Source organism: Stutzerimonas frequens (genome assembly GCF_024448335.1).
Taxonomy (GTDB): domain Bacteria; phylum Pseudomonadota; class Gammaproteobacteria; order Pseudomonadales; family Pseudomonadaceae; genus Stutzerimonas; species Stutzerimonas frequens.
Map to the genome: position 1 here is coordinate 396,475 of NZ_JAMOHM010000002.1, position 55,759 is coordinate 452,233.

Annotated in this window: 55 protein-coding genes and 4 tRNA genes (2 of these 59 running past the window's edge); 17 read left to right on the top strand and 42 right to left on the bottom strand. The window is 62.9% G+C overall.

Going from position 1 to position 55,759, the window contains the following annotated elements; all coding sequences use genetic code 11:
• The 4 genes from NAO55_RS04670 to recJ all read right to left on the bottom strand — a co-directional run.
• Positions 1-481, bottom strand: the 5' portion of a protein-coding gene (locus tag NAO55_RS04670; RefSeq protein ID WP_102840084.1) for a tellurite resistance TerB family protein. The gene continues 236 nt to the left of window position 1, outside the view; 481 of the gene's 717 nt are visible here — the first part of the coding sequence; its start codon is at positions 479-481; its stop codon lies beyond the left edge, outside the window.
• 42 nt (positions 482-523) lie between these two features.
• Positions 524-1,633: an NADH:flavin oxidoreductase/NADH oxidase gene (locus NAO55_RS04675; RefSeq protein WP_102840083.1), complete on the bottom strand. Its 1,110-nt coding sequence runs from the start codon at positions 1,631-1,633 to the stop codon at positions 524-526.
• Between the two features lie 93 nt (positions 1,634-1,726).
• Entirely contained in the window at positions 1,727-3,820 is a 2,094-nt protein-coding gene (locus NAO55_RS04680; protein WP_102840082.1) for a molybdopterin oxidoreductase family protein, read from the bottom strand.
• Between the two features lie 128 nt (positions 3,821-3,948).
• A complete protein-coding gene (gene recJ, locus NAO55_RS04685; RefSeq protein ID WP_102840081.1) occupies positions 3,949-5,664 on the bottom strand; it encodes a single-stranded-DNA-specific exonuclease RecJ in 1,716 nt (571 codons plus the stop codon).
• Positions 5,665-5,926: 262 nt separating this feature from the next.
• Here recJ and NAO55_RS04690 point away from each other — a divergent pair, with 262 nt between their 5' ends.
• From NAO55_RS04690 to NAO55_RS04700, 3 genes are read left to right on the top strand one after another with little or no spacing between them, the layout of a single operon-like run.
• Positions 5,927-6,676 carry a 5-oxoprolinase subunit PxpA gene (locus NAO55_RS04690; protein ID WP_102840080.1) on the top strand — a complete coding sequence of 250 codons (750 nt, stop codon included), beginning with the start codon at positions 5,927-5,929 and terminating at the stop codon, positions 6,674-6,676.
• Positions 6,673-7,377, top strand: coding sequence for a 5-oxoprolinase subunit PxpB (gene pxpB, locus NAO55_RS04695; RefSeq protein ID WP_102840079.1), 705 nt, complete (start codon positions 6,673-6,675; stop codon positions 7,375-7,377). The genes NAO55_RS04690 and pxpB overlap by 4 nt, the downstream gene beginning before the upstream one ends.
• Positions 7,374-8,285, top strand: coding sequence for a 5-oxoprolinase subunit C family protein (locus NAO55_RS04700; RefSeq protein ID WP_102840078.1), 912 nt, complete (start codon positions 7,374-7,376; stop codon positions 8,283-8,285). Before pxpB ends, NAO55_RS04700 begins: the two co-directional genes overlap by 4 nt.
• A gap of 27 nt (positions 8,286-8,312) precedes the next feature.
• Here the strand turns inward: NAO55_RS04700 and NAO55_RS04705 are convergent, their stop codons facing one another.
• Together NAO55_RS04705 and NAO55_RS04710 are read right to left on the bottom strand one after the other, a co-directional pair.
• On the bottom strand, positions 8,313-8,852 hold the full coding sequence (locus NAO55_RS04705) for a YaeQ family protein (protein ID WP_102840077.1): 540 nt from the start codon (positions 8,850-8,852) through the stop codon (positions 8,313-8,315).
• Positions 8,853-8,893: 41 nt separating this feature from the next.
• Entirely contained in the window at positions 8,894-10,087 is a 1,194-nt protein-coding gene (locus tag NAO55_RS04710; protein WP_232244557.1) for a GGDEF domain-containing protein, read from the bottom strand.
• 267 nt (positions 10,088-10,354) lie between these two features.
• Between NAO55_RS04710 and NAO55_RS04715 the strand changes: the two genes are divergently transcribed.
• Positions 10,355-10,573, top strand: a complete 219-nt coding sequence (locus NAO55_RS04715; RefSeq protein ID WP_102840076.1) for a bacterioferritin-associated ferredoxin — start codon at positions 10,355-10,357, stop codon at positions 10,571-10,573.
• Between the two features lie 203 nt (positions 10,574-10,776).
• On the top strand, positions 10,777-11,247 hold the full coding sequence (bfr, locus tag NAO55_RS04720; protein WP_011913876.1) for a bacterioferritin: 471 nt from the start codon (positions 10,777-10,779) through the stop codon (positions 11,245-11,247).
• Between the two features lie 70 nt (positions 11,248-11,317).
• Here the strand turns inward: bfr and bamJ are convergent, their stop codons facing one another.
• From bamJ to NAO55_RS04735, 3 genes are all read right to left on the bottom strand, one after another.
• Positions 11,318-12,067: a BamJ family beta-barrel-assembly machinery protein gene (gene bamJ / locus NAO55_RS04725; RefSeq protein WP_063539994.1), complete on the bottom strand. Its 750-nt coding sequence runs from the start codon at positions 12,065-12,067 to the stop codon at positions 11,318-11,320.
• A gap of 258 nt (positions 12,068-12,325) precedes the next feature.
• Positions 12,326-12,402: transfer RNA gene (locus NAO55_RS04730), tRNA-Asp, on the bottom strand.
• Positions 12,403-12,415: 13 nt separating this feature from the next.
• A tRNA-Val gene (locus NAO55_RS04735) sits at positions 12,416-12,491 on the bottom strand.
• A 214-nt stretch (positions 12,492-12,705) separates the two neighbouring features.
• Here NAO55_RS04735 and rdgC point away from each other — a divergent pair.
• A complete protein-coding gene (gene rdgC / locus NAO55_RS04740; RefSeq protein WP_102840075.1) occupies positions 12,706-13,626 on the top strand; it encodes a recombination-associated protein RdgC in 921 nt (306 codons plus the stop codon).
• A 36-nt stretch (positions 13,627-13,662) separates the two neighbouring features.
• Here rdgC and NAO55_RS04745 read toward each other — a convergent pair whose 3' ends face one another.
• From NAO55_RS04745 to NAO55_RS04760, 4 genes are all read right to left on the bottom strand, one after another.
• Positions 13,663-15,072 (bottom strand): MFS transporter, encoded by a 1,410-nt coding sequence (locus NAO55_RS04745; RefSeq protein ID WP_102840074.1) that lies wholly within the window; start codon positions 15,070-15,072, stop codon positions 13,663-13,665.
• Complete coding sequence (locus NAO55_RS04750) at positions 15,069-15,395, bottom strand: AzlD domain-containing protein (protein WP_102840073.1); 327 nt, start codon at positions 15,393-15,395, stop codon at positions 15,069-15,071. The genes NAO55_RS04745 and NAO55_RS04750 overlap by 4 nt, the downstream gene beginning before the upstream one ends.
• The gene (locus NAO55_RS04755) at positions 15,392-16,108 is read right to left on the bottom strand and encodes an AzlC family ABC transporter permease (RefSeq protein WP_102840072.1); all 717 of its coding nucleotides are present in this window, start codon (positions 16,106-16,108) and stop codon (positions 15,392-15,394) included. Before NAO55_RS04755 ends, NAO55_RS04750 begins: the two co-directional genes overlap by 4 nt.
• A 163-nt stretch (positions 16,109-16,271) precedes the next feature.
• The gene (locus NAO55_RS04760) at positions 16,272-16,832 is read right to left on the bottom strand and encodes a GNAT family N-acetyltransferase (protein WP_063539999.1); all 561 of its coding nucleotides are present in this window, start codon (positions 16,830-16,832) and stop codon (positions 16,272-16,274) included.
• 259 nt (positions 16,833-17,091) lie between these two features.
• Between NAO55_RS04760 and NAO55_RS04765 the strand changes: the two genes are divergently transcribed.
• Together NAO55_RS04765 and NAO55_RS04770 are read left to right on the top strand one after the other, a co-directional pair.
• On the top strand, positions 17,092-20,559 hold the full coding sequence (locus NAO55_RS04765) for a hybrid sensor histidine kinase/response regulator (protein WP_102840071.1): 3,468 nt from the start codon (positions 17,092-17,094) through the stop codon (positions 20,557-20,559).
• 105 nt (positions 20,560-20,664) lie between these two features.
• Complete coding sequence (locus tag NAO55_RS04770) at positions 20,665-21,912, top strand: MgtC/SapB family protein (protein WP_102840070.1); 1,248 nt, start codon at positions 20,665-20,667, stop codon at positions 21,910-21,912.
• Positions 21,913-21,924: 12 nt separating this feature from the next.
• Here the strand turns inward: NAO55_RS04770 and NAO55_RS04775 are convergent, their stop codons facing one another.
• Positions 21,925-23,397, bottom strand: a complete 1,473-nt coding sequence (locus NAO55_RS04775) for a DNA recombination protein RmuC (RefSeq protein ID WP_102840069.1) — start codon at positions 23,395-23,397, stop codon at positions 21,925-21,927.
• Between the two features lie 63 nt (positions 23,398-23,460).
• Complete coding sequence (locus tag NAO55_RS04780; RefSeq protein ID WP_063540003.1) at positions 23,461-23,808, bottom strand: tetratricopeptide repeat protein; 348 nt, start codon at positions 23,806-23,808, stop codon at positions 23,461-23,463.
• A 544-nt stretch (positions 23,809-24,352) separates the two neighbouring features.
• On the opposite strand from NAO55_RS04780, the gene NAO55_RS04785 reads away from it, so the two are divergent.
• The 3 genes from NAO55_RS04785 to NAO55_RS04795 are packed head-to-tail and all read left to right on the top strand — an operon-like array spanning position 24,353 to position 27,500.
• Entirely contained in the window at positions 24,353-26,938 is a 2,586-nt protein-coding gene (locus NAO55_RS04785) for an intermembrane phospholipid transport YdbH family protein (protein ID WP_102840068.1), read from the top strand.
• Positions 26,939-26,955: 17 nt separating this feature from the next.
• The gene (locus NAO55_RS04790; RefSeq protein ID WP_013983382.1) at positions 26,956-27,147 is read left to right on the top strand and encodes a YnbE family lipoprotein; all 192 of its coding nucleotides are present in this window, start codon (positions 26,956-26,958) and stop codon (positions 27,145-27,147) included.
• 8 nt (positions 27,148-27,155) lie between these two features.
• Positions 27,156-27,500, top strand: a complete 345-nt coding sequence (locus NAO55_RS04795) for a YdbL family probable chaperone protein (protein WP_063540005.1) — start codon at positions 27,156-27,158, stop codon at positions 27,498-27,500.
• A gap of 53 nt (positions 27,501-27,553) precedes the next feature.
• On the opposite strand, the gene NAO55_RS04800 is transcribed toward NAO55_RS04795, so the two are convergent.
• The 6 genes from NAO55_RS04800 to dapA form a co-directional block, all read right to left on the bottom strand.
• A complete protein-coding gene (locus NAO55_RS04800; protein ID WP_102840067.1) occupies positions 27,554-27,862 on the bottom strand; it encodes a hypothetical protein in 309 nt (102 codons plus the stop codon).
• Positions 27,863-27,934: 72 nt separating this feature from the next.
• Positions 27,935-30,298 carry a DNA polymerase II gene (locus NAO55_RS04805; RefSeq protein ID WP_102840400.1) on the bottom strand — a complete coding sequence of 788 codons (2,364 nt, stop codon included), beginning with the start codon at positions 30,296-30,298 and terminating at the stop codon, positions 27,935-27,937.
• A 147-nt stretch (positions 30,299-30,445) separates the two neighbouring features.
• Positions 30,446-30,535, bottom strand: a tRNA-Ser gene (locus NAO55_RS04810).
• A gap of 116 nt (positions 30,536-30,651) precedes the next feature.
• Complete coding sequence (locus NAO55_RS04815; RefSeq protein ID WP_102840066.1) at positions 30,652-31,521, bottom strand: phosphoribosylaminoimidazolesuccinocarboxamide synthase; 870 nt, start codon at positions 31,519-31,521, stop codon at positions 30,652-30,654.
• A 94-nt stretch (positions 31,522-31,615) separates the two neighbouring features.
• Positions 31,616-32,716: an NlpB/DapX family lipoprotein gene (bamC, locus tag NAO55_RS04820; protein ID WP_102840065.1), complete on the bottom strand. Its 1,101-nt coding sequence runs from the start codon at positions 32,714-32,716 to the stop codon at positions 31,616-31,618.
• A 16-nt stretch (positions 32,717-32,732) separates the two neighbouring features.
• Positions 32,733-33,611, bottom strand: coding sequence for a 4-hydroxy-tetrahydrodipicolinate synthase (gene dapA, locus NAO55_RS04825; RefSeq protein ID WP_063541767.1), 879 nt, complete (start codon positions 33,609-33,611; stop codon positions 32,733-32,735).
• Between the two features lie 215 nt (positions 33,612-33,826).
• On the opposite strand from dapA, the gene NAO55_RS04830 reads away from it, so the two are divergent.
• Together NAO55_RS04830 and NAO55_RS04835 are read left to right on the top strand one after the other, a co-directional pair.
• Positions 33,827-34,387: a glycine cleavage system transcriptional repressor gene (locus tag NAO55_RS04830; RefSeq protein WP_102840064.1), complete on the top strand. Its 561-nt coding sequence runs from the start codon at positions 33,827-33,829 to the stop codon at positions 34,385-34,387.
• Positions 34,388-34,408: 21 nt separating this feature from the next.
• The gene (locus NAO55_RS04835) at positions 34,409-34,882 is read left to right on the top strand and encodes a peroxiredoxin (RefSeq protein ID WP_102840063.1); all 474 of its coding nucleotides are present in this window, start codon (positions 34,409-34,411) and stop codon (positions 34,880-34,882) included.
• A 33-nt stretch (positions 34,883-34,915) separates the two neighbouring features.
• Here NAO55_RS04835 and NAO55_RS04840 read toward each other — a convergent pair whose 3' ends face one another.
• Positions 34,916-35,992 carry an AI-2E family transporter gene (locus NAO55_RS04840; protein ID WP_102840062.1) on the bottom strand — a complete coding sequence of 359 codons (1,077 nt, stop codon included), beginning with the start codon at positions 35,990-35,992 and terminating at the stop codon, positions 34,916-34,918.
• A 20-nt stretch (positions 35,993-36,012) separates the two neighbouring features.
• The gene (locus NAO55_RS04845; protein ID WP_063539771.1) at positions 36,013-36,264 is read right to left on the bottom strand and encodes a sulfurtransferase TusA family protein; all 252 of its coding nucleotides are present in this window, start codon (positions 36,262-36,264) and stop codon (positions 36,013-36,015) included.
• Positions 36,265-36,374: 110 nt separating this feature from the next.
• Here NAO55_RS04845 and NAO55_RS04850 point away from each other — a divergent pair, with 110 nt between their 5' ends.
• Positions 36,375-37,805: a M48 family metalloprotease gene (locus NAO55_RS04850; protein WP_102840061.1), complete on the top strand. Its 1,431-nt coding sequence runs from the start codon at positions 36,375-36,377 to the stop codon at positions 37,803-37,805.
• Positions 37,806-37,894: 89 nt separating this feature from the next.
• Here the strand turns inward: NAO55_RS04850 and nadA are convergent, their stop codons facing one another.
• The 17 genes from nadA to aspS all read right to left on the bottom strand — a co-directional run bounded on the left by nadA (position 37,895) and on the right by aspS (position 52,939).
• Complete coding sequence (gene nadA / locus NAO55_RS04855; RefSeq protein ID WP_102840060.1) at positions 37,895-38,953, bottom strand: quinolinate synthase NadA; 1,059 nt, start codon at positions 38,951-38,953, stop codon at positions 37,895-37,897.
• A 233-nt stretch (positions 38,954-39,186) separates the two neighbouring features.
• The gene (scpC, locus tag NAO55_RS04860) at positions 39,187-40,683 is read right to left on the bottom strand and encodes a succinyl-CoA:acetate CoA-transferase ScpC (RefSeq protein ID WP_063539768.1); all 1,497 of its coding nucleotides are present in this window, start codon (positions 40,681-40,683) and stop codon (positions 39,187-39,189) included.
• A gap of 200 nt (positions 40,684-40,883) precedes the next feature.
• A tRNA-Lys gene (locus NAO55_RS04865) sits at positions 40,884-40,959 on the bottom strand.
• A 107-nt stretch (positions 40,960-41,066) separates the two neighbouring features.
• On the bottom strand, positions 41,067-41,741 hold the full coding sequence (gene queC / locus NAO55_RS04870; protein WP_102840059.1) for a 7-cyano-7-deazaguanine synthase QueC: 675 nt from the start codon (positions 41,739-41,741) through the stop codon (positions 41,067-41,069).
• Positions 41,742-41,781: 40 nt separating this feature from the next.
• Positions 41,782-42,423 carry a 7-carboxy-7-deazaguanine synthase QueE gene (queE, locus tag NAO55_RS04875; RefSeq protein ID WP_180981634.1) on the bottom strand — a complete coding sequence of 214 codons (642 nt, stop codon included), beginning with the start codon at positions 42,421-42,423 and terminating at the stop codon, positions 41,782-41,784.
• Between the two features lie 119 nt (positions 42,424-42,542).
• On the bottom strand, positions 42,543-43,355 hold the full coding sequence (gene ybgF / locus NAO55_RS04880) for a tol-pal system protein YbgF (RefSeq protein ID WP_102840057.1): 813 nt from the start codon (positions 43,353-43,355) through the stop codon (positions 42,543-42,545).
• Positions 43,356-43,361: 6 nt separating this feature from the next.
• Positions 43,362-43,865, bottom strand: coding sequence for a peptidoglycan-associated lipoprotein Pal (pal, locus tag NAO55_RS04885; protein WP_003292831.1), 504 nt, complete (start codon positions 43,863-43,865; stop codon positions 43,362-43,364).
• A 46-nt stretch (positions 43,866-43,911) separates the two neighbouring features.
• A complete protein-coding gene (gene tolB / locus NAO55_RS04890) occupies positions 43,912-45,213 on the bottom strand; it encodes a Tol-Pal system beta propeller repeat protein TolB (RefSeq protein WP_063539765.1) in 1,302 nt (433 codons plus the stop codon).
• A complete protein-coding gene (gene tolA, locus NAO55_RS04895) occupies positions 45,210-46,208 on the bottom strand; it encodes a cell envelope integrity protein TolA (protein ID WP_102840056.1) in 999 nt (332 codons plus the stop codon). Before tolA ends, tolB begins: the two co-directional genes overlap by 4 nt.
• The gene (gene tolR / locus NAO55_RS04900; RefSeq protein ID WP_011913908.1) at positions 46,208-46,648 is read right to left on the bottom strand and encodes a protein TolR; all 441 of its coding nucleotides are present in this window, start codon (positions 46,646-46,648) and stop codon (positions 46,208-46,210) included. Before tolR ends, tolA begins: the two co-directional genes overlap by 1 nt.
• A gap of 11 nt (positions 46,649-46,659) precedes the next feature.
• Positions 46,660-47,352, bottom strand: coding sequence for a protein TolQ (gene tolQ, locus NAO55_RS04905; protein WP_045632329.1), 693 nt, complete (start codon positions 47,350-47,352; stop codon positions 46,660-46,662).
• A gap of 2 nt (positions 47,353-47,354) precedes the next feature.
• A complete protein-coding gene (gene ybgC / locus NAO55_RS04910; protein WP_095460477.1) occupies positions 47,355-47,798 on the bottom strand; it encodes a tol-pal system-associated acyl-CoA thioesterase in 444 nt (147 codons plus the stop codon).
• A gap of 51 nt (positions 47,799-47,849) precedes the next feature.
• Positions 47,850-48,902, bottom strand: coding sequence for a Holliday junction branch migration DNA helicase RuvB (gene ruvB / locus NAO55_RS04915; RefSeq protein ID WP_063539761.1), 1,053 nt, complete (start codon positions 48,900-48,902; stop codon positions 47,850-47,852).
• A 3-nt stretch (positions 48,903-48,905) separates the two neighbouring features.
• Positions 48,906-49,511, bottom strand: a complete 606-nt coding sequence (gene ruvA, locus NAO55_RS04920; RefSeq protein ID WP_095460479.1) for a Holliday junction branch migration protein RuvA — start codon at positions 49,509-49,511, stop codon at positions 48,906-48,908.
• 66 nt (positions 49,512-49,577) lie between these two features.
• The gene (gene ruvC, locus NAO55_RS04925) at positions 49,578-50,102 is read right to left on the bottom strand and encodes a crossover junction endodeoxyribonuclease RuvC (RefSeq protein WP_011913913.1); all 525 of its coding nucleotides are present in this window, start codon (positions 50,100-50,102) and stop codon (positions 49,578-49,580) included.
• A 162-nt stretch (positions 50,103-50,264) separates the two neighbouring features.
• Complete coding sequence (locus NAO55_RS04930) at positions 50,265-51,014, bottom strand: YebC/PmpR family DNA-binding transcriptional regulator (protein WP_063539759.1); 750 nt, start codon at positions 51,012-51,014, stop codon at positions 50,265-50,267.
• 149 nt (positions 51,015-51,163) lie between these two features.
• Entirely contained in the window at positions 51,164-52,939 is a 1,776-nt protein-coding gene (gene aspS / locus NAO55_RS04935; RefSeq protein ID WP_102840055.1) for an aspartate--tRNA ligase, read from the bottom strand.
• A 347-nt stretch (positions 52,940-53,286) separates the two neighbouring features.
• On the opposite strand from aspS, the gene NAO55_RS04940 reads away from it, so the two are divergent.
• The gene (locus NAO55_RS04940; protein ID WP_102840054.1) at positions 53,287-53,757 is read left to right on the top strand and encodes a Dps family protein; all 471 of its coding nucleotides are present in this window, start codon (positions 53,287-53,289) and stop codon (positions 53,755-53,757) included.
• A 245-nt stretch (positions 53,758-54,002) separates the two neighbouring features.
• Positions 54,003-54,611 (top strand): cold-shock protein, encoded by a 609-nt coding sequence (locus NAO55_RS20900; RefSeq protein WP_043942227.1) that lies wholly within the window; start codon positions 54,003-54,005, stop codon positions 54,609-54,611.
• Between the two features lie 45 nt (positions 54,612-54,656).
• Here the strand turns inward: NAO55_RS20900 and NAO55_RS04950 are convergent, their stop codons facing one another.
• Both NAO55_RS04950 and NAO55_RS04955 read right to left on the bottom strand, forming a co-directional pair.
• A complete protein-coding gene (locus tag NAO55_RS04950) occupies positions 54,657-54,863 on the bottom strand; it encodes a SlyX family protein (RefSeq protein WP_049341489.1) in 207 nt (68 codons plus the stop codon).
• 2 nt (positions 54,864-54,865) lie between these two features.
• Positions 54,866-55,288, bottom strand: a complete 423-nt coding sequence (locus tag NAO55_RS04955; RefSeq protein ID WP_102840053.1) for an HIT family protein — start codon at positions 55,286-55,288, stop codon at positions 54,866-54,868.
• A 438-nt stretch (positions 55,289-55,726) separates the two neighbouring features.
• On the opposite strand from NAO55_RS04955, the gene NAO55_RS04960 reads away from it, so the two are divergent.
• Positions 55,727-55,759 carry the 5' end (the start) of an OprD family porin gene (locus NAO55_RS04960; RefSeq protein WP_020308470.1) on the top strand. It continues 1,263 nt past the right edge of the window, so only the first 33 of its 1,296 coding nucleotides appear in the window; its start codon is at positions 55,727-55,729; the stop codon falls past the right edge of the window.

Below are 55,759 nucleotides of genomic sequence, written 5' to 3' on the forward strand. Positions count from 1 at the left end.
CATCGGCCAGCTTGCCCAGCTCCGCCTCGATCATCTGACGCTCTCGAGCATCGACATGGCCGTCGGCCTTGGCTGCTGCCACCAGTGCCTTGAGAATGCCCTGGCTGTGGACCTCGACCTCTGCCGGCGGCAGGCGATCGATGGTCTGAGGCGTCTGCTGCTGTGTCCCGCCCTGCTGTGCCTGCCAGTTGCTGTAAGCCTTGTAGGCCAGCACCCCGAGCGCCGCCAGACCGCCGTAGGTCACCGCCTTGCCTCCCATCTTGCGTACCTTGCGGTTGCCCAGCAGCAAGCCCATGGCACCGGCCGCCAGCGCGCCGCCACCGGCGCCCGACAGGGCATTGCCGAGCGAACCGCCGCCAACGCCGGAAAGCAGGTCGCTCAAACCGCCTTTGCCAGGTTTGCCACCTGCACTGGATTGCTGCTTCTGCAGCAGGTCCTGACCGGACCTGAGCAGTTGATCGAGAAGGCCACTGGTTTTCATCGAAGTCCCCAAAAGGATTGGATCAGGATTGAACAGCAGTGCTCAGTCAAACGACTCGGGCACCTGACGGATCGGCGTATCGCGATGGGCGGCACGCACGTACTGCGCCGGCCAGGCCACCGACCCGTCGCGCAGGTATTCGGCGGCATGCAGCGGCCAGTACGGGTCGCGCAGCAGTTCGCGGGCGAGCAGGATCAGGTCGGCCTGGCCGGTGCGCAGGATGTGTTCGGCCTGCACCGCCTCGGTGATCATGCCGACCGTTCCGGTGGCGATACCCGCCTCCTTGCGCACGCGCTCGGCAAACTGCGTCTGGTAACCCGGCCCGACCGGAATATCGGCGTTGGCCGCAGTGCCACCGGATGACACGTCGATCAGGTCGACGCCGACATCCTTGAGCCGCCGTGCAAGCTCGACCGTTTCGTCTGCATTCCAGCCATCATCGACCCAGTCGGTCGCCGAGAGGCGGACGAACAGCGGCAACTCCTCGGGCCAGACCTGGCGCACCGCAGCGGTGACCTCCAGCAGCAGACGGATGCGATTGTCGAACGAGCCGCCATAGCGATCCTGACGCTGGTTGGAGAGCGGCGAAAGGAACTGATGCAGCAGGTAGCCATGGGCCGCATGCACTTCGGCGATCTTGAAACCAGCTGCCAGCGAGCGCTCGGCTGCCTCGACGAACGCCTTCACGACGCCCGCGATGCCGGCATCGTCCAGCGCCGTGGGCACGGCATGTTCCGGCGAGAAGGCGATGGCGGACGGCCCCACCGGGGTCCAGCCGCCGGCAGCGATCGGTACGCTGCCATGCTTGCCGAGCCAGGGCCGCCAGGTGCTCGCCTTGCGCCCGGCATGGGCCAGCTGCACACCGGCGAATGCGCCCTGCGCCTCGATGAAGCGGGTGATCCGCCGCAATGGCTCGACATGCTCGTCGGACCAGATACCCAGGTCGTCCGGCGAAATACGCCCCTCAGGGCTGACCGCCGTCGCCTCGACGATCACCAGTCCGGCGCCACCGACGGCTCGACTGCCCAGATGCACCAGATGCCAGTCGTTTGCCATCCCCGCCTTCGCCGAGTACTGGCACATGGGCGATACGGCAATCCGGTTGGGCAGTTTGAGCTGGCGCAGGGTAAGCGGCTGGAAAAGCTGGGACATGTCGGCCTCTACTGTCGTGGATGCGGGTTGGACACCCATCAGTAGAGACCGTTTCCGCGCCCGTGCCCAGCCCGCGGCGGGCAGAGTCGCTCGTCAGGCGGCGCTGACCTGCACCGGCACACCGTTGAGCGCCGCGTTGCCGGAGACATCCAGCTGGCGCTCGTCGGTCAGGTCGTTGCTGCTGGCGCCCGGTTGCTGTCGCGCGATATCCAGCTGCACGCCCGGCCGCGCATGGCCCCAGCCGTGCGGCAGGCTGACCACGCCGGGCATCATCTCCTCGCTGGCCAGCGCCTCCACCTCGACCACGCCGACCCGCGAATGCACGCGCACCCGCTGGCCATCCTGCAGCGCCCGCGCCGCCATGTCCGCAGGGTGCATCAGCAGCTGATGACGCGGTTTGCCCTTCACCAGACGCTGATAGTTGTGCATCCAGGAGTTGTTGCTGCGTACATGGCGACGGCCGATCAGCAACAGCTCGTCGGCACCCTCCTGAGGTTGCGCGGCGAAACGCTGCAGATCGTCCAGCATCAGCGCCGGCGCGGCCTGGATGCGCTTGTTCGGCGTTTTCAGGCGCCGCGCCAGATTCGGCTTGAGCGGCCCGAGATCCAGCCCGTGGGGATAATCCTCCAGCGCTGCCAGGCTCAGCTTGCGCTCGGACTTGTCGCCGTATGGCCCATGGCGCAGCGCCAGGTCCATCATCTGCTGCGGCGGCATGGTCGGCTTGAGCTCGACGCCCACCCGCGTCGCGTAGGCCTTGGCCAGCCCGATGAAGATCTCCCAGTCGTGCAGCGCGCCCTCGGGCTTGGGCAGCACCGGCTGGTTGAAGCGGGTGACGTTGCGCACGGCGAGCAGATTGAATGTCGCGTCGTAATGGTCGTGCTCCAGCGGTGCGGTCGGCGGCAGGATCACGTCGGCATAGCGGGTCGTCTCGTTGATGTAGAAATCCACGCTGAGCATGAACTCCAGGCCATCCAGCGCCTGCTCCAGCTTGCGGCCGTTGGGCGTGGAGAGCACCGGGTTGCCGGCCACGGTGATCAGCGCACGCACCTGCCCTTCCCCAGGCTCAAGCATCTCTTCGGCCAATGCCGCTACCGGTAGTTCGCCGCCATATTCGGGCAATTGCGACACCCGACTACGCCAGGCGTCAAAATGGCCGCCCTTGGTGGTCTCCACCAGATCCACCGCCGGCTCGGTGCACAGCGCGCCACCAACCCGATCGAGATTTCCGGTGACCAGGTTGATCAGCTGCACCAGCCACTGGCAGAGCGTGCCGAAGGCCTGGGTCGAAACGCCCATGCGTCCGTAGCAAACCGCCTTGTCCGCCGCCGCGAAGTCCCGCGCCAACTGGCGGATCTGCTCGGCAGGAACACCGCAACGGGCGCTCATCGCTTCTGCCGTAAAGGCGGCGATCGCCGTGCGCACCTCCTCGATGCCGTCCAGCGGCAGTTCGCTGGCACGCGTCAGGCCTTCCTCGAACAGGGTGTTGAGCAGGCCGAACAGCAGCGCCGCGTCCTGTCCGGGGCGCACGAACAGATGTTGATCGGCGATGGCCGCGGTCTCGCTGCGGCGTGGGTCGACCACCACCAGCTTGCCGCCGCGGGCGCGGATCGCCTTCAGCCGCTTCTCCACATCGGGCACGGTCATGATGCTGCCATTGGAGGCCAAAGGGTTGCCGCCGAGAATCAGCATGAAATCGGTGTGATCGATATCCGGCACCGGCAGCAGCAGGCCATGGCCGTACATCAGGTGGCTGGTCAGGTGGTGCGGCAGCTGGTCGACCGAGGTCGCGGAGAAGCGGTTGCGCGTTTTCAGCAAGCCGAGGAAGTAGTTGCTGTGGGTCGTCAGACCGTAGTTATGCACACTCGGGTTGCCTTGGTAGATGGCCACGGCATTGCTGCCGTGGCGCTCGCGGATCTCGGCCAGGCGCTCGGCGACCAGTTCGTAGGCCTCCTCCCAGCTGATGGCCTGCCACTCATCGCCGCAGCGGCGCATCGGGTGGCGCAGGCGATCAGGGTCGTTCTGGATGTCCTGCAGCGCTACTGCCTTCGGACAGATATGGCCGCGGCTGAAGCTGTCGAGGGGGTCGCCCTTGATCGAAAGGATGCGCTCGCCTTCGGTCTGGATGGTCAGGCCGCAGATGGCTTCGCACAGATGACAGGCACGGTGATGGACGCTGATGTCGCTCATTTCGGGTTCCCGCATGGCGCTGTTGTTGTCTCGCCACTCTAGGCGCGGCGGCGGCAGGCAACAATCGAACGTTCCGGCGGGGAATGCCAGCCGATTCAGCCAGCCTATCGTCGGCTGGCATGCATCGGTCAGCGCGGGGCGATATGCGCCACCATCAGCTGCACACTTTCCTGGCCGCGATACTCGTTGACGTCGAGCTTGTAGGCCAGCTCCGCCCAGCGCACTGTCGGGTTCGGCCAGATTTCGCGGTCGACGTTGAAGGCGATACCGTCCAGCGTCAGCGAGCCGCATTCGCTCTTGAGCACAAGCTTGAGGTGGCGCTCACCGACGATACGCTGCTGCACCAGCTGGAACACGCCATGGAACATCGGCTCGGGAAAATGCTGGCCCCAGGGCCCGGCGTTGCGCAGCGCACGCGCCAATTCCAGATGGAACTCCTCGACGCTGAGCTGGCCATCGGTGAGCAGCCGACCGGTGAGATCGTCCTCGCACAGCTGGCGGCGCACTTCGGCATCGAAGGCGGCGGCGAAAGCGCCGAAGTTGGCTTGTGGCAGCGACAGCCCGGCCGCCATGGCGTGCCCGCCGAACTTGCTGATCAGGCCGGGATGCCTGGCGGCAACCGCATCCAGCGCATCACGGATATGAAAGCCCGGCACCGAGCGCGCCGAGCCCTTGAGCAGCCCGTCGCCAGCGTCGGCGAAGGCGATGGTCGGGCGGTGGTAGCGCTCCTTGAGGCGCGAAGCCAGGATGCCGATCACGCCCTGGTGCCAGTCCGCCTCGAACAGACACAGGCCGAACGGCAGGTCCTCCAGTGGCAGGTCCTTGAGCTGCGCCAGCGCCTCGCGCTGCATGCCCTGCTCGATAGCCTTGCGATCCTTGTTCAGCTCGTCGAGCTGGGTCGCCATATCCCGCGCCAGCGCCTCGTCCTCGCAAAGCAGGCATTCGATGCCCAGCGACATGTCATCCAGTCGACCGGCCGCATTCAGTCGCGGGCCGAGGATGAAGCCCAGGTCGGTGGATGTGATACGCCGATGATCGCGCCCGGCCACCTCGAGAATCGCCCGCAGCCCCGGCCGAGCCCGCCCCGCGCGAATTCGCGCCAGGCCCTGGTGGACCAGAATGCGGTTGTTGGCGTCCAGCGGCACCACGTCGGCGACGCTGCCCAGCGCCACGAGATCGAGCAGCTCGGCCAGGTTCGGCTCGGGCCAGCCCTGACGGGCGAACCAGCCGAGGTCACGCAGCCGTGCGCGCAATGCCAGCAACACATAGAAGATGACGCCAACCCCGGCGATGCACTTGCTGGGAAAGGCGCACTCAGGCTGATTGGGATTGACGATGGCATCGGCTGCCGGCAGCTCGTGACCCGGCAGGTGGTGGTCGGTGACCAGCACCTTGAGCCCTGCCGCCTTCGCCGCCGCGACGCCATCGACGCTGGAGATGCCGTTATCCACGGTCACCAGCAGGTCGGGCTCGCGCTGCAAGGCGACGGCGACGATTTCCGGGGTCAGGCCGTAGCCGTACTCGAAGCGATTGGGTACCAGATAATCGACATGCGCGGCGCCCAGCTGACGCAAGCCGAGCACGCCGACGCTGCTCGCGGTGGCGCCGTCGGCATCGAAGTCGCCGACGAACAGGATGCGCTGACGCTTTTCCAGCGCCTCGACCAGCAGCTCGACCGCGGCATCGATGCCCTTGAGCTGCTTATAAGGAATCAACCGCGCCAACCCCTTGTCCAGCTCCTCTACGCAAGTCACGCCACGCGCCGCGTAGAGGCGCTGCAGCAGCGGCGGCAGCTCGCCAAGGTCGGGCAGCTGCTCGGGCAGGGGGCGGGGTTCGATACGCATGGGTTCCGGTCTCGGTCAAAACGGGATTGAGGGCGTGAACTGCTTGCCCTGCGGGCCGCCTGCGAAGCAAAGGGACTCAGCGGATCGGAACGGATCATGACCTGGCTCCGCCGGCTTGGCCGACGAGGCGGGCAAGCATACAGCAATGTCGAATCCGGCACTCGTGCAGGCTGCCGGCGCTATGTCGGATAATCTAACGCAACCACGGCGCCTGGCCATCCGCTACACCGCTGCGCATCGACCATTCGAAGGAGCCTTCCAAATGGGACGTCTGTTATTGAACTGCGACATTGGCGAGAGCTTCGGCGCCTGGACGATGGGCCTCGACGCCGAAGTGATGCCGCTCATCGACTGCGCCAACATCGCCTGCGGCTTCCATGCATCCGATCCGCAGGTCATGCGCCGCACGGTTGCGCTCGCACGGCGGCATGGCGTGCTCATCGGCGCACATCCGGGCTATCCGGATCTGGTCGGTTTCGGCCGTCGTTCCATGGCCTGTACGCCAGCCGAAGTGGAGAACATGCTGCTCTATCAGATCGGCGCACTTGACGGAATCTGCCGCGCCGAAGGAACCCAGGTCCGCTACGTCAAGCCTCACGGCGCGCTGTACAACGACATGATGCGTGAGCCGGAGCTGCTACGGGCTGTGATGGCAGCGATCAAGGCCTACAGCGACAGCCTGCCGCTGATGCTGATGTCCACTCGTGACAACAGTGCCAGCCAGGCGATGGCAGCGGAGATGGGCATCACCCTGTGGTTCGAGGTTTTCGCCGACCGCGCTTACGACGACGCCGGCATGCTGGTGAACCGCAAGCTGCCAGGCGCGGTTCACCATGAAAGCGACAGGGTGGCCGACCAGGCCCTGCGCCTGGCTCGCGGCGAGGCCCTCACCACCCTCGATGGCGGCACCTTGACCCTGCAGGCCGACACGCTCTGCGTGCATGGCGACAATGCCGCTTCCATTCTCGCCGTACAGCGCATTCGCCAGTTCTTACAGGCGATCACACCGTGAAGCCGCAAATCGAGGTGGCCGGCGTCGATTGCTTGATGCTGCGACTTTTCGACCAGATCGACGAAGGCAACATACCCTGGCTGCTCGCCGCCAGGGACCGCATCGAGGAGGCCTTCGGTACTGCGCTGATCGACCTGGTGCCCTCCTACACCACACTCCTCGTCCACTATGACCTGACCCTGCTCGATGATCGCCAGGCGCGCGGCCTGATCGCTACCACCCTTGATGGCCTGCGCCCGGCAACGACCCGAAGCGGCCGCCTGCACGAGATCCCGGTGTGGTATGACCGCCACGTCGGCCCTGAGCTGGAATACCTTGGCGAGCGCAGCGGGTTGGGCGTCGGCGGAGTCATCGAACTACACAGCGCGCATGTTTACCAGGTGTTCGCCCTCGGGTTCGCGCCGGGCTTCGCCTTCCTCGGACTGGTCGATGAGCGGCTCGCCAGCCCGCGCCTGGCCACACCGCGCAAGCAGGTACCGGCTGGCAGTGTGGGTATCGCCGACCGGCAGACCGCGATTTATCCGGCGCAGTCACCGGGCGGCTGGAACCTGATCGGCCGCAGTCCGACGCGCCTGTTCGAGCGCGAGTCCGACCGCTACAGCCTATTGCAACCTGGCGACCGGGTACGTTTCGTCGCGGTCGAGCGCACCGAATTCATCCGCCTGGGCGGCGGCGACAGCCCGTTCGAGGCCGCGCCATGAGCCTGGTCGTCGAGCAGGCCGGCGCACTCGCCAGCATTCAGGACCGTGGGCGTTTCGGTGTTCGCCACCTCGGGGTGACCCAGGGCGGCGCGGTGGATTGGCTCTCTTGCGCCTGGGCGAACTGGCTGCTCGGCAACCCTCTTGCCGCGCCGGTGGTGGAAGTCACCCTCGGAAACTTCCGGCTACGCGCCGAGACCGATGCCCGCCTCGCCATCTGTGGCGCCGATCTCGGCGCAACGCTGGACGGCCAGCCCATCGCACCGGGGCACGCCTTCACGATCAGCCGGGGCCAGCTGCTGACCTTCAGCCAGCCACGTCATGGCGTCCGCGCCTATCTCGCCGCTCCGGGCGGCTTTCAGGCCCCGCGAGTGCTCGGGAGCTGCGCAACGGTGGGACGGGAGCAGATGGGTGGACTAGCCGGCGACGGACGCGCGCTGCGCGAGGGCGACCGCTTGTGCTGGCAGGGCCACGCTGCCGTCTCGAGGGAACTGCCAGCACAAGCGATAACGGCGCTGTCCGGCGGTGTCCTTTCAGTGGTGCCAGGGGCACAGATCGCCGCCTTCAGCGGGACGAGCCTGTTTGCGGCATTCAATGGCGAGTGGGTCGTCGATCAGCGCGCCGATCGAATGGGCGTCCGCTTGCTCGGCCCGGCGCTTCATTGCAAGGCTTCGTCGATGGTTTCCGAAGGAATTCCGCTGGGCGCGATTCAGGTCCCGGCCGACGGCCAGCCGATCATCCTGTTCAACGACCGCCAGACAATCGGCGGCTATCCCCGGCTCGGCGCACTGACACCCTTTGCTGTGGCGCAGTTGGCGCAGTGCCTGCCAGGTAGCGTGATCCGCCTCAGACCTGTCTCGCTGGAGGCTGCGCAGCGCGAGCAACGGTCGCTGCTCAACCAATGGCGCTAGGCTCAACGCGGCGAACAGGTCATGCCATCAGCGCTCGCCGAGCAGCCAGCTGAGCGACACTTCGAACTGCCCGCGCTCGTCGGTGATGAACAGCGTACCGTCGCTGATCATCACCCCCCATTGCAGGCTTCTCGGCAGGTCTTTCACCAGGTCGGCAAGCGACTCGGAGTCGACCGTGGCGATGGAAAGGTTCTTCAGCCCCTTAACCGCCTCGACCACCTTGCCCTGCCAGACCCGCAGGTTGCCGTAGGCCAACAGACTGACTCGCTCGGCGCGCCGCGAGCACCAGGTCAGGCGCTCGGCGTCCGGCTGACCGACCTCGATCCAGTGCAGGACGCGGCCATCCAGGCTCTTCTCCCAGAGCGCCGGCTCATCCACATCCGACAGCCCGCGGCCGAACGCCAGCTGCTCGCTATACCAGAGCGCATAAGCGATCAGACGCACACCCAGGCGCTCCTCGGTTTCCGAAGGGTGCCTGGCAACGGTGAAGCGCAGATTCTCATAGACGCCACAGTCCAAGTCCGTGAGGTTCAGCTCGACTTTGTAAGGCGTCGCTTGCAGGGCCATTTTGGCGGGCTTCGTGTTGGAAAAAAGGCAGGCAGTCTACCTCAAAGCTCGATCCCCGGCGCGCCCCGCGCAGCAGTGGCAGTCTCGACCAGCGCCCTACCATCTTCGCAGGCCAGGCGGGTGCAATTGCGGCCCGCGGCCTTGGCCACGTAAAGCGCCCGATCAGCCTGCGCCAATAGCTCATCGAGTTCGTAGCGCGAGGCGGTAGTCGCCACACCGATGCTGACGCTCAACCGCCCTTGCTCGGCGAAGGGCATGGCGGCGAACTCAGCACGGATACGCTCGGCCACCTCGCGAGCGACAAGCGCGTCGGCATCGGCCAACAGACAGGCGAACTCTTCACCACCGATCCGCCCGAACACATCTTGCCGCCGCATTCGTCGTGCGATCACCTGGCCAAAATCGATCAGCGCGCGATCACCAGCCTGATGACCGAAGGTGTCGTTGAGCCGCTTGAAGAAGTCCAGATCGCAAAGCAGCAAAGCCACCGGTTCACCACGCAGGCGCCCACGCTGGAGCAAAGCCTGTCCGGCATCGATGAACGAACGCCGGTTGCCGATGCCGGTCAGCGGATCGCTGAGCGAGGCATGCCGATATTGCTGCTCGGCGCGCTCACGGACCATCGCCAGGGTGACGAAGGAAATTCCGATGGCATAGAGCAACGTCTCGAAGATCACGAAGGCGAAGAAACTCACCGCCTCAGGGTCACCGAACGGCTGGCCGCGGTCCACCGCCATGCGCAGCAGATAGAACGCCACATGGAACATCATCAACCCGATGGCGGGCCGCAGTGACACGGATATTTGCAGCCGGCTACGCCAGAGTTCGAACATGGCAAGCGCGGTATAGATGACCGTCAGCGCCGAAGCCAGCAGTAGCCGAGCAGTCAGCGACGAGTAAAACGCCGGCACCAGACACAGCCCGCCCCAAAGCAGCGCCCCGGCAACGATGCCAGGCAGATAAGGCCGCCGGCCGGCGAAGGTGCGCATCGCCGTCCAGTTCATGGCCAGCGCCAGCTGCAGGGCGATGTTGCCGAGCACGATCGGCACCACGTCGATACCGAGGCCTCGCAGAGAGCCAAGCACCGTAGAGACGGTCCCGAACAGCAGCATGAGACAGGTGCAACCCAGCGTCGAATCCCGCTGCCCGCTACGCCAGGCGCAGAACACCAGTACGCCGAGCAGGAGCAGCACATATATGTCCACCAGCGTCAGGGTGGGAACGTCCAGATGCACAGCGCAGCTCCGCAGGAATAGCCCCGCATCCTTCACTGGGCTCGGATAAAGGCGGGATCAAAGAGGGCGGCAGTTTACGCGGCGCCTGAGGCAAGAAGCCAGCGAGCACCGACGGGCGCCAGGGCGTCGCTCGGATGCATGCGCACAATGCAGCGCAGCAGCCCTACTTTCCCAACTCCGTGACAACAAGCCGACGAACGATCTTTGACAACTATTCTCATTCTGATTAGCATCACACGCATCAACGAACTACAGCGAGCAGTGTTTATGTACGTCTGTCTTTGCCAAGGCGTCACCGACGGTCAGATTCGCGATGCCATCTACGATGGCTGCTGCAGTTATCGTGAGGTCCGCGAGACCACCGGCGTGGCCACCCAATGCGGCAAATGCGCCTGCGTCGCCAAGCAGGTGGTGCGCGAAACACTCAGCGACGTACAGAATGCCCATGCCTCCCTCGCCTTCCCTGCCAGTTTCGCCCAGGCCTGAAAAAACGGATTCCAGAAGAGCCGGGGCGAACCCGGCTTTTTTTTGCCCGCAAATCATAGGCTTGCTAAAGCGACGCAGAACGCAACCATTCTCATTGGATTTTGGCTTTCTGATTCAAGCACTTAGCACAGTGTTACGGTTTGACAGCTCGACCTGGCGTGCCCAGACTGCATTTATTTCCACCGGCCCAGGCAGACAATTCCATGAAAGGCGACAAGCTGGTCATTCAGCATCTCAACAAGATCCTCGGTAACGAGCTGGTAGCCATTAACCAGTACTTTCTGCACGCGCGAATGTACGAGGACTGGGGCCTCGGCAAGCTCGGCAAGCACGAGTACGACGAATCCATCGACGAGATGAAGCATGCCGACAAGCTGATCAAGCGCATCCTCTTCCTCGAAGGCCTGCCGAATCTGCAGGATCTCGGCAAGCTGCTGATCGGCGAGAACACCCGCGAGATGCTCGAGTGCGATCTCAAGCTGGAACAGGGCGGCGTACAGGATCTGAAGGTCGCGATCGCCTACTGCGAAAGCGTCGGCGACTACGGCAGCCGGGAGCTGCTGGAAGACATCCTCGAGTCCGAGGAAGAACATATCGACTGGCTGGAAACCCAGCTGGGCCTGATCGACAAGGTCGGCCTGGAGAACTACCTGCAGTCGCAAATGGACGACTGATCCACCAAGCACAGTCGCAAAACAAAACGCCCCGATCAGATCGGGGCGTTTTCGTTTCCAGCGATTTAGCTTACTGCTGCTCCGGGGCCTCCGCAGGCTGCTCGGCAGCCGACTCCTCGGCCTCGTCACCTTTGATGTCCAGCAGTTCGAGATCGAATACCAGCACCGAATTGGCCGGAATCAGCGGGCTCGGGCTCTGCTCGCCGTAGGCCAGCTCGCTCGGGATATAGAGCTTGAACTTCTCGCCGACGTGCATCAGCTGCAGGCCTTCGACCCAGCCAGGAATCACACCGCCAACCGGCAGGTCGATCGGACTGCCGCGCTTGATCGAGCTATCGAAAACGGTGCCATCGGTCAGGCTGCCTTCGTAGTGAACGGTCACTACGTCGTTCTCAGTCGGCTGACGCCCTTCGGCCGACTTGATGACTTCGTACTGCAGGCCGGATTCGGTGGTCTTCACACCCTCACGCTTGGCATTCTCTTCGAGAAACTTCTTGCCCGCCTCGACCGCCTTGGCGTTCATCTCGGCCATACGCTCTTCGGCGCGCGTCTGCAGGAACGTGAAGGCTTCCATCAGCTGCTCATCGGTGAGCTTCTGCTCCTTGTTGCCGATGGCGTCTTCGATACCCTGCGCTACAGCCTGGGAATCGAGATCATCCATGCCCTCCTGCGCAAGGCTCTTGCCCATGTTCAGGCCGATACCGTAGGACGCCTTCTGCGCCGGAGTGTCCAGTTTGACACTGGTCTGCGAATCGCAGCCGGCAAGTACCAGGCCGACCAGCGCAACCGCAGGTGCCAAACGTTGATGTCTCAGTCTCATGCTGTTTCCTTAATTACGCTGGAGGCATATCGATAACGAATGGCCGAGCTTATCAGTGCATCCGGACACTGGCTACCGCGCCTCCCGGCAACGATCGTAAAGAGATGGCAAAGAAAGGAAGCGCGTAGCATTTCTGCGCGGGGCGATGAATGAACCGGGGCAGCGATCCGGACCGCCAGAAAGCGGGCAAAAAAAAACGGCCCCTAAGGCCGTTTTCTTCGTTGCTTCAGGGCGTTCAGTATTCCCGTGAAGCGAATATGGCGCAGCGGACGGGACTCGAACCCGCGACCCCCGGCGTGACAGGCCGGTATTCTAACCGACTGAACTACCGCTGCGCTAAACCTCGAGTGGTGGGTGATGACGGGATCGAACCGCCGACCCTCTGCTTGTAAGGCAGATGCTCTCCCAGCTGAGCTAATCACCCGTTTGCTCTCGAAGTGGGGCGCATTCTAGAGAGGGTTCCGCACCTTGGCAACCCCCTTTTGAAAAAAAAATTGCAGAAGTTCCAAAGACTTAGGAAACACCCGGTTTACCAGCCGTTTTTTCCCACCTGCTGCGCATTAACCGCCGGCAGGGTTGGCCTGAACTGGCCAGGCAGGAATAATGCACCCCTTTGCTTTCCGGAGATCTACCCCGCCATGTGGTTTCGCAACCTGCTCGTATACCGTCTCACCCAGGATGTCGCGCTAGATGCGGAGACGCTCGAAGCTGCACTGGCCGCCAAACCCGCCCGCCCCTGCGCCAGCCAGGAGCTGAGCACCTATGGTTTCGTCGCGCCGTTCGGCAAGGGCGAAGACGCCCCGCTGGTGCATGTCAGCCAGGGTTTCCTGCTGATCGCCACGCGCAAGGAAGAACGCATCCTGCCCGGCAGCGTGGTCAAGGACGCGGTGAAGGAGAAGGTCGACGAGATCGAAGCCGAGCAGATGCGCAAGGTCTATAAGAAGGAGCGCGACCAGATCAAGGACGAGATCATCCAGGCCTTCCTGCCACGCGCCTTCATTCGCAAGTCCGGCACCTTCGCCGCGATCGACGCCGAGCGCGGACTGATCCTGGTCAACTCGGCAAGCCCGAAGAAGGCGGAGGACCTGCTCTCCACCCTGCGCGAGGCGATCGGCTCGCTGCCGGTGCGCCCGCTGACGGTGAAGATCGCGCCCAGCGCCACACTCACCGACTGGGTCAAGACACAGAAGGCCGCTGAGGACTTCTTCGTCCTGGACGAATGCGAACTGCGCGACACCCACGAAGATGGCGGTGTGGTGCGCTGCAAGCGCCAGGATCTGACTAGCGACGAGATCCAGCAGCATATGGAAGCCGGCAAGCAGGTCACCCAGCTGTCACTGGCCTGGCAGGACAAACTGTCCTTCGTACTGGACGACAAGCTGATCATCAAGCGCCTGCGCTTCGAGGAGCTGCTACAGGACCAGGCCGAACAGGATGGTGGCGACGACGCCCTCGCCCAGCAGGACGCCAGCTTCCTGCTGATGATGATGACCTTCCGCGAATTCCTGCCGGCGCTGTTTGAGGCATTCGGCGGCGAAGAGGTTCCGCAGGGCATCTGACCCGACGGGGCGCCGCCCGGCGCCCCCTCCCCCGCCTCAGCGCAATCCGAGCTGCACCAGCAATTTCCCTCCCAGCCGATCCCCCAGCACCCAGAGCAGGAAGCGCTCGATGAACTCCGGCGCATCGATGAACAGCGCGCCGCAGACCAGGACGCTGAGCAGCGAGACGACCAGGAACAGCTGCGGTATCGACAGTTTCAGCACGACCAAGAGCACGATCGCGATGATCGCCGAGGCGACCATGAACAGCGCATTGAGAATGTTGTTCGCCGCCACCACCCGCGAGCGCTCGTGCACCACACTGCGTGACTGGATCAGGGCATACAGCGGGACGATGTAAACGCCGCCGAAGATCCCCAGCCCGAGGATGTCCGCCAGTATCCACCAGGCGGAAGGCTCACCAAGCAGGGTCAGCCAGTCCACGCTGGCCGCAGGCAACGGATGCTCGCCGGCATGCCACCAAAGCAGCACCCCGCACAGGCTCAGACCGATCGCCCCGAATGGCACCAGGCCGATCTCCACGTGATGCCGGGACAGTCGTTCGCAGAGCAGCGACCCCAGCGCGATGCCCACCGAGAACAGGGTGAGGATCAGCGTGACCACGCTTTCATCGCCGCCGAGATAGTCCTTGGCAAACGCCGGGATCTGCGTCAGGTAGGTTGCGCCAAGAAACCAGAACCAGGAATTGCCCAGCATCGCCCGGGACACGGCGCGCTGCTGGCCGAAGCCCAGCCGCAGGATTCGCCATGACTGGCGCAGCACGCGCCAGTCCATATGCAATGTTGGCAAGGCGGCCGTCGCAGCGGGAATCGCGAGGCTGGCCAGATACCCGATCAAGGCGATCAGCACTACGCTGAGCGCCACCCACTCCGCATAGGCGTCGCTCGCCATCAGCACACCCGCACCGATGGTGCCGCCGAGAATGGCCAGGAACGTTCCCATCTCCACCAGTGCATTGCCGCCGACCAACTCGTCCTCGGACAGCTGTTGCGGCAGGATCGAATACTTGACCGGGCCGAACAGCGCCGATTGGGTCCCCATGCAGAACAGCACCAAGAGCAGCAGCGGCAAGTTGCCCAGCAGCATACCCAGCGCACCGGCCAGCATGATGAGGATCTCGGCGAACTTGATCCGGCGGATCAGCGCGGCCTTCTCGAAGCGCTCGCCCAGCTGTCCGCCCAGCGCGGAAAAGAGAAAGAACGGCAGGATGAACAGCAACGCGCAGAGGTTGATCAGCAGACTCTTGTCGGCGGCCGTGCCGAGCTTGAACAGAATCGCCAGGATCAACGCCTGCTTGAACACGTTGTCGTTGAACGCGCCGAGCAGCTGAGTGCAGAAGAACGGCAGAAAGCGGCGCTTGCCGAGCAGACGGAACTGCGAGCGTGGCGCTTGCTCGTCCCTGGCCGCTGCCGATCGCGCGGCGCGTTTGGCTGACTCGCCTCTCATATCGGCAACTGCCCGAGCGCCCAGCGCAGCACGAAGAAGCTCAGCAGACCGCCGGCGATGGTCGCCAGCAGGTTGCGGCTGAACGCGGCGATGGCGATGGCCAGCAGCCCGGCCAGCAGATAGGCGTTGTCCCAGTTCAACGCCAACTGCCCGTCCGGCATCAGCATGCCGGGCACCACAATCGCGGTCAGCACCGCCACCGGGACGTAATGCAGGCCCTGCTCGATGGCGCGTGGAAAGCGCAGATTCGGCCAGGCAAAGAAGCTGTAGCGGATCACGAAGGTGATCGCCAGCATGCCGAGGATCAGCAGCCACGTATTCATAGCGCCCCCTGCGGTCGGGCCGCGGCTTCGGCCCGTCGCTCCAGCCATACGCCGATGACGATGCCCGCCAGCGCGGCGGCAATCAGCCCGAGCTTGTAGGGCAGTTCCCAGGTCAGCAGCGCCACGCCGCCAGCGACCACTGCCGACGCCACCTGAGGGCGGGTACGCATCATCGGCACGGCAATGCCGATGAAGGTGGCAATCATGGCGAAGTCCAGTCCCCAGCTGGCGATATCCGGCACGGCCTGGCCAAAGGCGATCCCCACGAGCGTCGACAATTGCCAGTTGACGTACATGGTCAACGCCGCCCCGAGAAAGAACCAGTGCTTGTAGGGCGATGCGTCGTCGCGCGCATAGCGATTCTGCACCACAGCGAATGCCTCGTCCGTCAACCAGAACGCCAACGGCGCACGCCAACGGCCAGGCAGATGGCGAACGAACGGCTGCAAGGCGGCGCTGTACAAGGCGTGGCGAAGGTTCACAACGAATGTGGTGAGCAGCACTACCGCCGCGCCGACCCCACCGGTGATCAGGGTGATCGCGATGAACTGCGCGGAGCCGGCGAATACCAGCGTGGACATCCCCATCGCCTGCCAGCCCGTCAGGCCCGCCCCCACCGCCAGCGTGCCGAAAATGACGCCGAAGGGGATCGCCCCGAGAATCAGCGGCAGGATGTCACGGCAACCGTGGGCGAACTCTTGCGAGCGGGACATAGGAACTCCTTGTAGGCCTCGCGTCGACGAACCATACGCCGCACCACCGGCTGTACGGGCATGGCACGACGAAAGGCTTCGGTCGATCAGGCGGACTGTTGCGACAAAGCACCGCACGATAACCGAACTGACGGCAACAGGCGATCCAGAGCGGCGCCCGAGGTCAGTCGGCCGCGAGCCGCTGCCGGACCTGGCTCCATTCGCGGTCGGTGATGCTGTACAGCACCGTGTCGTCGAGCCGGCCGTCCGCCAGCCGGCGATGGTTGCGCAGCAGGCCTTCGCGCTGTGCGCCGAGCTTCTCGATCGCGCGCTGGGAGCGCAGATTGCTGGCCGCAGTCTTCAACTGCAGCCGGACCAGTTGCCACTCCTCGAATGCATGGCGCAACAGCAGGAACTTGATCGAGGCGTTCAAGCCGCTGCCATGCTCCGCCTGGTCGAGCCAGGTCCAGCCCAGCTCGGCGGCCGGAAGACCGCTGACGAAGTCAGCGAAGCGCGTGGTGCCGACCAGGCGCTCGGCCATCCGAATGCTGAATACCACAGCCCTGCCGTCGCGCTGCTCGGCAACGGCCTGGCGATACCAATCCGGGCGCAGCGGGCCATTCATGTAGGCCAGCTCGGCGCGGTTTCTCTCAGCCAGGGCGACCAGCTCGGGGATATCCGCGTCCACCATCGGCTCCAGACGCAGCGCTCCGCGTTGCAGGGTTACCGGAAGTGGGCTGAACATGGCGATCTCCTGTAAAGGCTTGTGGATGGCTGGCCGTTGCCGGACAACTCCAGCAGCGCGCGTGATGCGGTAGTTAAAGGACGGCCGGCATGCCCGTGCTAGACACATGCGACCTTGGTAGCAACACCGTACACGGGCACGCCAATGCTGCGAAACTTCACGAATTCACCATACTAATGAGTCGCCAGGACTGATTAAATTCGGCGCCCGCCACGGCACGCCGATGCCGGTCCGGCACCCCCTTGCTTCTGGAGTTTGCATGACGCTGTCAGGCGGGCTGATCGCTGCGGTCGCCCTCGTCTATATGGCCATTCTGTTTGCCATCGCTTTCTATGGCGACCGCAACAACGCCTCCCTGTCACTCCGCCTCCGGCCGTGGGTCTACAGCCTGTCGCTGGCGGTGTACTGCACCAGTTGGACATTCTTCGGTGCGGTCGGCCAATCCGCCGAGCAACTGTGGGCGTTCCTACCGATCTACCTCGGCCCGATTCTGTTGCTGCTGTTCGCACCCCACGTGATCCAGAAGATGATCATGATCAGCAAGCAGGAGAACATCACCTCCATCGCCGACTTCATCGCGGCACGCTACGGCAAGTCGCAGCTGCTCGCAGTGGTCGTCACGCTGATCTGCCTGGTCGGTGTGCTGCCGTATATTGCGCTGCAGCTCAAGGGCATCGTGCTCGGGGTGAACGTGCTGAGCGGCATCAACATCGAGGCTGCAGGTACCGGCACCCGCGACACCGCGCTCATCGTCTCGATCGTCCTGGCGCTGTTCACCATCCTGTTCGGCACGCGCAACCTGGATGTCACCGAGCACCATCGCGGCATGGTCCTGGCGATTGCCTTCGAGTCACTGGTCAAGCTGCTGGCATTCCTGGCGGTGGGCGCCTTCGTCACCTTCGGCCTGTTCGACGGCTTTGGCGATCTGTTCAATCAGGCCTATGACTCGCCGGACCTTGCCGGATTCTGGAGCGAAGGCGTCAACTGGTCCGCCATGCTGGTCCAGACCACCGTCGCGATGATGGCGATCGTCTGTCTGCCGCGGCAGTTTCACGTTTCGGTAGTGGAAAACATCGAGCCGCGCGACTTCCGCCTGGCGCGCTGGGTATTCCCGCTCTACCTGGTGCTGGCCGCCGTGTTCGTCGTGCCGATCGCGCTTGCCGGGCAAATGCTGCTGCCGGCGGGCGTCACTCCTGACTCCTTCGTGATCAGCCTGCCGCTGGCCGAACTGCATCCGTGGCTGGCGCTGCTGGCCTTCATCGGCGGCGCTTCGGCGGCGACCGGCATGGTCATCGTCGCCAGCGTGGCGCTGTCGACCATGGTCTCCAACGACATGCTGCTGCCCTGGCTGCTACGTCGACAGGAAACGGAGCGCCCGTTCGAGGCGTTCCGCCACTGGATGCTGTCGGTACGCCGCATCAGCATCGTGGTGATTCTGCTCCTGGCCTATGTCAGCTACCGACTGCTCGGCTCAACCGCCTCGCTGGCTACCATCGGCCAGATCGCCTTCGCCGCTATCACCCAGCTGGCGCCGGCGATGGTCGGCGCACTGTACTGGAAACAGGCCAACCGCCGAGGCGTGTTCGCCGGCCTGACCGCCGGTGCGGCAATCTGGTTCTATACGCTGATCCTGCCCCTGCTGGGCTGGCCGCTGGACATGTTCCCCGGGCTGAGCTGGATGTACAACGGCGGCCTGGGCTTCGGCCTCAGCGGCCTGACCCTTGGCGTGACACTTTCGCTGGTGGGCAATGCGACGCTGTTCTTCTGGGTGTCGATCCTGAGTCAGACACATGTCGCCGAACACTGGCAGGCAAGCCGCTTCATCGGCCAGGAAATCGCCTCGCCGACTGGCGGCCGCCGCCTGCTTGCCGTACGGGTCGAAGACCTGCTGATGCTCGCCTCCCGCTTCGTCGGCGCCGAGCGGGCCGAACAGAGCTTCCATCGCTTCGCCCGCCGCCATGGCCAGGACTTCTCGCCCAAGCTGCAGGCCGATGGCCAATGGATCGCACATACCGAGCGCCTGCTGGCCGGCGTGCTCGGTGCTTCCTCTACCCGTGCAGTGGTCAAGGCCGCCCTCGAAGGCCGCGACATGCAGGTCGACGACGTGGTGCGCATCGTCGGCGAAGCCTCGGAAGTGCTGCAGTTCAACCGCGCACTGCTGCAGGGCGCGATCGAAAACATCACCCAGGGCATCAGCGTAGTCGACCAGTCGCTGCGCCTGGTGGCCTGGAACCATCGTTATCTCGAACTCTTCGAGTATCCGGACGGGCTGGTCTACATCGGCCGCCCGATCGCCGACATCATCCGCTACAACGCCGAGCGCGGCCTGTGCGGCCCGGGCGATCCCGATACCCATGTGGCCAAGCGCCTGTACTGGATGCGCCAGGGCCGTGCCCACACCTCCGAGCGGCTGTTCCCCAACGGTCGCGTCGTCGAGCTGATCGGCAACCCGATGCCTGGCGGGGGCTTCGTCATGAGCTTCAGCGACATCACCGCCTACCGCGAGGCCGAACGCGCGCTGAAAGACGCCAACGAGGGGCTCGAGCAGCGCGTCAGCGAGCGCACCCAGGAGCTGTCGCAGCTCAACCAGGCACTGATCGAAGCCAAGAGCACCGCCGAAGCCGCCAACCAGTCGAAGACCCGCTTCCTCGCTGCGGTCAGCCATGACCTGATGCAGCCACTCAATGCGGCCCGGCTGTTCTCCGCGGCGCTGTCGCACCAGCAGAGCGCATTGCCCAAGGAGGCGCAGGAGCTGATCCAGCATCTGGACAGCTCGCTGCGTTCGGCCGAGGACCTGATCACCGACCTGCTGGACATCTCACGCCTGGAAAGCGGCCGAGTCACTCCGGATCGCAATCCGTTCCCGCTGGCGACGCTGTTCGACACGCTGAGCACCGAATTCACGGCGCTCGCCCGCGAGCAAGGCATCACCCTGCGAGTGCACGGCAGCAAGCTGCGCGTGGACAGTGACATACGCCTGCTGCGACGGGTGCTGCAGAACTTCCTGACCAATGCGTTCCGCTATGCCAAGGGTCGCGTGGTGCTGGGCGTACGCCGGCAGGGATCGTCGCTGCGGCTGGAAGTCTGGGACCGCGGCCCGGGCATTCCACAGGACAAGCTGAAAGTGATCTTCGAGGAGTTCAAGCGGCTGGACAGCCATCAGACGCGCGCCGAGAAGGGCCTGGGACTGGGCCTGGCAATCGCCGACGGCCTGTGTCACGTGCTCGGCCATCCGCTGGAGGTCCGTTCCTGGCCCGGCAAGGGCAGCGTGTTCAGCGTCACCGTCCCGATCGCGCGTGCGGTCAGCCAGCCCCACCCGGCAGTCAAGCGCGGCGAGCCGCAGCTCAGCGCGCTGACCGGCACCCAGGTGCTGTGCATCGATAACGAGGACAGTATTCTGGTCGGCATGAACAGCCTGCTCACGCGCTGGGGCTGCCAGGTCTGGACCGCCCGCAACCGCACCGACTGCGAGGCGCTGCTGGCCGAGGACATCCGCCCGCAACTGGTGCTGGTGGACTACCACCTGGACGAAGGCCAGACCGGTACCGAACTGATGGCCTGGCTGCGCACTCGTCTTGGCGAGCCGATACCTGGCGTGGTGATCAGCGCTGACGGCCGCCCGGAGCTGGTGGCGGCAATCCATGCCAGCGGCCTGGATTATCTGGCCAAGCCGGTCAAACCCGCTGCGTTGCGTGCACTGATGAGCCGCCACCTGACCCTGCGCTGAGCGCATCGGGTCCGTGGGCGCCAGACCACCTGCCGCGCCACGAGCCCTCTGCCGCACGGCCGGTTACACTGCTGGCAATCTGCTGACAGCGCCGCTAGGTGAGCGATGACAATCGAGCTATTTCTGAATCTCGCCATGGCCCTGGCCGTCGGCTTGCTGATCGGTACCGAACGCAGCTGGAGTGGCCGGGAGAGTCCCGGCCAGGAGCTGGTCGCCGGCATCCGCACCTTTGGCCTGGCCGGTCTGTTCGGCGGGCTCGCCGCAATCAGCACCAGCCATTTAGGCGCAATCGCCTGGGTCGCCATGTTCAGCATGCTGGCGCTGCTGGTGATCGCCGGCTACGTGATCGATGCCCGGCGCAGCGGCGATCACGGCATGACTACCGAGGTCGCCCTGTTGCTGACTTTCGTCCTCGGCAGTCTGGCCGTGGCGGAAAGCCGGCAGCTGGCAGCGGCCTGTGCGATCGTCGTGGCCCTGCTGCTCAGCCTCAAAGCGCGCCTGCACCAAGCACTCAAGCGGCTCAGCGAGGCCGAGCTGGGCGGCGCATTGAAGATGCTGTTCATCTCCGTCGTCCTGTTGCCGACGCTGCCCAATCAGGGCTACGGCCCCTGGCAAGCGCTCAATCCCTACACGACCTGGATGATGGTCGTGTTGATCGCCGGTATCGGCTTCGCCGCATACGTCGCGATCCGCGTCCTCGGGACTCGTCATGGCCTGCTGGTGACCGCCCTGCTTGGCGGTATCGTCTCCTCCACCGCCATGACCATCACGCTGGCCCGGCTTGACGCACCGAAGCTGCGCGCCGCTCTGGCGGCCGGCCTGCTGGCCACCTCGGCGCTGATGTTTCCGCGCGTGCTGCTGGAGGTGGGGTTGGTCCATCCGGCGCTGCTGCCCGGCTTGGCGCTGCCGCTGGCGTGCGCTGGTGCCATCTACGCCATCGGCGCGCTCTTCTACTACCTGCGCGCCGCGCGAACAGCCGATGACAATCCCGAACCGCTGCTCAGAAACCCGTTCGAGCTGGGCCCGGCCCTGCGCTTCGCCGCCCTGCTCGTGCTGATTCTTCTGTTGGTCGAAGGCGCACGGCGCTGGCTGGGCGACGCCGGCATCTACCTGGTTTCGCTGATAGCAGGCCTGACCGATGTCGATGCGATTACCCTGTCGCTGGCCAGCAAGGCACGCGACGGGCTGAGCCACGAGGTGGCGGCGCGTGGCATCGTGTTTGCGGCGCTGAGCAATAGCCTGGTCAAGGCCATGCTGATCGCGGTGATAGGCGGCCGCGAGCTGGCCCTGCGCACGCTGCCGATCATGTTCGCTGGCCTGCTGACAGCGCTTGCGGTGTTGCTGCTGGGCTGAGCCAACCGACGCTCAGTCGCCCGCCTCGCCAACCGTTTCGGCGCCGGCCCGCTCCAGCCAGTCGCCCGGCAGGCGCTTGCTGGCCCGAGCGCCAAGCGCCTTGAGTTGCTCGGCGCGCCCTACCAGATTGCCGCGCCCATCACTGAGCTTGGTGCGCGCTGCCAGGTAGGCGCGATCGAGCTGCTGCAACCGGCTGCCGATTTCGTCGAGGTCCTGAATGAAGGCGACGAACTTGTCGTACAGTGCCCCGGCCTTCTCGGCGATCTCGCGCGCGTTCTGGCTCTGCCGCTCCTGCCGCCAGAGGCTGTCGATGACTCGCAGGGTGGCCAGCAGCGTGGTCGGGCTGACGATTACCACATGCCGACCATAGGCCTCCTGAAACAGCTCCGGGTCGGCCTGCAAGGCCGCCGCGAACGCCGCCTCGATCGGAACGAACAGCAATACGAAGTCCAGACTGTGCAGCCCATCCAGACGCTGGTAATCCTTCACCGACAGCCCTTTCAAATGGCTGCGCAGCGATTGCACATGCTGCTTCAGCGCCAAGGCACGACTGTTATCGTCTTCGGCACAGGTCAGCGCCTGATAGGCGGTCAGGCTGACCTTCGCATCCACCACCACCTGCTTGTCACCGGGCAAGCGAATCAGCACGTCCGGCTGAAAGCGCTCGCCATCGGGACTCTTCAGACTGACCTGCGTCTGGTACTCGCGGCCCTTCTCCAGCCCTGCATGTTCCAGCACTCGCTCCAGCACCAGTTCACCCCAGTTGCCCTGGGTTTTCTGGCCCTGCAGCGCGCGCGTCAGGTTGGTCGCTTCATCGCCCAGCCGCTGGTTCAGCTGCTGCAAACGTTCCAGCTCGCGGGCCAGGGAAAAGCGCTCGCGCGCCTCGTTCTGATAGCTTTCCTCGACGCGTTTCTCGAACGTCTGGATACGCTCCTTCAACGGCTCCAGCAGCTGCCCCAGCCTCTCGTGACTGGACTCGCTGAAGCGCTGTTCGCGCTCGTCGAAGATTTTGCCGGCGAGCTCGGCGAACTGCGCGCGCAGCTCGTCACGGGCAGCCTGAAGATCAGCGAGACGCTGCTGATGCGAGTTCTGCTGTTCGCGCAGTTCGGCATCCAGGGCGGCATGGGCCGCGCTCAGGCGTCGCAGCTCGCCCTGCTGCGCGTCACGTTCGGCCTGCAGGTCGGCGATACTTTCAAGATCCTCGTCACGCTGGGCCCGCAGCAACTCGATCTCACGACGCAACGCCGCCAGCTCGGCGTGCTGTGCTGATCGAATGCTGTTCAACTCGGCAAGCTCGCCCCTGCAGCCGTCGAGCTGAGCCGCCAGACCTTGCTCGGCGAGCACCGCCTGACGGAGGCGCTCATCGAGGGCTGCCTGCTCGGCGCGGCCAGCAGCCAGGTGCCGCTGGAGGGACAGACAGAGCCCGGCCAGGGCGATCAGGCCGAGCGCCAGGCCAACCAATAGATGAAGGGGATCGAACGACATGAGAGGCTCCGGCGAAATGCCGGGCAGTATAACCAGCCGCAGGAGGCCGGTCAGGCGAGCCGGTCAGCCCTTGACGCGCTGAAGGAAGCGCAGGGCTTCCTGGGACCCCTGAGCCGCAGCCTGTTCGAGCCACTGGCGTGCTTTGGCGGGCTCAGCGTGCTCGGCCTGACTGTACAACCGGCCAAGCTCCAGCTGCGCCTGGCAGTCTCCGGCGCGAGCCGCCTGACGCAGCAGCTCCAGGCCGATCCGGCGGTCACGCTGGCCATCGCACTCGCAACACAGCAAGCGGCCAAGGCGACTCTGCGCTTCGACCACACCCTCGCGCGCCGGCTGTTTGAGCAGCCGGCCGGCAATCCGCTTGACCCCTTGCTTGCTGCCCAGCCGCTGGCTGTCGAGCAGCCAGAGCGCCATACGCAGCGGCAGACGCGACGGGAAAGCGGAAGGGATCTGACTAGCGGAAACAGAAGTACGCGGTCTCATGCACATCAAGGGCTGGATGGATAAGGCCGCGCACTCTACTCCTTTTTCGACAGAGTTAAAGTCTTGTCAAAAGCGAAAAAATTAGATCCATATCACACACCTTAGTAATCCACAGAAGCTGTGGATAACTCGGTGGACAAACAGCAGACAAATCTCTCGATCCCGCGTCTCATGGGGGCTGCGGTTAAACTGACGCTTTTTTCACCAATGAAAAAATTGCTTATTTTTCAATTGGTTATTAACGATCTATGGATTCCAGGCGTTTGCGACAGTTTGTCATAAGCGCTTGACAGACGGCTTTCCCAAATGTGCACAAGTTCAGCGCACCGGACGCAAAGCGGCTTGCCACAAGGGTTGCAGCGCCACAGGAACGAACTTTTTCGTAATCTTGGTGTCCTGCGGTGCACCTCGCCGGCGCACGGTCGCCACGGCCGTTCTACGGCTATGCTGTAGCCCTCGCTTTATGGATGCAGCCATGACCAAACCGTGGAGAACCGTTTTACTACTGTGCGTCGGGCTGCTCGCCTTGCTCCTGGTGCTCGCCGCGTTCGCCTGGCATCAGTGGCAGGGGTTCAAACACGAACAGGGCATCGAGCAGCTGGACTGGCAAGGGCTGCGGCTCTCATCCAGCGGTATCTCGGCAAAACGCGTGCGCTACATCCAAGCGCCGGAAAACGGCCCCAGCCTGGCTACCGAGGCCACCAACATCACACTGGATTTAGCCAGCTTTTTTCACCCATTACCGCCTCGTTCGCTGCATATCGAACAGCTTGAGCTGGACATCCGCTCATCTACCTCCGCCGGCGATAGCGAGCCGCCAGCAACGAATCTCGAGCAGTACGAACGATGGGCCGCCTGGCTCCCGCAGCGATTAACCATAGCGGATCTGCGGGTCAGCCTACCCTGCGCCAAGGGGCGCTGCGACGAACGGGGGGCACTGCGGTTCGAGCGGAAGGGCGAATCGTTGCTGCCGCTGGCTGGCCGCCTCGACCTCCGGCGCAACGAACATAGGCTTTCAATGATCATCGATGCACAGAGCGCTGGGCCAGGGAACAGCCTCATTCTGGCCACACTGGCTATCGACGACCAACCACGACTGGAAGCCCGCAACCGGCTGCAGCACTCAGGCGAGACGCTGCAATGGGACGGCACCCTTTCCATGGGCAACCTACCGGAGGCACCCTGGCTCCTGGATTGGCTCGGCGAGTGGACGGCCACCCCAACCGCCGCCCTGCCAGATATGCCAACCGACATGCGCATCGGTGCGGGCTGGGCACTGGCCCTGGCGCAGACCGTCGGCGGCACCTACGACTGGTCGAACGCAGCCGGCGAGCTGCGCCTCTCTGCGCACATCCCGGCCGCCTGGCCGATCGTAGGCCTCGGGGAGCTGCAGGGCGACCTCGACCTGGCCGCTCGAGGGCAGGATGGACTGTGGTTGCCAACCGAACTGAAAGCCAACCTACAACTGCGTCCAGCGTCCACCCTGCTGACGGACGTGCCGGCCGCGCTACGCCCAAGCCAGCTGAATATCAGCGTCGAGCCAATTGCCACTCAGGTGACGCGAGGGCAGCTACCCGTGCAACTTCGACTGGACGCCCAGGGCGGCGCGCCGTCCAGCCTGCAGGCGCGCATGCGACTGGCGACCTCCCCCCCGTATTCGCTGGACATCGAGCAGGCCCGCCTACAGACACGCAGTACGCGGCTGCAGCTGGACGCCCTGACGCTGCAGAACCTCGACGCCACTCTGGATTTCTCTGGTCGTGCCGACCTCCAGAAGGTCGAGCTGCAGCTGCAGAAATCATCCCAAGCCAAGCTGGCCCGCCTCGCCACGGGCGAGGTCGTCGCCAGTCAGTTGAGCGCGACGCTGCCACGCACACTGGCTCTGAAGATCGAGCGCAACCTTGAGCAACCAACCGCCTGGCGTGCCGAAGGGCCGCTGGAGCTGCGCCTGAGTCGTCTCGAACACCCGCTGCTGCTCGCCCAGGGCTGGCGCTGGAGCGGCCAACTGAAAGCCGACAGTACCGCATTGGACGCCAATGGCTCCGTGAGCAACGATGCCGGACTGACAATGGCGGTTAACCTCGAGCAGCGCTGGAACGGACCCTTGCAGGTCGGCGGCAAGCTGCAGGAAATTTTCCTGCGCGCCGGCAACCCGATCGCCGGCAGCCTGGTCACATGGCCGGCGTCGCTTGAGCTCAGCAGTGGTCGCCTGTCGGGCGACGGCAAGCTGACACTGCCCGCTGGCAATGGCAAACCAACTGCAAACCTGACGCTCGAAGCGCGAGGACTGGCCGGCATCTTCGACCGCAGCGAGATTTCCGGACTCGATGCACGCCTGACCGCCCAACTGCGGCGCGACCGCCTACGACTGGACGTCAGCGAACTACGGCTGGTCGAGCTCAACCCCGGCTTCACCTTCGGCCCGTTGCTGTTGCGCGGGCATTACGAGGCCGCGATCGACCAGCCGGCAAAGGGACGCCTGACCTGGCAGATCGCAGAAACCCAGATTCTCGGTGGGCGCTTCTGGTTGCCGGCCGGCGCCCTTGACCTTGCGGCACCACAGCAACGGCTCAGCGCCCGGCTCGAGGGCGTGCAACTAGGCGACGTGCTCGCCGCCTATCCGACCGAAGGCCTCGGCGGCAGCGGTGTGATCGACGGCAGTTTCGACGTGCAGCGCAGCGCAGAAGGGCTGAGCGTGCGGGATGGCAAGCTCGCCGCGCGTGCGCCTGGCGGCGTGTTGCGCTTTCGCTCGCCGAAGATCGAAGCCCTCGGCCAGGCGAACCCGGCCATGAAGATCGTCACCGAAGCCCTGCACGATTTTCACTATGATCTGCTCACCAGCGACGTTCGCTATGATGAGAACGGCAAGCTGAACCTCGGGCTGCGCCTGAACGGCCACAACCCGGCCCTGGAAGGCGGTCGGCCGATCAACTTCTCGATCAATCTGGAAGAGGACATTCCGGCGCTGTTGACCAGCTTGCAGCTAAGCGACCGGGTAAGCGAGACCATTCAACGACGGGTGCAGGAACGCCTCAGGCAAGGCAATGCAGACCCGCAATAGACACAGGAGAAACCGCCATGCGGTTGCGCCATACGCTGACCATTGTGCTGCTGGGTCTCTTCGCCAGCGCCTGTACACCGCGGGTGGAACTGGCCGTGCCGAACGAGCCAATCAATATCAACCTGAACGTGAAGATCGAGCACGAGATTTATATCCGCGTGGACAAGCAGCTCGACTCGATCATCAACCAAGACAGCGGACTGTTCTGAGGACGACCATGAAAGCCTATCTGAAACTGACCAGCCTGCTCCTGGCGCTCCTGCTGGCCCTGCCCGCCGCGGCCATGACCCTCAACGAAGCCATGTCCGCCCTGGGCGAGGCCAAGGCCAGTGGCGTGCTCGGTGAGAAGCCCGACGGCTACCTCGGCGTGGTGCGCTCCAGCCAGAACGCCGAGGACATCGCCAGCCAGATCAACCAGGCGCGCCGCGCCGAGTATCACCGCGTCGCCAAGCAGAACGGCATCAGCGTCAGCGACGTCGAAGCCATCGCCGGCAAGAAGGCCATCGAAAAGACGCCGCCCGGCCAGATCATCCAGCTCAACGGCAACTGGGTCCGCAAGTGACCTCAGACGATGGCCGGGCCTGCCTGGCCATCGCTCCCACCGCCCATCGACGCCTACAGCAGCGTCAGGCTGTGTGCCCTGACCACCAGCGACTTCTGCCGAAACCTGCACTCCAGATCGACGCGATACTGCGCCCACCAGTCCCGGTCCAGCTCATCGACCATCACTTCGTAGACCACCGTCTCGTCTCGCACCGCGTGCTCGCCGTCCTCCCGCCAGTAGCCATTGGCCGGCGCACGGCTGTAGGTGGTCAAACCGCCGAAGCGCTCGATCAGCTCCTCGCTCACGGTGCGAAAGAGCGACCTCGGCAACGCCTGCTGATCGTTGTCGTAAAGCGGCAACAGCAACTGGACAAGGAACATACGCGACCTCGGCGAGGAAAGTGGGAGCAAGCATTCGACCCCGCACTGCCGGAGATGACGCCCGGCTGGCGGTCAGAACAGCCCCAGCTGCCCGTCGATCAGCGAGGCGAAGTCGTCGCCGACAAAGGGCAGGATCGCGTCCGCCACTGGCTGCAGCTGGCGCGTCACGTAGTGGTCGTAGTCGACGGCAGAGGTGCGCGCCTCCAGTGGCTCAGGGCCGGCGACGGTGATCAGGTAGCTGATCCAGCCGCCGTTCTGATACTGCCGCGGACGACCAAGGCGGTCATTGCACTCGTCGGCCAGGTGCGCCGCCCGCACATGCGGCGGCACGTTGCGCTGGTAGTCGTCCAGCCGGCGACGCAGGCGCTTGCGGTAAACCAGCAGCTCGTCGAACTCGCCAGCCAGAGTTCGGCGCACATACTCACGCACGTAATCCTGGTGCGGCTGGCGGTGGAAGATGCGCAGGTACAGCTCCTGCTGAAAGCGCTGCGCCAGCGGCGACCAGTCCGTGCGCACGGTTTCCAGCCCCTTGAACACCATGCCGTCGCTACCATCCGCGCGCGTGACCAGGCCGGCATAACGCTTCTTGCTACCCTCCTCGGCGCCGCGGATCGTCGGCATCAGGAAGCGCCGGAAGTGCGTTTCGTACTGCAACTCCAGGGCACTGCTCAAGCCATACTCGTCACGCAGATGCCCACGCCACCAGTCGTTGATCCGCTGTACCAGGTCGCGACCGATGCGTTCGGCCGCCTCATCCGAATGCGCTCGGCCCAGCCAGACGAACGTCGAGTCGGTGTCGCCGTAGATCACCACGTGACCCTCGGCCTCGATCAGTTCCCGCGTGCGGCGCATGATCTCGTGGCCACGCAGGGTGATCGACGATGCCAGCCGCGAGTCGAAAAAGCGACAACCACTGGAGCCGAGCACGCCGTAGAAGGCATTCATGATGATCTTCAGCGCCTGTGACAACGGTTTGTTGTGCTCGCGCTTCGCCGCCTCGCGCCCTTCCCAGACGCGCTCGACGATGGCCGGCAGGCAATGCCGGGTGCGCGAGAAGCGCGCCCCGCGAAAGCCTGCAACCGATGCCTCGTCGGTCGGCTGGCGCAGCCCCTCGATCAGCCCCACGGGGTCGATGAGGAAGGTGCGGATGATCGATGGGTACAGGCTCTTGTAGTCCAGCACCAGCACCGATTCGTATAGCCCCGGCTGCGAGTCCATCACGAAACCGCCCGGGCTCGCCTCACCCTGGCGCGCGCCCAGGTTAGGCGCAACGAAGCCCTGCCGGTGCATCAACGGCAGATAAAGATGCTCGAACGCCGCCACCGAACCGCCGCTGCGATCTGCCGCAAGGCCGGTGACAGTGGCTCGCTCGAGGAGAAACGTCAGCAGCTCGGTATGGGCGAAGATGCGCGTCACCAGCTCGCAATCCTTGAGGTTGTAGCGGGCCAGCGCCGGCTTGTCCTCGGCGAACATACGGTCGATCTCCGCCATGCGCTGGTAGGGGTTGTCGATCGCCTTGCCCTCCCCCAGCAAGGTCTGGGCGACATTCTCCAGACTGAACGAGGGGAAGCTCCAGGTCGCCGAGCGCAACGCCTCGATACCGTCGATGATCAGCCGGCCCTCGGCCGCGGCGAAGAAGTGATTACTGCGTGCGCCATGCTCGCGCCATTCCATCGTCGCCCCGGCGCGCCCCAGGCGCAGCGGCACCTGCAAGCGCTGCGCATGTTCATGCAGTACCCGCAGGTCGAACTGCACCAGATTCCAGCCGATGATCGCGTCCGGGTCGTGTTCGGCGAACCAGGTGTTCAGCCGTTCGAGCAACTGGCTTCGGCTTTCGCAGTACTCCAGAGAAAAATCGACGGCCGAAGCATCGCCGTTTTCCGGGCCGAGCATATAGACCTGACGCTGGCCGCAGCCCTCCAGGGCAATGGAATACAGATCGCCACGGGCCGTGGTCTCGATGTCCAGCGAGACCAGCCTGAGCCTCGGACGATAGTCCGCCGCGGGTTTGAGCTGCACGGGTGAGGCGTCATAGCGATCGGCGCCATCCTCGAAACACACCGGTGCGGTGATGAAGCGCTCCATGAGGTAACGCTCGGGCGGCCTGATATCCGCCTCGTAGACATCCACACCGACATCGCGCAGCCGCCGCGCGCAGTCCATCAGTCGGCGATGCGACCGGCAGTACAGCCCCATGACCGGGCGATGATGGAAGTCGTGCAGGTCGAGCGGCCGCAGCTCAATGTCAGGCTCTTGTCGCAGCATGGACTCGACGAAAGCGCGCCGCTCCTGCGCAAAGAAGGCGACCGAATGCCGGTACGGCACGCACACCCGCCGCGCCCCGCTGTCGGTGGCGAGCCAGAAACTCACCTCGGTACCCGCAGGCGTCTCTCGCCAGTGACGGGTCAGGATAAAACCCTGCTGCAACTGCGACATCAGCCTCCCCGGCACCTGAATGAACAGCAAGCCCGTCCTCTCCCAGGCAGGTCGTATCGCATACCGATGCACCGCACGGTAAACGCCAACCCAGAAAAGCAAAAACCCCCGCACTCTCGCGAGTACAGGGGTTCAGGCTACATGTAATGGCGGAGAGATAGGGATTTGAACCCTAGGTACCCGCGAAGGTACAACGGATTTCGAATCCGTCCCGTTCGGCCACTCCGGCATCTCTCCAGCGGCGCGCATCATAGCAGCTGGATCGGCTTTGTCGAACCCCAACTGCACAGATTTTTTACCGTTTTTCAGCCGTTTGCACGGTCGGGCAGTCGACTCCGGTCGCCCTGCACCCTTCAGACGGTCAGCCGCGTCAGTGCTTCGCGATACTTGTCGGCGGTTTTCTGCGCGACCTCTGCGGGCACGGCAGGCGCAGGGGGCTGCTTGTTCCAGCCGGTGGACTCCAGCCAGTCGCGGACGAATTGCTTGTCGAAGCTCGGCGGGTTCTTGCCCTCTTCATAGCTGTCGGCAGGCCAGAAACGGCTCGAGTCGGGCGTCAGCACCTCGTCCATCAAGGTCAAGGTGCCGTCTTCATCGAGGCCGAACTCGAACTTGGTATCAGCGATGATGATTCCGCGGGTGGCCGCGTACTCGACGGCTGCACTGTAGAGTGTGATAGACACGTCACGCACCTGCGCAGCCAGCTCCTTGCCGATGATCGCCTCGCACTGCTCGAAGGAAATGTTCTCGTCGTGGTCGCCTACCGCGGCCTTGGTCGAGGGGGTGAAGATCGGCTGCGGCAGCTTGGCAGCTTCCTTCAGGCCTGCGGGCAGCTGGATGCCACAGACGGTGCCGCTCTTCTGATATTCCTTCCACCCTGAGCCGACGATATAGCCGCGCACGATGGCCTCTACCGCAACCGGCTTGAGACGCTTGGCGACAACGGCACGCCCTTCGACCAGCGGCAACTCGTCAGCCGGCACCACGTCCTCGACCTTGTCGCCGGTGAAGTGATTGGGAATCAGGCCCTTGAGCTTGTCGAACCAGAAGTTGGAGATGGCGGTCAGGATCTTGCCCTTCTCCGGAATCGGCTCGGCAAGGATCACGTCGAAGGCCGACAGGCGGTCGGTGGCGACCATGAGCATGCGCTTTTCGTCGATCTCGTAAAGGTCGCGAACCTTGCCCGAGTAGATCTTCTTCAGGCTGAGGGCGGTGGGAGTGGTCATACGCAAATTTCCGCAGTTGGCAGGTCAGCAGAAACGAAACAGGCGAAACCATGGGTTTCGCCTATCCGTGTTCGTGTAACGGGGCAGCTCGCAGTCAGCCCAGGTTGTCCTTGATCAGACTGAGCACCCGACGGGCGACGTCCGCTGGCGCAACGGTATCGATGCTCTTGTCCAGCGTCACCTGCACTCCGTTGCCAGCACGGGTCAGCCGCACCTGATAGCGCTCGGCACGTGCCTCGATCTCGTCCTTGTCCGGAGCACCACCGAACAGCCGGCTGAAGAAACCAGGCTTGTCATCCGGATCGTTGGCACCCTCACTGAGGTTCACGTAATACACGCCCAGGCTACGATCTAGGTCCTCGACACGCACATCGGCGGCCTGCAAGGCACGACCAATGCTGGACCAGGCCCGGTCGAAATCGCTGTCCAGCTGCAGGGTCGGATTGCCGCTTCCATCCTCGGTCAGATTGACACGACTAGGCGCATCGAAGTCGCGCTCGGCCAGCAGTGAAACGGAACCACCCTGCTGCGAACTGCGATCCAGACTGGCCTGCAGTTCGTCAAGCAGTACCCGATCGAGCTCCTTGTTGCTGGAGGTTTCCGGCCAGGCGACATCGGCGCTGCTGCCAGCCGGACGCTTTACGCTAACCACGAAGATCTCACTGGTGTTGCGCTGCACGCCGGGCTCAACCCGGACACGCACGCGGGTTTCGCCTTCCTGGATACCCAGATCGCGAACCAGCTCATCGTTCAAGTCGGCGGCGGTCTGCCAGGCGGTGACGAACTCGCCAGTCTGACGCCGCTCTTCAGCGATGCTGAAGCCGTTGTCGGTGAAGAACTGCCGGGCTGCGACCCAAACCTGCGACGGCGCATATTGCGCCACGAGCCAGCGCGTTTCGCCAGCGGACTGCACGCTGAAATCGCTGGTATCAGCGGCAACGGCCAGACGCTGGGGGCGCGGGACTTCATATTTGCCTGTCGCGCTGGTATCGGCGACTTGCTGTGGGATTGGCAACAGCGGATCGAGCGGCCGGGTCTCCCCTTCGACAGGGACCTGCATCGGCGCTGTCTGACGTGCCGACAGATAGTCGCTGCCACGGTCACGGAAATATCCTTCGTCGCCCCATAGCCAACCGCAGCCGCTGGTGGTGGAAATGATCAGGGCAAGGGTCGAGAGTCCGGCCAGTCGCTTCATGCGTATTCCTTTGTTATTAAGCCAGCACGCCGGTTTGGCGCATTGCCTGGCGCAGCGGTTCCTGGAAGCTCTGACTGAGCCAGGTCAACGGCAGACGGATGCCGTTACCCATCAGGCCCATCTCGTGCAATGCCCATTTGACCGGAATCGGATTGGCTTCCAGAAACAGCGCGCGATGCAGCGGCATCAGGCGCTCATTGATGGCGCGAGCAGTGGTGGCATCACCGGCCATCGCAGCGGCGCAGAGATCGCTCATGGCACGCGGCGCGACGTTTGCGGTCACGGAGATATTGCCCTTGCCGCCCATCAGCATCAGTTCGACGGCAGTGGGATCGTCACCCGAGTACACGAGAAAGTCCTTGCTGACGCGATCCAGCACTTCCTGGCCGCGCTTGAGGTCACCCGTGGCCTCCTTGATACCAATGATGTTGGATATCTTGGACAGACGCTCCACGGTATCCGGCAGCATGTCGCAAACGGTACGACCGGGCACGTTGTAGAGAATCTGCGGAATCGCCACGGCTTCGGCGATGTGCTTGAAATGCAGGTACAGGCCTTCCTGGGTCGGCTTGTTGTAGTAAGGCGTCACCAGCAGGCAGGCATCGGCGCCGGCGGCCTTAGCGTTCTCGGTCAGCTCGACTGCTTCGCTGGTGGAGTTGGCGCCCGTTCCGGCGATCACTGGAATGCGGCCATTGACCTGGTCGACGACACGCCGGATGACTTCGATGTGCTCGGCGACGCTGAGCGTAGCCGACTCGCCGGTGGTCCCGACAGCAACGATTGCATTGGTGCCTTCCTGCAAATGGAAGTCCACCAGTTTGCTCAGGCTGTCCCAGTCCAGACCGCCTTGCGCATCCATGGGCGTGACCAGCGCCACCATACTGCCCGCAATCATGCAACCACTCCTGCCGGATTCGAAAAAGAGGCGTAATGGTACAAGGCTCCCCGGCGCTTTGCGAGTAGCCTGAGCGCTGGTCTGACACAGTGGCAGGGCTCCGCCGCTGCCGGCGACCGCATGGCGTTACGCATTCCCTCCGAAGGCGCTTTTCGCTACCCTTAGCCGTTTTCGGCTTGGCTGGCCGTCCGATTCACCACCGCCAGGAACGCTGCATGTCCACCCCCCCTCTACCTCGCGAACAATTTCTCGTCATCAGCGCCCTCGGCGCCAACCCCATGGAGCTGACCAATGTGCTCTGCCGAGCCGCCAACGAGAACCGCTGCGCGGTGGTCAGTACGCGGTTGACGCGCCATGGTGCCTGCAGCGCACTGGTCCTCGAAGTCGCCGGCAGCTGGGATGCCTTGGCCCGCATGGAAGCCGGATTGCCGGGCCTGTCGAAAAAGCATGCGTTCACGTCCAATGTGGTCCGCAGCGAGGCGCTGGAAAGCCGCCCGCAAGCCCTGCCTTATGTAGCCTACGTGAGCGCGGTCTATCGTCCGGATATCCTCAACGAGCTTTGCCAGTTCTTCATCGATCATCGCGTAGAACTGGAAAGCCTGACCTGTGACACCTACCAGGCCCCGCAGACCGGCGGCACCATGCTCAACGCCACATTGACGGTGACGCTGCCCGCCGGCACCCAGATCAGCTGGCTGCGGGACCAGTTTCTAGACTTCGCCGATGCGCTCAATCTCGACGCACTGATCGAGCCGTGGCGCCCTCAGAATCCGTAAGGTCCCAGTACAGGAGCCAACATGGCCGTCGAAATCGATCATCCCGTTCCGCACTTCCAGGCGCAGGCAACCAGCAGCCAGGTCGTCAGCCCCGAAACATTCGCCGGCAAGCAGGTCGTGCTGTACTTTTACCCGAAGGACAACACCCCGGGCTGCACGACCGAAGGTCAGGGGTTTCGCGACCATCACCAGGCCTTCCTGGCAGCCGACACCCTGGTTTTCGGGGTATCGCGCGACAGCCTGAAAACCCATGAGAATTTCCGCGCCAAGCAGGGCTTCCCATTCGAGCTGATCAGCGACAAGGACGAGCAGCTCTGCCAGCTGTTCGACGTCATCAAGCTGAAGAAACTCTATGGAAAGGAATATCTGGGCGTCGACCGGAGCACCTTCCTTATTGACCGCAACGGGGTCTTGCGCCGCGAATGGCGCAGCGTGAAGGTTCCAGGTCACGTGGAGGCGGTGCTGGAGGCCGCTCAGGCACTGAATCAAGGTTGATACAACGGCGGCGGCCTGCAGCCGCCGCGTCGCTCATTCGCCCGTTTCGACCACGACCGCCGCAGCCTCGCGTGGCCAGGCATACAGAACGGCCTTGAACAGGGTGGCCAGCGGGATCGCGAAGAATACCCCCCAGAAACCCCAGAGCCCACCGAACAGCAATACGGCGCAGATGATCGCCACCGGGTGCAGATTCACCGCCTCGGAGAACAGCAGGGGTACCAGCACGTTGCCATCCAGCGTCTGGATGATCGCGTAAGCCACCATCAGGTAGAAGAACTGGTCTCCCAGCCCCCACTGGAATATCCCGATCAGTGCGATCGGAATGGTCACGACCGTCGCGCCGATATAGGGCACCACGACAGAGACGCCGACCAGCATCGCCATCAGCGCGGCATAGTTGAGCCCCAGCGCCGCGAAGACCGCATACGACACCACAGCACAGATCAGGATCTCGATGGCCTTGCCCCGAATGTAATTGGCGATCTGCAGATTCATCTCCTGAGAGACCTGAGTGATCAAACCACGCTCGCGCGGAAGGTAGCCCTTGATCCAGTCGCTGATCTGCTCGCGGTCCTTGAGAAAGAAGAACACCAGGATCGGCACCAGCACCAGATAGATCATCAGCCCGATCAGCAACGGCAGGCTCGACAACGACGACGTCAGCACCAGCTGGCCGTAGCGACCTATCTCGCCACGCATGAAGTCGATACCACGCAACACCTGCTCTTCGGTGATCAACTGCGGATAGCGCTCCGGCAGCAGCAACAGCAGCGTCTGCCACTCCACCAGCATGCGTGGCAGCTCGTTGAAAAGCGTCAGCACCTGCTGCCAGAGCAGCGGCACGATAAACAGCATGCAAACGACCAGCACGCCGATGAACATCAGGAACACCAGCCATACCGCAAGCAGGTGCGGCACCCGCCGACGCTCCATGGCGCCCACCAACCCCTGCATCAGGAACGCCAGTACCAAACCGGCCAACACTGGCGCCAACATCTTGCCAAGCGTCAGAACAACCGCGAATGCAAGAAACAGCAGCACCGCGAGGACGATCGCTTCCTCGTGCGAAAAGTAACGCTGCATCCAGCCACGAAAAACCTTGAGCATGTGAACCCCCGTACCGGACGTCAGGCCTTGCGCAGCCAGTAGCGATACAGGTCACCCTCGACCTCTTCGTGGACGAGGGTGTGGCCGGCCAACCTGGCGAAACTGCGGAAATCACGCTGCGAGCCCGGATCGCTCGCCGTAACCTTTAGGACGGCGCCGCTGGCCAGGCGATTGAGCTCCAGCTTGGCCTTGAGCAGGGGCATCGGGCAATCAAGCCCGACGGCATCGAGTTCGGCGTCGAAGGCAATTGCCTGCGAGGGTGCATCAGACATCATGAGCCTCCATGGAAAAGCCCGGCAGCATACCTAGCCCAGCAGGGCTCTGGCCAGCCGGCCAAGGTCAAGGCTACAGTAGCTGCTCTGATTTCTAAGAGCCCGCCTGGATGAAACTGCTGCGCCCTGCCTTCCTCACGCTCGCCTGCCTGTTCGCCCAGCCAAGCCTGTCCAATGAGCTGCCTTCGCTGGGCGATGCCAGCTCGGGCATCGTCTCGCCGGAACAGGAACACCTGCTCGGACGCGCCTGGCTCAGCCTGCTGCGTGGCCAGGTCAAGCAGCTTTCCGACCCCCAACTCAAGGACTACGTGGAAAGCAGCGTGTACCGCCTGGCTGAAACCAGTCAGCTGCAGGATCGGCGCCTCGAATTTGTCCTGCTCGATAGCCCTCAGCTCAACGCCTTTGCGGCACCGGGCGGCATTATCGGCGTCAACGGCGGGCTGTTTATCCATGCGCAAACCGAAGCTGAGTATGCGTCGGTGATGGCGCACGAACTGGCCCACCTTTCACAGCGGCATTTCGCTCGCGGCCTGGAAGCCCAGCAGCGCATGCAGCTGCCGATGATGGCCGCCATGCTCGCTGGCGTCGTGGCGGCTGCAGCCGGTGCCGGCGATGCGGGCATTGCCGCGATCGTCTCCACCCAGGCCGCGGCCATCCAGGCACAGCGCCGCTTCTCCCGACAGAACGAGCAGGAGGCCGATCGCATTGGCATCGTCAACCTCGAACGCGCCGGCTACGATCCACGCGCCATGCCCTCGATGTTCGGCCGGCTGATGCGCCAGTATCGCTATGACCAGAAGCCGCCGGAGTTCCTTCTGACCCACCCGGTCAGCGAATCGCGCATCGCCGACACCACCAACCGAGCCGAGCAATACGCACAAGGCGGCACCCAGGACAGCCTGCGCTACCAGTTGATGCGGGCGCGCACGCAACTCAAGTTCGAAAGCACGCCCGGCGTCGGAGCCAAACGTTTCCGTGCGATGCTCGATGAGAATCCGGAGATGGACGCCGCCCGCTACGGGCTGGCGCTGGCGCAGATGAAGGCCGGACAGCTCGCCGATGCGGCGAACAGCCTGGCGCCGCTACTGGCCAAGGCACCGGACGACCTCACCTACAATCTCGCACAGGTCGAACTCGACATCACCGCCAATCGCCTGCAGCACGCTCAGACCCGTCTGCAGCGCCTGCTCCAGCTGTATCCGGGTAACTACCCGGTGCGCCAGATGCACATCGATCTATTGATGGAGCGGGGCGAGACACAACAAGCCGAGCGTGAGCTGGACAAACTGGCAGAGCAGCGCCACCGGGACCCGGACATCTGGTACCAAGTCGCCGAGGTCCGCGGACTGAGCGGAAACATCGTCGGCCTGCATCAGGCGCGCGCCGAATACTTCGCACTGGTCGGCGATTACGACCAGGCAATCGAGCAGCTCGATCTTGCCAAGCGCCGAGCCAGCAATTTCCAGATTGGCGCGCGAATCGACGCCAGGCAGAAGCAGCTGATCGAAGAGAAGCGCATGGTCGAGGACATGCTGCGCTGATCAGCGCAGCGCCGTCATCCACGCACACTGCACCAACGAAAAGGCCACGCTCGACGAAGCGTGGCCTTGGTTCGCCGCAGAATGTGGGCTCAGGCGTTACCGGCCTGCTTCAACCGTGCCGCCTGGGTGAAATCGAGCATTCGCTTGAGCGGCTTCACCGCCCGCGGAATCAGTGCCGGGTCGACAAAGATTTCGTTGCTTCCGGTACGCAGGCACTCCAGGGTGCGCTCAAGGGTATTCATCGCCATCCACGGGCAATGCGCACAGCTGCGACAGGTCGCGCCCTGCCCCGCCGTCGGCGCCTCGATGAAGGTCTTCTCCGGACACAGCTGCTGCATCTTGTAGAAGATCCCGCGGTCGGTTGCCACGATCAGGGTCTGCTGCGGCAGGGTCTGCGCGGCCTTGATCAGCTGGCTGGTGGAACCCACTGCGTCGGCCAGCTCGACAACCGCCTGCGGCGACTCCGGATGGACCAGAATTGCCGCATCCGGGTACAGCGCCTTCATGTCGGCCAGCTGCTTGGCCTTGAATTCCTCATGCACGATGCAGGCGCCATCCCAGAGCAGGATATCCGCACCGGTTTCGCGCTGGACGTAATTGCCCAAATGCTTGTCTGGCGCCCAGATGATTTTCTCGCCGTTATCCATCAGGCTCTCGACGATCTCCAACGCGCAACTGGATGTCACCACCCAGTCGGCACGAGCTTTCACCGCTGCAGAGGTATTGGCATACACCACCACCGTACGGTCGGGATGCTGGTCGCAGAACGCGGAAAACTCTTCGACCGGGCAGCCCAGATCGAGCGAACAAGTCGCCTCGAGAGTGGGCATCAGCACGCGCTTTTCCGGGTTGAGGATCTTCGCCGTTTCACCCATGAACTTGACGCCGGCCACCACGACCGTCTGCGCGGGGTGTTCATTGCCGAAACGTGCCATTTCCAGCGAATCGGAAACGCAACCGCCGGTCTCCTCGGCCAGCGCCTGGATCACCGGATCGGTGTAGTAATGCGCCACCAGCACCGCATTCTGGCGCTTCAACTCGGCAGCGATCTCGCTGCGCAACATAGCCTCCTGCTCAGGCGTAAGCGGCTGGGGTTGCTTGGCCGCCAGGTGTGCCTGCACAAGGATGCGTTCGGGTATCTGCGTCATGGTTGCGGGTCCTGCCAACACGGGATTGCACGAAGCGCCAGGTAGCACGGCGGCATCGGTAACGTCGGGCTTGTCGATAAGACGGGAGGAGCAGGATTCGGGCGAGGCTCCTGCCATTCGACGGGGCAGGAATACTAGCCGATGCATTGGCAAAAGGGAAAGCATCGGGCGCGGGGGTGGTTTTCGCAGCCGCAAACGAAAACCGCCGGCTGTGCGCCGGCGGTTTCTTTGGATCACTCACCCTTGAGCATGTGACCGCGTTCTTCCAGGTTGATGTGCCACTGCATGGCCTCGCGCAGCAGGTGCGGGGTCTGGCCACCTTTCTGGCAGGCATCCTCGAAGTACTTGTTCAGCACATCGCGGTAGGACGGATGCACACAGTTGTCGATGATCACACGGGCACGCTCGCGCGGTGCCAGGCCACGCAGGTCGGCCAGGCCCTGCTCGGTCACCAGGATCTCGACGTCGTGTTCAGTGTGATCGACGTGAGCGACCATCGGTACGACGCTGGAAATGTTGCCGCCCTTGGCGATCGACTTGGTCACGAAGATGGCCAGGTGAGCGTTGCGCGCGAAGTCGCCCGAGCCACCGATACCATTCATCATCTTGGTGCCGCCCACATGGGTGGAGTTGACGTTACCGTAGATGTCGAACTCGAGCGCAGTGTTGATGCCGATGATGCCGAGGCGGCGCACCAGTTCCGGATGGTTGGAGATTTCCTGCGGACGCAGCACCAGCTTGTCCTTGTACTTTTCCAGGTTACCGAACACGCGATCGTTGCAACGCTCGGAAAGCGTGATGGAGCAACCGGAAGCAAAGGTCATCTTGCCGGCGTCGATCAGCTCGAACGTGCAGTCCTGCAGTACTTCGGAGTACATCACCAGGTCTTCGAACGGCGAGTCGATCAGACCGCACATAACGGCGTTGGCGATGTTGCCGATACCGACCTGCATCGGGCCGAGATTTTTTGCCATGCGACCGGCAGCCACTTCGGTCTTGAAGAACTCGACCAGGTGATTGGCGATGGCCTGGGTTTCTTCGTCCGGCGGCGTGACGGTCGAGTAGGAGTCAGGTTGATTGGTGATCACGATTGCGGCGATCTTGGCCGGATCGACCGGGATGGCTGCGCTGCCGAGACGGTCATCGACCTTGGTCAACGGGATCGGGCCACGGTTCGGACGCTCACCTGGGAAGTAAATATCGTGCAGGCCTTCCAGGTTCAGGTTGTGCGCCAGGTTCAGCTCGATGATCACCTGATCAGCGAACATGGCCAGGTTGGCCGAGTTGCCCACGGAGGTGGTCGGCACGATGTGGCCCTGCTCGGTGATGCACAGCGCTTCGACGATGGTGACGTCGGGACGCTTGATCTGATGGTTGCGCATCTGCTCCACGGTGTGCGACAGGTGCTGGTCGATAAACATGACCTCACCTGCGTTGATCGCCTTGCGCAGCACCGGGTCGGCCTGGAACGGCATGCGGCGGGCCAGCAGGCCGGCAGAAGCCATCTTGCCATCGAGATCGTTACCCAGGCTGGCACCGGTCACCAGGCTGATCTGCAGCTTCTCGTCCTTGGCACGGTCAATCAACGCAAGAGGTACGGCCTTGGCTTCACCCGCACGGGTGAAGCCGCTCATGCCAACGGTCATGCCGTCGCGAATAAGGGAAGCAGCCTCGTGGGCACTCATGACCTTGTTCTGCAGAGAGGACAAGCGGATGCGATCAGAATACATTTGAGCCTCGAACCAACGGACAAATCAGGGGGGCCGCAGTCTATTACGTTTAAAAACGCTTGAGCCATCTACTAAGGTCGTAGAGAAAAACGCTGTTTATGGACAGATGTATGACTCAAGCGAAGCGGCAAAAAACTGCGGATATAAAAAAGCCGGATGACCTACTGGCCTCCGGCTTCTCTGCTCCAAGGGGAGCGATATGGTGGGTCGTGTAGGATTCGAACCTACGACCAATTGGTTAAAAGCCAACTGCTCTACCAACTGAGCTAACGACCCGATGCGGTGCGCATGATACTGATTTGATTGATGAAAACAAACTTTTTTTTAAAAAAAACTTTCACCCGTAGCAGTAGCGTGAGCGACGCTCTATCGGAAACCCAGCTTCAGAAATAGCGCGTCGGATCTGTCAGCCCGGCCTCGGCAAAACCAGCCGACCGCAATCTGCAACTGTCGCACTTGCCGCAGGCGCGACCGTCTTCATCCGCCTGATAGCAGGAGACCGTCATCGCATAGTCGACGCCCAGCCGGCTTCCCTCCTGGACGATCTGTGCCTTGCTGAGATTCTGCAGCGGCGCCTGAATGCGGAACCCCTGCCCTTCGACGCCGGCCTTGGTGGCCAGATTGGCCATCCGCTCGAAGGCGGAGACGAATTCCGGGCGGCAATCGGGGTAACCGGAATAGTCCACCGCATTGACGCCAATGAAGATGTCGCGAGCCTCCAGCACTTCGGCCCAGCCCAGCGCCAGCGACAGGAAGACGGTATTGCGCGCTGGTACGTAGGTCACGGGAATTCCCTCACCGGGCGCCTCCGGCACATCGATGCTGGCGTCGGTCAATGCCGAGCCGCCTATGCCGTTAAGGTTCAGTCCGATGACCTTGTGCTCGACGACCCCCAGCTGCTTCGCGACCCGCTCGGCGGCCTGCAGCTCCGCCCGATGGCGCTGGCCGTAATCGAAACTCATGGTGTAGCAGGCATAGCCCTGGGCGCGCGCCATGGCCACGACGGTCGCCGAATCAAGCCCACCGGAGAGCAGGATGACTGCTTTCTTCTCGTTCATTTCCGCGTTTTACCTTCAAAACGATTGATGGGCGCCATGCTCAATGGCCAGGCGCATCGTTCCAGATGATCTTGTGCAACTGCAGCTGCAGTCGCACCGGCAGATTGTCCGCGACGATCCAGTCCGCCAGTGCGCGCACATCGACCTGACCATGGCTTGGCGAGAACAGGACCTCACCGGCCCGGCGCTCCAACCCGAACTCGATCAACTTCGATACGGCCCAATCGTAGTCCTCACGGGAACAGATGACGAATTTGACCTGATCGTTACGGGTGAGGTGCGCGATGTTCTCGTAGCGGTTGCGTCCAACTTCCGCGGAGCCTGGCGTTTTCAGGTCAACCACTCGACTGACCCGCACATCCACTGCGGAGATATCCAGTGCACCACTGGTTTCCAATGACACGTCATAACCGGCATCGCAAAGCCGCTGCAGCAGCGGCACGCAGTTGGGCTGAGCCAGCGGCTCGCCACCGGTTACGCAGACGTAACGTGGATTGTACGAGGCGACACGCTCGACGATTGCATCGAGGGTCATGAGCTCTCCGCCACTGAACGCATAGGCGGTATCGCAGTACTGACAGCGCAGGGGACAGCCGGTCAGGCGAACGAACACCGTGGGCAGGCCACTGGTGCGCGTCTCCCCCTGCAGCGAGTAGAAAATCTCGGTAATTCGCAGGGTCATATCAGCCACGGGCGTGACGGCTAAACAGGCCATCCGCCTCCGTTGCGGGAAATAGGGGCGGCGATTCTAACGAAAAAACCCGCACTGTGGGCGGGTTTCGTTCGTTAACGCAGGCGAATTCAGCGATTGAGCTGGCGCTGTGCCAACTGCGCCGCGGACGTATTCGGGTACTGCGCGATGACCTGGCGCAAGATCCCCTGGGCCTTGTCGCGATTGCCCATGCGGATCTCGACATCGGCCAGCTTGTAAAGCGAGTCCGGCACCTTGCTGTGCTGCGGATAAGCCTGACTGACGCGGGCAAAAGCCTGGCCCGCACCCTGCAGATCGCCCTTGGCCAGATTGACTTCACCCAGCCAATACTGCGCGTTGCCAGCGTACTGACTCTCCGGATACTTGCGCAGGAATGCAGCAAAGGCCAGGCTGGCCTTGTCGAAATCCTTTGCCTTGATCAGGTCGAATGCGGCGTCGTAATAGAGCTTCTCTTGCGCCGGGTCACCCGAAGCGCCCTGCGACTGCCCGGACGAGGCAGTGGATGCACCGGCACCGCCCGCAGCCGACGGTTCGCGCGATGGCGCCGACTGATTACTGGACGCCGCCGGCCCGCTGGACAGGCGCCGATCAAGATCCTGATAGCGTTCCAGCCCCTCTTGTTGCAGGCGCTGGATCTGATTCTGTTGTTCCTCGAGCATGCCGCGCAATTGCGCGATCTCTTCCTGCATCTGCTGCAGCTGCATGAAGAGCATGCCCTGCGCCGAAGATGGAGCAGCAGCTCCACCTCCGGCATAGGCACCGTCACCACTCGGCGCGGCCGTGGAATAACCGGAGCCACCACTGGCGGCACCCTGTTCGTAATCCACAACCGGCACTTGAGCCACCGCCATCAGCGGCAAGCCGAGCACTGTAAAAGTCAGAGCGTGGCGGTACTTGCGCATGACGAATTACTTACGCAGTTCGACGCGACGGTTCTGAGCCCAGGACTGCTCGTCGTTGCCCATGGCAACCGGACGCTCTTCGCCGTAGGAAACCAGTTCCAGCTGAGCCGGGGAAACGCCCTGCAGAACCAGGTAGCGCTGAACGGCCTTGGAACGACGCTCGCCCAGAGCCATGTTGTACTCACGGGTACCACGCTCGTCGGTGTGGCCTTCCAGAACGACGCGAGCGCCGTTGCCTTTCAGGTCCTTGGCGTGAACGTCCAGAGCGCGCATGGCTTCCGGCTTCAGGTCGGAGCTGTCGTACTCGAAGTAGAAGGTGGTGATGGCGCGCAGAGCGGCTTCTTCGCTCATGCTGCCGTCAACGGCACCGGAGTCAGCGCCGTAACCGGCATTCGGATCGATCGCGCCCGAACCTTCGCCAGAATCGTCGCCGCCCTTGGAGGAACAACCGACAGCAACAGCCATGGCCAGAGCCAGAGCGGTGAACTTACCGAATTTCAGCATTTCCATTTGTAACAACCCCAGGTGTGTTTTGGTTAAAAGCGTTGATACCGCATCAGTTCAGGTAAGGGGACCAGGACGGCTCACGGACTTCGCCCTGAGCAGTAGGAAGCGGGAGCCTAACGCGTCCATTGATGGACACGAGCATCAAGACTCCCCGGCCCTGCTGGCGGGTGGCGTAGATTAGCATGGTGCCATTAGGCGCAACAGTGGGCGACTCATCCAGACTGGTGTCCGAGAGTATGCGCAGATTGCCGCGCTGCAGGTCCTGCGCAGCGACCTTGAAATTGGTGTAACCGTCCTGGCGATGGATCATGACCAGCGTTTTCTCGTCAGCCGACAATTTCGGATTGGCGTTGTAGTTGCCAACAAACGTCACGCGCTCGGCCGAATTGCTACCCAACCGTTGCTTGTAGACCTGCGGCTTTCCGGCGCGATCGGACGTGAAGTAAATGGTCTGACCGTCAGCTCCCCAGAACGGTTCGGTGTCGATCGCATAATGATTGGTCAGGCGCTGCAGTTGGCGGGAGCCCAGATCCATCACATAAACTTCGGGATTGCCGTCTTTCGAGAGCACGAACGCCAGACGGTTGCCGTCCGGAGAGAACGCCGGCGCGCCATTCAGGCCTTCGAAGTTGGTGATCTGCTCGCGCCGACCGGTATCGATGTGCTGCACGAAAATACGCGGGCGCTTCTGCTCGAAGGACACATAAGCGATACGACGACCGTCCGGGGAATAACGCGGCGAAAGAATCGGCTCGCGCGATTGCAGCAGCGTCACCGCTCGCGCGCCGTCGTAGTCGGAGCGCTGCAAGGTATAGCGAGTGTTCGCCCCACCCAGCCTCTCGACCGTCACATACAACAGACGAGTGGAAAATGCGCCCTTGATGCCGGTCAGCTTCTCGAAGGCCTGATCCGCAGCGTGATGCGCCATGTCGCGCAGCTGGTCGGTGGCACCACCAACCGTCCCGCTCATGACCTGCTGCTCGGTGGCTACGTTGAACACTTCGTAGCGAACCTGCAAACGTCCACCCGCCGGCTCGATGTTGCCGACCATCACGTATTGCGCCCCAAGCGCTTTCCAGTCGCGATAGATGATCTCGCTACCGCGACTCGGCATGCTGATCATGTTCTGCCGCGGTATCGGCTGGAAGGTGCCGGAATTACGCAGGTCGTTGCCGATGATCTCAGCCATGTCTTCCGGCAAGACGGTTCCACCTTGCCAGCCGAACGGAACCACGGCGATCGGAATCGCCCGATCGGCACCACTGGTCACGACGATGTTTTTCTCCTGCGCCACTGCCATGCCTGCCAGGCAGCACAACAGGACAAGTAGACCTCGTAGGGAGTTGATCACAACGCAAGATCCTCAGGCGTGAATGTCATTTTGAATGATCGGTAGGGTTGGAATTCCTGCGGGCTGAGCCCTTGCATCTCAGTCAACCTGCCGATGTTCTTCACCGCGGCGACCGCGGAGTTGTCAAACGGCACGTCCCCGCTCGAGCGCGAAACACTGACGTTAGTGATGGTGCCATCGGGCAGCATGTTGACCTGCAGCTGAACAGTCATGTTGTTGCGTGCCGACGGCGGACGGGTCCAACCTTCGGCTGCGCGCAACCGAATCAGGTCATCGAAGTTGCCTGCGACCTGATCGCCTTGCGTATCGGCCAATGCCTGCTGGCGCTCGGTAGTATCCGACAGCAGCTCGGCAAGCGCCTGCGCCTTCTTGTCTTCTGCAGCCTTGCGCGCCGCCTCGGCCGCAGCCTGTTTCTTCGCCTCTTCCGCGGCTTTTTTCTTGGCCGCCTCGGCTGCTGCCTTTTTCTTGGCCTCTTCCGCAGCCTTCTTCTTCGCTTCTTCGGCAGCCTTTCTCTTCGCCTCTTCAGCGGCTTTTTTCTTGGAGGCCTCCTCGGCAGCCTTTTTCTTGGCAATCTCGACCTGCTTTTGCTGCTCGGCTTTCTTGGCCGCTTCGGCCTTCTTCGCCGCAGCCACCTTTTCGGCCGCTGCTTTCGCCGCCTGGGCCTTTCGAGCCTCCTCGGCCTTCTTTTGTTCCGCAGCGCGAGCGGCCGCCTGCTTTTCCTGCTCGACCTTGCGCTGCTCCATCTGCTCGGCTTCGTACTGTTTGGCAGCCGTCTTCTTCGCCTCGCCGGCAATCTTCTGGTTGGTCTGCGTGGTCGCCTGGCTCTGGGACTTCAGCTGATAAAGCGTTGCCTGCACGATCGGCTTGGATGGCGGCAGCTCGGGCGTCATGGAAAAGCTGACGAACAGCATGCCGAAGATGATGACATGCAGGCCGACCGCAAGCACGGTCGGCCAGAAATAGCGCTGCGAGGACGAAGAGTCGCGCTGCTGCATCAAGGTGCCTCGGTGATCAGGCCGACGTTACCCACGCCGGCCTCCTGCAAACCACCCATGGCAGCCATCACCGCACCGTAATCGACGGCGCGGTCTCCACGAATGAACACCTGGGTATCCGGACGCTGACGCATGATCGCCACGACCGCGCGAGTCATGTCTTCCAGCGCAACCGCTTCGTTACCCTTGCTCTCGGTATCGACTTCGCTGCCGACGTTCCAGTAATAGGTCTTGTCGGCCTTGATGGAGATGGTCAGCACCTGCTTGTCGTTGTCCTGCGGCAAGGCCTCGCTGCTGACCTTGGGCAGATCGACCTTGACGCCCTGATTGAGCATTGGCGCCGTCACCATGAAGATGACCAGCAGCACCAGCATCACGTCGATGTAGGGCACCACGTTCATTTCGGCGACGGGCTTGCGTCTGTTGCGGATTCTGGCCATGGCCGTGGGCCTCAGTCTTCGGTGGTGTGAACTTTGCGATGCAGGATGGCCTGGAACTCATCGGCGAAGGTGTAGTAACGACCGATGAGCATCTCGCCACGAGCCGAGAAGCGGTTGTAGGCAATGACCGCCGGAATCGCAGCGAACAGACCGATTGCCGTGGCGATCAGGGCTTCGGCGATACCGGGCGCGACAGTGGCCAGCGTCGCCTGCTGCACCTGAGCCAAACCACGGAAGGAATTCATGATGCCCCAGACGGTACCGAACAGACCGATGTAGGGGCTGGTGGAGCCGACAGTGGCAAGGAACGGCAGGCTCTGTTCGAGTTTTTCCTCTTCGCGGGAAATGGCGACACGCATGGCGCGGTTGACACCATCCATCACGGCATCCGGGTCTACGCCCTGCTGCTGGCGCAGGCGCGAGAACTCCTTGAAACCGGCACGAAAGATCTGCTCGACACCCGAATCGGGGTCGGGATTGCTGCCAGCCTGGCGATACAGCTTGGACAGGTCGATGCCCGACCAAAAGCGCTCTTCGAAGGCGTCCAGCGATCGCTTCGCAGCGCGCAGCATGTTGCCGCGCTGGAAAATCAGGATCCATGAGGTCACCGAAGCGGCCACCAGGATCAGCATGACCAGCTGGACCACGAAGCTGGCATTGCTGATCAGGCTCCACATGGACATATGATCGACGTTGGCTTCCACGCTTACTCTCCTGCAGGGGATAGACCCGAGCCGGCGAAGGCAGCACGAAGCGCTTCGGGGATGGCTCGGGGTTTCAAACTTTCGGCACGTACACAGGCCACCAGGACCTGCCCTTCACACAGCAGAACATCATCGACCGCACGCCGGACCTGCTGACGGAAACGCAGGCTGGCACGGTTAAGCTCGACCACCTCGGCGCTCACCAGCAGCTCGTCATCCAGGCGCGCCGGCGCTCGATAACGCGCCTCGACAGAATGCACGACGAACAGCAAGTCCTCACCGACAAGCTGCGACTGGGCGAATCCCAGGCTGCGCAACCGCTCGGTACGAGCTCGCTCCATGAATTTGAGGTAGTTGACGTAATAGACGATACCGCCCGCATCGGTGTCCTCGTAATAGACTCGACAGCGGTGGGTGAAGATTTCAGCTCCGGCTTGCGCGCGCATACTAGTGCTCGGCCCTGTAAATGCCAATCGGGTAACAGAACAATATTTTCTTCAAACCATGTCGCCGTCGAACAAGTCCGGCGTCGGCGTCTCATTCATGCGTTTGGGCAGATTGAGGCCGAAGTGCAGGTAGGCATGGCGTGTCACTACGCGACCGCGCGGGGTGCGCATGATGTAGCCCTGCTGGATCAGGTACGGCTCGAGCACATCCTCGATGGTGTGTCGCTCCTCGCTGATTGCCGCAGCAAGGCTGTCGATGCCCACCGGACCGCCGTCGAACTTCTCGATCAGCGTCAGCAGCAGGCGCCGGTCCTGATGATCGAACCCGCGCTCGTCGACATCCAGCATGTTCAGCGCAAGGTCAGCGATCTGCCGGGTGATCTCGCCCTTGCCGCGCACCTGGGCGAAATCGCGGACACGGCGCAGCAGGCGATTGGCGATCCGCGGCGTGCCGCGCGCACGACGGGCGATTTCGAAAGCGCCCTCCGGCTCGGTGGGCAGGCCGAGGATACCGGCCGACCGGCTGACGATCGTCGCCAGATCCTCGGTGGAGTAGAACTCCAGGCGCTGGACGATACCGAAGCGGTCGCGCAGTGGGTTGGTCAGCATGCCGGCACGGGTCGTGGCGCCGACCAGGGTGAAAGGCGGCAGATCGAGCTTGATCGAACGCGCCGCCGGCCCCTCGCCGATCATGATGTCCAGCTGAAAGTCTTCCATCGCCGGGTACAGCACCTCTTCGACGATCGGCGAGAGGCGATGGATCTCGTCGACGAACAGCACATCGCCGGCTTCGAGGTTGGTCAGCAGCGCAGCGAGATCGCCCGGTCGCTCGAGGACGGGGCCCGAAGTGCTCTTGATCGACACACCCATTTCTTCGGCGATGATGTTCGCCAAGGTGGTCTTGCCCAGCCCTGGCGGGCCGAAGATCAGGGTATGGTCGAGCGCTTCCTGACGCCCCTTTGCGGCACGAATGAACAGGTCCATCTGTTCGCGGACCACCGGCTGACCGATGTATTCCGCCAGCCTCAGGGGGCGAATGGCGCGATCCAGCTGCTCATCGCGCTCGCGACTGCTGGCCGTGACGATACGATCCGCTTCGATCATGATTTACACCATGCCCTTGAGGGCGCGGCGGATCATTTCTTCACTGCTCAAATTCTCTTCCTGTATGGCGGACACTGCCCGGCTGGCCTCCTGAGGTTTGAAGCCCAGGGAGATCAAAGCGCTGACCGCATCATTCTCGGCGCTTGAGACTGCCGTTTTGCTGCCAGGTTCAACTACCAACGGGGCAATTGCCGGCATGCTTTCCCAGGCCTTGAAACGGTCCTTCAGTTCGACCAGCAGTCGCTCGGCGGTCTTCTTGCCTACGCCAGGAATGCGCACCAGCACCGAGGTATCCTGCGCCTGGACGCAACGCACCAGCTCGTCGACTTCCAACCCCGACATCAACGCCAACGCCAGCTTGGGTCCGACCCCATTCAAACGGATCAGCTCGCGGAACAGCTCACGCTCGCGCTTCTCGGCGAACCCGTAAAGCAGCTGCGCATCCTCGCGCACCACCAGATGGGTGTGCAGGGTCACTGGCTCGCCGACCGCCGGCAGGCGATACAGAGTGGTCATAGGGACTTCGACTTCATAGCCGATGCCGTTGACGTCGAGAATCATGTGGGGCGGTTGCTTCTCCGCCAAGGTGCCGCGCAATCGTCCGATCAAACTCGTTTCCTCCACGACTTCGGCGAGTGCCGAAGCCATCGAATTATTCCCGCCAGCAAAATACGGCTACAGCCGCAGCCGCCCGCCTCGCCGCTTGGCACCGATCAACCCGTGCGGGACCAGGCTTTGCCGGTGGTGCGCATGGCACAGGGCAATGGCCAAGGCGTCCGACGCATCGATCTGCGGCTTCTCCAGCAGCTTGAGCAGGTGCATGACCATCATCTGCACCTGCTGTTTGTCCGCGCCGCCAGTGCCGGCGATGGCCTGTTTGACCTGCGTCGCAGTGTACTCGGCGATCTGCAGGCCCGCCTCGGCTCCCGCAACGATGGCAGCACCCCGGGCCTGACCCAGCTTGAGCGCCGAATCGGCATTACGGGCCATGAACACCTGCTCGATGCCCATGGTCACCGGCCCGTAGGTGCGAATCACCTCGCTCACCCCACTAAACACGGCACGCAAGCGCTCAGACAGCTCTCCACTACCCGTTCGAATGCAGCCCGAGGCGACGTACTCGCAACCGCGGCCGGTGTCGCGCACGACGCCGTAACCGGTAATCCGAGAGCCGGGATCGATACCCAAAATCAGCGTCATGCCCTTGGCCGTGCTGTCTATTTATCCAGTGGCGAGTATACGGAGGCACCTGCCGCGACGCCACCGGCGGCATCACATCCAGATGCTCGACTGGCATTGCCCCGGACCATAAAAAAACCGGAAGTGCGGCTGCGACCTCCGGTTTTCATTCGCCGATGCGACTCAGCCCAATTGCTGCATGATCTCGTCGGAAATTTCGGCGTTGTGATAAACGTTCTGCACGTCATCCAGATCTTCCAGCGCATCGATCAGGCGCAGAACCTTCTGCGCGGTCTCGACATCGGTGATCGGCGCCGTGATCGACGGGATCATCGCCACCTCCGCCTCGTCACCCTTGAAGCCGGCCTCGGTCAGTGCCTCGTTGACCGAAAGGAAGTCGGAAAAGCTGGTATAGACCTCGACCGAGCCGTCTTCCTGCGCGACCACGTCGTCGGCACCGGCTTCCAGCGCCGCTTCCATCAGCGCGTCCTCGTCGACACCCGGCGCATAGCTGATCTGACCCTTGCGATCGAACATGTAGGCCACCGAACCGTCGGTACCGAGGTTGCCACCGTTCTTGCTAAAGGCATGGCGCACTTCGGCAGCGGTACGGTTGCGGTTGTCGGTCATGGCCTCGATGATGATTGCCACACCACTCGGTGCGTATCCCTCGTAGCTCAGCTCGGTCATGTTGTCGGCTTCGTTCGAGCCGGCACCGCGAGCGATTGCGCGATCGATGACGTCGCGCGACATGTTGGCCGTCAGCGCCTTGTCCACAGCCAGGCGCAGGCGCGGATTATCCGCCGGCACACCGCCACCGTGCTTGGCCGCCACGGTCAGTTCGCGGATCAGCTTGGTGAAGATCTTGCCCCGCTTGGCGTCCTGGCGCTCTTTGCGGTGCTTGATATTGGCCCATTTGGAATGACCAGCCATAACTCACTCCATTCTTCGACTGAATCAGAAATCCGATAGCCATTACGCCCGCCGCTGTATCGCTGGCCGGGAACGGCTATCGCCGTAACGTCTGCACGGCCGGAGCCGCAAGACGAAGAAGCCTGGCATGACCAGGCTTCGGGTAGCGCTTATTCCGCCTTTGGCTGCTCGCGCAGACGGATGTGCAGGTCGCGCAATGCCTTGTTGTCCACCGCACCCGGCGCCTGGGTCATGACGTCCGCAGCACTCTGGGTTTTCGGGAAGGCGATGACTTCGCGAATCGACTGCGCGCCGGTCATCAGCATGACAAGACGATCCAGGCCGAAGGCCAGACCGCCATGCGGCGGCGCACCGAACTTCAGCGCATCGAGCAGGAAGCCGAACTTCTCTTCCTGCTCGGCCTCGTCGATGCCGAGAATGCGGAATACCGCCTGCTGCATTTCCTTGCGGTGGATACGGATCGAGCCGCCACCCAACTCGGTACCATTGAGCACCATGTCGTAGGCGCGCGACAGCGCAGCGCTGGGGTTGGCTTCCAGCTCCTGCGGCGAGCACTTCGGCGCCGTGAACGGATGATGCAACGCGGACAGAGAGCCGTCGTCGTTCTCCTCGAACATCGGGAAGTCGACCACCCACAGCGGCGCCCAGTCGCAGGTCAGCAGCTTGAGGTCATGGCCGAGCTTGATGCGCAGCGCGCCCAGCGCCTCGGAGACGACCTTGGCCTTGTCGGCACCAAAGAAGACGATATCGCCATCGACCGCGCCGACGCGATCGAGGATCACGTTGAGGTTGTCTTCCGGGATGAACTTGACGATCGGCGACTGCAGGCCCTCGACGCCCTTGGCGCGCTCATTGACCTTGATGTAGGCCAGGCCCTTGGCACCGTAGATGCCGACGAACTTGGTGTAGTCGTCGATCTGGCTGCGCGGCATGCTTGCGGCACCCGGCACCCGAAGGGCGGCCACGCGACCTTTCGGATCATTGGCCGGACCGGAGAATACCTTGAACTCGACTGCACTGAGCTGATCGGCAACATCCACCAGCTCGAGCGGGATGCGCAGGTCCGGCTTGTCCGAGCCATAGCGGCGCATGGCCTCTTCGAACGGCATGTGCGGGAATTCGCCGAATTCCAGATCCAGCACTTCCTTGAACAGCTTGCGGATCATCCCTTCGGTGATACCGATGATGTCCGCCTCGTCGAGGAAGCTGGTCTCGATATCGATCTGGGTGAACTCGGGCTGACGATCGGCACGCAGATCTTCGTCGCGGAAACACTTGGCGATCTGATAGTAGCGATCGAAGCCGGCCACCATGAGCAGCTGCTTGAACAGCTGCGGCGATTGCGGCAGGGCGAAGAAGTTGCCGGCGTGGGTACGGCTCGGCACCAGATAGTCGCGAGCACCCTCGGGCGTCGGGCGGCCGAGGATCGGCGTTTCGACATCGAGGAAGCCGTTCTCGTCGAGGTAGCGACGGATGCTGGCGGTGATGCGCGAGCGCAGCTTCAGCTTCTCGGCCATCTCCGGGCGACGCAGGTCAATGAAGCGGTAGCGCAGACGAGTTTCTTCACCGACATCGCTGTACTCGTTGAGCGGGAACGGCGGAGTCTCCGCATCGTTCAGCACTTCCAGCTCGTAACCCAACACCTCGATGGCGCCGGAAGCGATGTTCGGGTTCACCGCACCGGCCGGACGCAAGCGCACCTTGCCGGTCACCTTGATCACGTACTCGCTGCGCACGCGGTCAGCCGCGGCGAAGGTCTCGGCGCGATCCGGATCGAAGACCACCTGGGCCAGACCCTCACGATCGCGAACGTCGAGGAAGATCACCCCGCCATGGTCACGACGGCGGTGTACCCAGCCGCAAAGAGTGATTTCCTGACCGTCCAGGCTTTCGTTCAACTGGCCGCAATAGTGACTGCGCATCATGGTGGAGTTCGCTTCTCGTATCTTGAATTCGATGGGGCGCCAGAGCTGGGACCGGCTAATGGCGCCGTCACTGCTCTGCGCAAGCGGCTGTACCGTATGCGATACCGCCTAGGGCGCCAGGCGCTGCAGCACATGCTGATGCTGCCAGGCACAAGCGCGGGATTATATCGACATAATCACCGCGGCGCAGCCGTTGCCCTCACCGGCAGCCCATCAGGCCCGGTCATGGAACCCAGAATCGGTCGACGCCTTCCAACCATGAGCATCGGACCAGAAACCTATCGCTTCACAACAGCGCGTCGTTTTCTGGCATAACTAAGGCCTGAACCATCCACCAGGAGAAACACATGGAAATCAACATTGGCATCGCCGAACAGGATCGTGCAGCTATCGCCGAAGGGCTGTCCCGCCTGCTTGCCGACACCTACACGCTTTACCTGAAGACCCATAACTTTCACTGGAACGTGACGGGGCCGATGTTCAACACGCTTCATACCATGTTCGAGGCCCAGTACACCGAACTGGCTATCGCGGTCGACGATATCGCCGAGCGCATCCGCACCCTCGGCTTTCCGGCGCCCGGCACCTATGCCGCCTACGCCCGCCTGAGTTCGATCAAGGAAGAGGAAGGCGTTCCGTCGGCCGAGGAAATGATCAAACTGCTGGTTGAAGGCCAGGAAGCGGTAGTCCGCACCGCTCGAGGCATTTTCCCGCTGCTGGACAAGGTGAATGACGAGCCCACCGCGGACCTGCTGACCCAGCGCATGCAAAGCCACGAAAAGACGGCCTGGATGCTTCGCAGCCTACTGTCGGCATAATATTCCCGCGGCAGGGCACCTGCGTGCCCTGTCCCCACATCCGACATGCGCTCTCTATACGACGCAGCCCCGCGCCGCACGCTCATTTGAGCCCCCTTCGCCTTTGCTGTTAAATACGCCGCGCTGCAAGCCAGCCCGAGCGGTTCCTCCAGAGCAGTTTCAGCCCTGAGCGAACAACGTTTACCACGAGCATCCTGGCCTGCGGCTTCTTCCTGTCGTGTTATTAACCGTGAGCCATACCAAGAATGCTTAAGATCGTTCATGTCCTAGCGGGCGTCATTGCCCTGCTTTTGTCATTTGTACCCAGTCTACGCGGCGGAATGCCGCTTCTCCTGCAGCCCGAAGCCTTGTGCCTGCTGATGCTCGGCCTGCTGAACGCGCAGTTCGCTCCTTCTGCCAAACTGGACGACAGCCGAACCCGCCCGGTCATCATCGCCACATCTACACTCCTACTGGTCGCCATTGCCCTGCAAGCAACCATCCTGCTCGCCCCCTTGTCGCAGATCGCAGGCCAGCCGGCCACCCTAGCCAGCCTCTTGCTCGCCCTGATTGCCGTCCTGCTTCACCTTGCCACGCCTCAGGAACGCCCGACAAAGGTAAAACCCGCGCACCAGAAAGCGAGCCCCCTGCCTGCAGCCGGGCGCGAATCGGGCACCGTGAAGTGGTTCAACACATCGAAGGGATTCGGCTTTATTTCCCGGGATAGCGGTGACGACGTATTCGTCCACTTCCGCGCAATTCGCGGCGAGGGCCACCGCATTCTCGTGGAAGGTCAGCGCGTGGAATTCACCATCATGATGCGTGACAAAGGCCTGCAGGCCGAGGATGTCGTCACCGTAGATTCGGCCCGCTGAGACGGTCCAGCAGCGAGCGAGACCGGCCAATCTCGCTCGCAATAATTAATAGTGAGGCGGCGGCGCCTCATCTTCGCCCGCATCCAGCGAGCTCTGCATTTCCTCCTGCCGTCTCGCCAGCGCACTCAACTGAAGTTGCAGACGCTCCACTAGTCGCTGCTGCTCGACCAGCACATCGTTGAGCGTCTGAATGGTGTCATCCTGAAAGGCCAACCGCGCCTCCAGGTCTGTTACACGAGACTCCAGATCCATCATCATTCCTCGAAACGAAAATCGCCGGTAAGTACCAACCGCAGCTTTTCCTTGATCGCCGCTACCTGACCCTCGGTATAGGGCTGCACCGGCTGCTTGCCCCAAACAGGCGCCGGCCAGGCCGCATCGTCCCGACGCCTGGCGATGATGTGCATATGTAGTTGTGCAACTACATTACCGAGCGCGGCGACATTCATTTTGTCCGCACCGAAGGTATCCTTGACGGTTTCGGCCAGCGCGGTGGTTTCTCGCCACAGCGCCTGCTGGTCGACCGGATCGAGCTGAAACAACTCGCTTATCTCCTCGCGCCGCGGAACCAGAATGAACCACAGATAATGAGCATCGTTCATCAACAGCAGCCGGCACAGCGAGAAGTCCCCGAGCGGCAGGGTGTCCTGCTCCAAACGTGAATCGAGAACGAACATGACACTCCCCTTCGACCTGATTGTGAAGCAGTGCGGGACTGCACTACCCGAACACTCAGAAGCATACTCCAGACAGGAAAGCTAACAACCCTGACCTGTCTGCGCGAAGATGGGGCCGCACCATCAGAACGCGCCCCCTGAAGGTGCAACAGCGCTTAACTGGATGCCATGAAGCGTCGCAAAAGCCTCGAAAATGCATTTGGGTGCGCTTTTTGCAGAAGAGCAGGTAGCAGGCGCTGCAAGGGCTTCAAAACGCCGCAATAGGCGTCACACAGCTTGCTCTAGCGCTGCACTAGGGCTACACAGTACATTCTCTGGATGGCTTTTCGCGAACAGCGGCCATAACTGGCTAAAGCCTGATGCGGGACTAAGAAGTTGCACCCTTTCCGCTCACCGCGGACGGGCAAGCACCAAATTCAAACCAAAGGAGCAATCACAATGAAAGTGATGAAGTGGAGCGTAATCGCCCTG

Excerpts from the sequence above, each read along its gene's own strand:
- NAO55_RS20900 (WP_043942227.1), top strand. The coding sequence starts at position 54,003 with ATGCTTAAGATCGTTCATGTCCTAGCGGGCGTCATTGCCCTGCTTTTG.
- NAO55_RS04930 (WP_063539759.1), bottom strand. The coding sequence starts at position 51,014 with ATGGCTGGTCATTCCAAATGGGCCAATATCAAGCACCGCAAAGAGCGC.
- NAO55_RS04745 (WP_102840074.1), bottom strand. The coding sequence starts at position 15,072 with ATGAGAGGCGAGTCAGCCAAACGCGCCGCGCGATCGGCAGCGGCCAGG.
- NAO55_RS04755 (WP_102840072.1), bottom strand. The coding sequence starts at position 16,108 with ATGTCCCGCTCGCAAGAGTTCGCCCACGGTTGCCGTGACATCCTGCCG.
- NAO55_RS04770 (WP_102840070.1), top strand. The coding sequence starts at position 20,665 with ATGACAATCGAGCTATTTCTGAATCTCGCCATGGCCCTGGCCGTCGGC.
- NAO55_RS04760 (WP_063539999.1), bottom strand. The coding sequence starts at position 16,832 with ATGTTCAGCCCACTTCCGGTAACCCTGCAACGCGGAGCGCTGCGTCTG.
- ybgC (WP_095460477.1), bottom strand. The coding sequence starts at position 47,798 with ATGCGCGCGCAAGCCGGAGCTGAAATCTTCACCCACCGCTGTCGAGTC.
- NAO55_RS04950 (WP_049341489.1), bottom strand. The coding sequence starts at position 54,863 with ATGGATCTGGAGTCTCGTGTAACAGACCTGGAGGCGCGGTTGGCCTTT.
- NAO55_RS04690 (WP_102840080.1), top strand. The coding sequence starts at position 5,927 with ATGGGACGTCTGTTATTGAACTGCGACATTGGCGAGAGCTTCGGCGCC.
- NAO55_RS04715 (WP_102840076.1), top strand. The coding sequence starts at position 10,355 with ATGTACGTCTGTCTTTGCCAAGGCGTCACCGACGGTCAGATTCGCGAT.
- NAO55_RS04940 (WP_102840054.1), top strand. The coding sequence starts at position 53,287 with ATGGAAATCAACATTGGCATCGCCGAACAGGATCGTGCAGCTATCGCC.
- NAO55_RS04790 (WP_013983382.1), top strand. The coding sequence starts at position 26,956 with ATGCGGTTGCGCCATACGCTGACCATTGTGCTGCTGGGTCTCTTCGCC.
- NAO55_RS04775 (WP_102840069.1), bottom strand. The coding sequence starts at position 23,397 with ATGTCGTTCGATCCCCTTCATCTATTGGTTGGCCTGGCGCTCGGCCTG.
- tolR (WP_011913908.1), bottom strand. The coding sequence starts at position 46,648 with ATGGCCAGAATCCGCAACAGACGCAAGCCCGTCGCCGAAATGAACGTG.
- bfr (WP_011913876.1), top strand. The coding sequence starts at position 10,777 with ATGAAAGGCGACAAGCTGGTCATTCAGCATCTCAACAAGATCCTCGGT.
- nadA (WP_102840060.1), bottom strand. The coding sequence starts at position 38,953 with ATGACGCAGATACCCGAACGCATCCTTGTGCAGGCACACCTGGCGGCC.
- ruvC (WP_011913913.1), bottom strand. The coding sequence starts at position 50,102 with ATGACGCTGATTTTGGGTATCGATCCCGGCTCTCGGATTACCGGTTAC.
- bamC (WP_102840065.1), bottom strand. The coding sequence starts at position 32,716 with ATGAAGCGACTGGCCGGACTCTCGACCCTTGCCCTGATCATTTCCACC.
- NAO55_RS04700 (WP_102840078.1), top strand. The coding sequence starts at position 7,374 with ATGAGCCTGGTCGTCGAGCAGGCCGGCGCACTCGCCAGCATTCAGGAC.
- NAO55_RS04800 (WP_102840067.1), bottom strand. The coding sequence starts at position 27,862 with ATGTTCCTTGTCCAGTTGCTGTTGCCGCTTTACGACAACGATCAGCAG.
- NAO55_RS04805 (WP_102840400.1), bottom strand. The coding sequence starts at position 30,298 with ATGTCGCAGTTGCAGCAGGGTTTTATCCTGACCCGTCACTGGCGAGAG.
- ruvB (WP_063539761.1), bottom strand. The coding sequence starts at position 48,902 with ATGATCGAAGCGGATCGTATCGTCACGGCCAGCAGTCGCGAGCGCGAT.
- NAO55_RS04680 (WP_102840082.1), bottom strand. The coding sequence starts at position 3,820 with ATGAGCGACATCAGCGTCCATCACCGTGCCTGTCATCTGTGCGAAGCC.
- NAO55_RS04845 (WP_063539771.1), bottom strand. The coding sequence starts at position 36,264 with ATGTCTGATGCACCCTCGCAGGCAATTGCCTTCGACGCCGAACTCGAT.
- queC (WP_102840059.1), bottom strand. The coding sequence starts at position 41,741 with ATGAACGAGAAGAAAGCAGTCATCCTGCTCTCCGGTGGGCTTGATTCG.
- rdgC (WP_102840075.1), top strand. The coding sequence starts at position 12,706 with ATGTGGTTTCGCAACCTGCTCGTATACCGTCTCACCCAGGATGTCGCG.
- ybgF (WP_102840057.1), bottom strand. The coding sequence starts at position 43,355 with ATGCGCAAGTACCGCCACGCTCTGACTTTTACAGTGCTCGGCTTGCCG.
- NAO55_RS04765 (WP_102840071.1), top strand. The coding sequence starts at position 17,092 with ATGACGCTGTCAGGCGGGCTGATCGCTGCGGTCGCCCTCGTCTATATG.
- NAO55_RS04815 (WP_102840066.1), bottom strand. The coding sequence starts at position 31,521 with ATGACCACTCCCACCGCCCTCAGCCTGAAGAAGATCTACTCGGGCAAG.
- NAO55_RS04850 (WP_102840061.1), top strand. The coding sequence starts at position 36,375 with ATGAAACTGCTGCGCCCTGCCTTCCTCACGCTCGCCTGCCTGTTCGCC.
- recJ (WP_102840081.1), bottom strand. The coding sequence starts at position 5,664 with ATGCGTATCGAACCCCGCCCCCTGCCCGAGCAGCTGCCCGACCTTGGC.
- aspS (WP_102840055.1), bottom strand. The coding sequence starts at position 52,939 with ATGATGCGCAGTCACTATTGCGGCCAGTTGAACGAAAGCCTGGACGGT.
- NAO55_RS04705 (WP_102840077.1), bottom strand. The coding sequence starts at position 8,852 with ATGGCCCTGCAAGCGACGCCTTACAAAGTCGAGCTGAACCTCACGGAC.
- scpC (WP_063539768.1), bottom strand. The coding sequence starts at position 40,683 with ATGTATTCTGATCGCATCCGCTTGTCCTCTCTGCAGAACAAGGTCATG.
- NAO55_RS04750 (WP_102840073.1), bottom strand. The coding sequence starts at position 15,395 with ATGAATACGTGGCTGCTGATCCTCGGCATGCTGGCGATCACCTTCGTG.
- NAO55_RS04780 (WP_063540003.1), bottom strand. The coding sequence starts at position 23,808 with ATGGCGCTCTGGCTGCTCGACAGCCAGCGGCTGGGCAGCAAGCAAGGG.
- NAO55_RS04795 (WP_063540005.1), top strand. The coding sequence starts at position 27,156 with ATGAAAGCCTATCTGAAACTGACCAGCCTGCTCCTGGCGCTCCTGCTG.
- pal (WP_003292831.1), bottom strand. The coding sequence starts at position 43,865 with ATGGAAATGCTGAAATTCGGTAAGTTCACCGCTCTGGCTCTGGCCATG.
- dapA (WP_063541767.1), bottom strand. The coding sequence starts at position 33,611 with ATGATTGCGGGCAGTATGGTGGCGCTGGTCACGCCCATGGATGCGCAA.
- NAO55_RS04785 (WP_102840068.1), top strand. The coding sequence starts at position 24,353 with ATGACCAAACCGTGGAGAACCGTTTTACTACTGTGCGTCGGGCTGCTC.
- bamJ (WP_063539994.1), bottom strand. The coding sequence starts at position 12,067 with ATGAGACTGAGACATCAACGTTTGGCACCTGCGGTTGCGCTGGTCGGC.
- NAO55_RS04830 (WP_102840064.1), top strand. The coding sequence starts at position 33,827 with ATGTCCACCCCCCCTCTACCTCGCGAACAATTTCTCGTCATCAGCGCC.
- queE (WP_180981634.1), bottom strand. The coding sequence starts at position 42,423 with ATGACCCTGCGAATTACCGAGATTTTCTACTCGCTGCAGGGGGAGACG.
- NAO55_RS04840 (WP_102840062.1), bottom strand. The coding sequence starts at position 35,992 with ATGCTCAAGGTTTTTCGTGGCTGGATGCAGCGTTACTTTTCGCACGAG.
- NAO55_RS04835 (WP_102840063.1), top strand. The coding sequence starts at position 34,409 with ATGGCCGTCGAAATCGATCATCCCGTTCCGCACTTCCAGGCGCAGGCA.
- NAO55_RS04675 (WP_102840083.1), bottom strand. The coding sequence starts at position 1,633 with ATGTCCCAGCTTTTCCAGCCGCTTACCCTGCGCCAGCTCAAACTGCCC.
- NAO55_RS04955 (WP_102840053.1), bottom strand. The coding sequence starts at position 55,288 with ATGTTCGTTCTCGATTCACGTTTGGAGCAGGACACCCTGCCGCTCGGG.
- tolA (WP_102840056.1), bottom strand. The coding sequence starts at position 46,208 with ATGCAGCAGCGCGACTCTTCGTCCTCGCAGCGCTATTTCTGGCCGACC.